General features: G+C 39.4%; 47 protein-coding genes and 5 pseudogenes (2 of these 52 only partly in view). 44 read left to right on the top strand and 8 right to left on the bottom strand.

Annotated features, from left to right (window positions below; genetic code table 11):
* On the bottom strand, positions 1-253 hold the beginning of the coding sequence (locus tag NSTCB13_RS16610; protein ID WP_448273221.1) for an alpha/beta fold hydrolase. 560 nt of this gene lie to the left of the window's left edge; only the first 253 of its 813 coding nucleotides appear in the window; it begins with the start codon at positions 251-253; its stop codon lies off the left edge, out of view.
* A gap of 254 nt (positions 254-507) precedes the next feature.
* A pseudogene (locus tag NSTCB13_RS16605) lies at positions 508-1,164 on the bottom strand (ATP-binding protein); the annotation flags it as partial.
* A gap of 498 nt (positions 1,165-1,662) precedes the next feature.
* On the opposite strand from NSTCB13_RS16605, the gene NSTCB13_RS16600 reads away from it, so the two are divergent.
* Positions 1,663-3,120: a sensor histidine kinase gene (locus NSTCB13_RS16600; protein ID WP_445627604.1), complete on the top strand. Its 1,458-nt coding sequence runs from the start codon at positions 1,663-1,665 to the stop codon at positions 3,118-3,120.
* 122 nt (positions 3,121-3,242) lie between these two features.
* On the opposite strand, the pseudogene NSTCB13_RS16595 reads toward NSTCB13_RS16600, so the two are convergent.
* Together NSTCB13_RS16595 and NSTCB13_RS16590 are read right to left on the bottom strand one after the other, a co-directional pair.
* Positions 3,243-3,638: pseudogene (locus NSTCB13_RS16595) on the bottom strand (ISAs1 family transposase); the annotation flags it as partial.
* A gap of 34 nt (positions 3,639-3,672) precedes the next feature.
* Positions 3,673-4,039, bottom strand: a pseudogene (locus tag NSTCB13_RS16590) (IS5 family transposase); the annotation flags it as partial.
* 412 nt (positions 4,040-4,451) lie between these two features.
* Here NSTCB13_RS16590 and NSTCB13_RS16585 point away from each other — a divergent pair.
* The 21 genes from NSTCB13_RS16585 (at position 4,452) to NSTCB13_RS16485 (ending at position 35,408) form a co-directional block, all read left to right on the top strand.
* A complete protein-coding gene (locus NSTCB13_RS16585) occupies positions 4,452-6,758 on the top strand; it encodes a TOMM precursor leader peptide-binding protein (protein ID WP_448273048.1) in 2,307 nt (768 codons plus the stop codon).
* A gap of 219 nt (positions 6,759-6,977) precedes the next feature.
* A complete protein-coding gene (locus NSTCB13_RS16580) occupies positions 6,978-7,136 on the top strand; it encodes a LysM peptidoglycan-binding domain-containing protein (RefSeq protein WP_445627606.1) in 159 nt (52 codons plus the stop codon).
* Positions 7,137-7,493: 357 nt separating this feature from the next.
* Complete coding sequence (locus tag NSTCB13_RS16575) at positions 7,494-7,823, top strand: 3D domain-containing protein (protein ID WP_445627607.1); 330 nt, start codon at positions 7,494-7,496, stop codon at positions 7,821-7,823.
* Positions 7,824-8,332: 509 nt separating this feature from the next.
* On the top strand, positions 8,333-8,833 hold the full coding sequence (locus NSTCB13_RS16570; protein WP_448273047.1) for a hypothetical protein: 501 nt from the start codon (positions 8,333-8,335) through the stop codon (positions 8,831-8,833).
* Positions 8,834-8,852: 19 nt separating this feature from the next.
* The gene (locus NSTCB13_RS16565; protein WP_448273045.1) at positions 8,853-9,422 is read left to right on the top strand and encodes an amidohydrolase family protein; all 570 of its coding nucleotides are present in this window, start codon (positions 8,853-8,855) and stop codon (positions 9,420-9,422) included.
* A 35-nt stretch (positions 9,423-9,457) separates the two neighbouring features.
* Positions 9,458-10,189 carry a hypothetical protein gene (locus NSTCB13_RS16560; RefSeq protein ID WP_448273043.1) on the top strand — a complete coding sequence of 244 codons (732 nt, stop codon included), beginning with the start codon at positions 9,458-9,460 and terminating at the stop codon, positions 10,187-10,189.
* Between the two features lie 135 nt (positions 10,190-10,324).
* The gene (locus NSTCB13_RS16555; protein WP_448273042.1) at positions 10,325-11,716 is read left to right on the top strand and encodes a radical SAM/SPASM domain-containing protein; all 1,392 of its coding nucleotides are present in this window, start codon (positions 10,325-10,327) and stop codon (positions 11,714-11,716) included.
* Between the two features lie 83 nt (positions 11,717-11,799).
* A complete protein-coding gene (locus tag NSTCB13_RS16550) occupies positions 11,800-17,571 on the top strand; it encodes an AAA family ATPase (protein ID WP_448273041.1) in 5,772 nt (1,923 codons plus the stop codon).
* 160 nt (positions 17,572-17,731) lie between these two features.
* Positions 17,732-19,114 carry an AAA-like domain-containing protein gene (locus tag NSTCB13_RS16545; protein WP_448273040.1) on the top strand — a complete coding sequence of 461 codons (1,383 nt, stop codon included), beginning with the start codon at positions 17,732-17,734 and terminating at the stop codon, positions 19,112-19,114.
* A gap of 621 nt (positions 19,115-19,735) precedes the next feature.
* Entirely contained in the window at positions 19,736-19,984 is a 249-nt protein-coding gene (locus NSTCB13_RS16540; protein ID WP_448265564.1) for a hypothetical protein, read from the top strand.
* A 157-nt stretch (positions 19,985-20,141) separates the two neighbouring features.
* Entirely contained in the window at positions 20,142-20,708 is a 567-nt protein-coding gene (locus tag NSTCB13_RS16535; protein ID WP_448273038.1) for a ferric reductase-like transmembrane domain-containing protein, read from the top strand.
* Between the two features lie 77 nt (positions 20,709-20,785).
* Complete coding sequence (locus NSTCB13_RS16530) at positions 20,786-21,811, top strand: WD40 repeat domain-containing protein (RefSeq protein ID WP_448273037.1); 1,026 nt, start codon at positions 20,786-20,788, stop codon at positions 21,809-21,811.
* Between the two features lie 423 nt (positions 21,812-22,234).
* On the top strand, positions 22,235-23,860 hold the full coding sequence (locus tag NSTCB13_RS16525; protein WP_448265567.1) for a phage tail sheath family protein: 1,626 nt from the start codon (positions 22,235-22,237) through the stop codon (positions 23,858-23,860).
* Between the two features lie 10 nt (positions 23,861-23,870).
* Positions 23,871-24,338: a phage tail protein gene (locus NSTCB13_RS16520; RefSeq protein WP_334841267.1), complete on the top strand. Its 468-nt coding sequence runs from the start codon at positions 23,871-23,873 to the stop codon at positions 24,336-24,338.
* 70 nt (positions 24,339-24,408) lie between these two features.
* Positions 24,409-25,146 (top strand): T4 family baseplate hub assembly chaperone, encoded by a 738-nt coding sequence (locus tag NSTCB13_RS16515; protein ID WP_448273035.1) that lies wholly within the window; start codon positions 24,409-24,411, stop codon positions 25,144-25,146.
* Entirely contained in the window at positions 25,146-28,832 is a 3,687-nt protein-coding gene (locus NSTCB13_RS16510) for a hypothetical protein (RefSeq protein WP_448273034.1), read from the top strand. Before NSTCB13_RS16515 ends, NSTCB13_RS16510 begins: the two co-directional genes overlap by 1 nt.
* Positions 28,833-28,835: 3 nt before the next feature.
* Positions 28,836-30,083: a DUF4255 domain-containing protein gene (locus NSTCB13_RS16505; RefSeq protein WP_448273033.1), complete on the top strand. Its 1,248-nt coding sequence runs from the start codon at positions 28,836-28,838 to the stop codon at positions 30,081-30,083.
* Positions 30,080-32,179 carry an ATP-binding protein gene (locus tag NSTCB13_RS16500; protein WP_448273032.1) on the top strand — a complete coding sequence of 700 codons (2,100 nt, stop codon included), beginning with the start codon at positions 30,080-30,082 and terminating at the stop codon, positions 32,177-32,179. The genes NSTCB13_RS16505 and NSTCB13_RS16500 overlap by 4 nt, the downstream gene beginning before the upstream one ends.
* Positions 32,176-32,430: a hypothetical protein gene (locus NSTCB13_RS16495; protein WP_445627620.1), complete on the top strand. Its 255-nt coding sequence runs from the start codon at positions 32,176-32,178 to the stop codon at positions 32,428-32,430. Before NSTCB13_RS16500 ends, NSTCB13_RS16495 begins: the two co-directional genes overlap by 4 nt.
* A complete protein-coding gene (locus NSTCB13_RS16490) occupies positions 32,427-32,906 on the top strand; it encodes an N-acetylmuramoyl-L-alanine amidase (RefSeq protein WP_448273031.1) in 480 nt (159 codons plus the stop codon). Before NSTCB13_RS16495 ends, NSTCB13_RS16490 begins: the two co-directional genes overlap by 4 nt.
* A 72-nt stretch (positions 32,907-32,978) precedes the next feature.
* On the top strand, positions 32,979-35,408 hold the full coding sequence (locus NSTCB13_RS16485) for an eCIS core domain-containing protein (RefSeq protein WP_448273029.1): 2,430 nt from the start codon (positions 32,979-32,981) through the stop codon (positions 35,406-35,408).
* 190 nt (positions 35,409-35,598) lie between these two features.
* On the opposite strand, the gene NSTCB13_RS16480 is transcribed toward NSTCB13_RS16485, so the two are convergent.
* Together NSTCB13_RS16480 and NSTCB13_RS16475 are read right to left on the bottom strand one after the other, a co-directional pair.
* Positions 35,599-36,012, bottom strand: coding sequence for a helix-turn-helix domain-containing protein (locus NSTCB13_RS16480; RefSeq protein ID WP_448273028.1), 414 nt, complete (start codon positions 36,010-36,012; stop codon positions 35,599-35,601).
* Positions 35,996-36,295, bottom strand: coding sequence for a type II toxin-antitoxin system HigB family toxin (locus tag NSTCB13_RS16475; RefSeq protein ID WP_229491080.1), 300 nt, complete (start codon positions 36,293-36,295; stop codon positions 35,996-35,998). The genes NSTCB13_RS16480 and NSTCB13_RS16475 overlap by 17 nt, the downstream gene beginning before the upstream one ends.
* Before the next feature lie 132 nt (positions 36,296-36,427).
* Here NSTCB13_RS16475 and NSTCB13_RS16470 point away from each other — a divergent pair, with 132 nt between their 5' ends.
* The 15 genes and pseudogenes from NSTCB13_RS16470 to NSTCB13_RS16400 form a co-directional block, all read left to right on the top strand.
* Positions 36,428-36,853 carry a hypothetical protein gene (locus NSTCB13_RS16470; RefSeq protein ID WP_448273026.1) on the top strand — a complete coding sequence of 142 codons (426 nt, stop codon included), beginning with the start codon at positions 36,428-36,430 and terminating at the stop codon, positions 36,851-36,853.
* A gap of 129 nt (positions 36,854-36,982) precedes the next feature.
* Entirely contained in the window at positions 36,983-37,177 is a 195-nt protein-coding gene (locus NSTCB13_RS16465; protein ID WP_448273024.1) for a hypothetical protein, read from the top strand.
* 149 nt (positions 37,178-37,326) lie between these two features.
* A complete protein-coding gene (locus NSTCB13_RS16460) occupies positions 37,327-37,719 on the top strand; it encodes a hypothetical protein (RefSeq protein WP_448273023.1) in 393 nt (130 codons plus the stop codon).
* Positions 37,720-37,998: 279 nt separating this feature from the next.
* Positions 37,999-38,655 carry a hypothetical protein gene (locus tag NSTCB13_RS16455; RefSeq protein WP_448265581.1) on the top strand — a complete coding sequence of 219 codons (657 nt, stop codon included), beginning with the start codon at positions 37,999-38,001 and terminating at the stop codon, positions 38,653-38,655.
* A 96-nt stretch (positions 38,656-38,751) separates the two neighbouring features.
* Complete coding sequence (locus NSTCB13_RS16450) at positions 38,752-39,036, top strand: LysM domain-containing protein (protein WP_448265582.1); 285 nt, start codon at positions 38,752-38,754, stop codon at positions 39,034-39,036.
* 12 nt (positions 39,037-39,048) lie between these two features.
* Entirely contained in the window at positions 39,049-40,209 is a 1,161-nt protein-coding gene (locus tag NSTCB13_RS16445) for a phage late control D family protein (RefSeq protein WP_448273022.1), read from the top strand.
* Positions 40,206-40,757, top strand: a complete 552-nt coding sequence (locus NSTCB13_RS16440) for a phage baseplate assembly protein V (protein WP_448273021.1) — start codon at positions 40,206-40,208, stop codon at positions 40,755-40,757. Before NSTCB13_RS16445 ends, NSTCB13_RS16440 begins: the two co-directional genes overlap by 4 nt.
* The gene (locus NSTCB13_RS16435; RefSeq protein WP_448273020.1) at positions 40,757-41,161 is read left to right on the top strand and encodes a GPW/gp25 family protein; all 405 of its coding nucleotides are present in this window, start codon (positions 40,757-40,759) and stop codon (positions 41,159-41,161) included. Before NSTCB13_RS16440 ends, NSTCB13_RS16435 begins: the two co-directional genes overlap by 1 nt.
* The gene (locus tag NSTCB13_RS16430) at positions 41,158-43,512 is read left to right on the top strand and encodes a putative baseplate assembly protein (RefSeq protein WP_448273018.1); all 2,355 of its coding nucleotides are present in this window, start codon (positions 41,158-41,160) and stop codon (positions 43,510-43,512) included. Before NSTCB13_RS16435 ends, NSTCB13_RS16430 begins: the two co-directional genes overlap by 4 nt.
* Positions 43,481-43,744 (top strand): hypothetical protein, encoded by a 264-nt coding sequence (locus tag NSTCB13_RS16425; RefSeq protein ID WP_448273017.1) that lies wholly within the window; start codon positions 43,481-43,483, stop codon positions 43,742-43,744. The genes NSTCB13_RS16430 and NSTCB13_RS16425 overlap by 32 nt, the downstream gene beginning before the upstream one ends.
* A complete protein-coding gene (locus tag NSTCB13_RS16420) occupies positions 43,741-45,774 on the top strand; it encodes a hypothetical protein (protein ID WP_448273016.1) in 2,034 nt (677 codons plus the stop codon). Before NSTCB13_RS16425 ends, NSTCB13_RS16420 begins: the two co-directional genes overlap by 4 nt.
* Before the next feature lie 52 nt (positions 45,775-45,826).
* Positions 45,827-46,702, top strand: a complete 876-nt coding sequence (locus NSTCB13_RS16415) for a baseplate J/gp47 family protein (protein ID WP_448273015.1) — start codon at positions 45,827-45,829, stop codon at positions 46,700-46,702.
* Positions 46,699-49,236, top strand: coding sequence for a hypothetical protein (locus NSTCB13_RS16410; RefSeq protein WP_448265588.1), 2,538 nt, complete (start codon positions 46,699-46,701; stop codon positions 49,234-49,236). Before NSTCB13_RS16415 ends, NSTCB13_RS16410 begins: the two co-directional genes overlap by 4 nt.
* Entirely contained in the window at positions 49,187-51,625 is a 2,439-nt protein-coding gene (locus NSTCB13_RS16405; RefSeq protein ID WP_448273014.1) for a DUF6519 domain-containing protein, read from the top strand. The genes NSTCB13_RS16410 and NSTCB13_RS16405 overlap by 50 nt, the downstream gene beginning before the upstream one ends.
* 62 nt (positions 51,626-51,687) lie before the next feature.
* A pseudogene (locus NSTCB13_RS16400) lies at positions 51,688-51,936 on the top strand (family 10 glycosylhydrolase); the annotation flags it as partial.
* Here the strand turns inward: NSTCB13_RS16400 and NSTCB13_RS16395 are convergent.
* Positions 51,921-52,517, bottom strand: a complete 597-nt coding sequence (locus tag NSTCB13_RS16395; RefSeq protein WP_445627635.1) for a hypothetical protein — start codon at positions 52,515-52,517, stop codon at positions 51,921-51,923. The pseudogene NSTCB13_RS16400 and the gene NSTCB13_RS16395 overlap by 16 nt on opposite strands.
* 166 nt (positions 52,518-52,683) lie before the next feature.
* Between NSTCB13_RS16395 and NSTCB13_RS16390 the strand changes: the two genes are divergently transcribed.
* The 7 genes and pseudogenes from NSTCB13_RS16390 to NSTCB13_RS16360 all read left to right on the top strand — a co-directional run bounded on the left by NSTCB13_RS16390 (position 52,684) and on the right by NSTCB13_RS16360 (position 56,977).
* Positions 52,684-53,649 (top strand): aldo/keto reductase, encoded by a 966-nt coding sequence (locus NSTCB13_RS16390; protein ID WP_445627636.1) that lies wholly within the window; start codon positions 52,684-52,686, stop codon positions 53,647-53,649.
* 493 nt (positions 53,650-54,142) lie between these two features.
* Positions 54,143-54,496 (top strand): annotated as a pseudogene (locus tag NSTCB13_RS16385) (DUF6671 family protein); the annotation flags it as partial.
* Positions 54,497-54,857: 361 nt separating this feature from the next.
* Positions 54,858-55,148 (top strand): thermonuclease family protein, encoded by a 291-nt coding sequence (locus NSTCB13_RS16380; RefSeq protein WP_445627637.1) that lies wholly within the window; start codon positions 54,858-54,860, stop codon positions 55,146-55,148.
* 180 nt (positions 55,149-55,328) lie between these two features.
* Positions 55,329-55,895, top strand: a complete 567-nt coding sequence (locus tag NSTCB13_RS16375; RefSeq protein WP_448273220.1) for a S1/P1 nuclease — start codon at positions 55,329-55,331, stop codon at positions 55,893-55,895.
* A 26-nt stretch (positions 55,896-55,921) separates the two neighbouring features.
* The gene (locus NSTCB13_RS16370; protein WP_445627638.1) at positions 55,922-56,125 is read left to right on the top strand and encodes a hypothetical protein; all 204 of its coding nucleotides are present in this window, start codon (positions 55,922-55,924) and stop codon (positions 56,123-56,125) included.
* 280 nt (positions 56,126-56,405) lie between these two features.
* On the top strand, positions 56,406-56,633 hold the full coding sequence (locus tag NSTCB13_RS16365; RefSeq protein ID WP_448273219.1) for an alanine--tRNA ligase-related protein: 228 nt from the start codon (positions 56,406-56,408) through the stop codon (positions 56,631-56,633).
* 5 nt (positions 56,634-56,638) lie between these two features.
* Positions 56,639-56,977 (top strand): alanine--tRNA ligase-related protein, encoded by a 339-nt coding sequence (locus tag NSTCB13_RS16360; RefSeq protein ID WP_448273012.1) that lies wholly within the window; start codon positions 56,639-56,641, stop codon positions 56,975-56,977.
* A gap of 684 nt (positions 56,978-57,661) precedes the next feature.
* On the opposite strand, the gene NSTCB13_RS16355 is transcribed toward NSTCB13_RS16360, so the two are convergent.
* Positions 57,662-57,671: the 3' end of a CopG family transcriptional regulator gene (locus tag NSTCB13_RS16355; protein ID WP_445632177.1), read on the bottom strand. It continues 125 nt past the right edge of the window; the window shows 10 of its 135 coding nt (coding positions 126-135); its start codon lies beyond the right edge, outside the window; the stop codon is at positions 57,662-57,664.

Raw genomic sequence — 57,671 nt, 5'->3', positions numbered from 1 at the left:
ATTTGCTATAGCTAACGTAATCAGAAATTAGACCAGAGTAAGTCGATCTTGCAAAACTGGGCAAGTCAGGAGCAATTATAGTATAGTGCTGTGCTAGTAGTTCCAGCACTTCTTGATAAGGCTCAGTAGAGATTCCCCAGCCGTGTAGCAATAGGATGGGGGTTGAACTCGAATCCAACTTACTTTGCTGATAAAAAATAGTGCAATCTTGTAAATCGACCTGATGATTAGTTAATTGAGAGTTCAAAACCACAACCTCATTTACCATAACTCGGTAATTTATTTCTACTGTTATATAACAGTAGCAAGCCCACAGGGTTGACGAAACTTTCTCAAGGCTTATATAAAATCGAATTCGGAATTAATAAACTTAAATTAGTAGCACTTTCAAGAGAAAGATCTGTTGCCTAATGAAAGAAGAATTGGTATTACTGATCGCGGGGAAACCGCCGCATCATCTTCTGCAATGGCACAGCCTAGTCATCTGGCACATACACAACCTCGCCCGACATTGCCATCTGGCCATTGCACTGGAACCATCGGCAGTACCTTCGGATCTTCCAGGAAACGCTGGGTCAACGTTCCGTAATCATCGGAGAATTTTAACGACAGCGGCATTGTAAAAACCAAATGGCAGTTGAGCTTTGTCAAAAACTCCCCCTGAACCACAAACAAGTATACCTGTTGCGGACGACCCCACGGCTTAATCCGGTTATCTATGCGCTCTAGGAGTTCACGATTAATCGCCTCCAGTAGTCTGGTCTTCTGTGGCCCCAGGTATTGGTTGAGTTTCCCCCGCAGTTGAGGATCGCTTTTGGTTTTAGTTGTGATTTCACTAATTCCCAATGCTAAGGAGAATTTCTCTTTTTCTGCTGAGAAACAAACATCGCCTACTGGTGTTTTTACCCTTAGCCCTGTCACTTCCGAATCTAGCACTCTCAACACGCCTTGCAGCAATTCATAGAATTTGTTCGGTTCCGAGAGCATGATTTTCTCCAGGCTTTGGCTCACACGACGGGCGATCGCTAGCAAAACATCTGCAATGTCCACGTCTGTCATTTCTAAGTCTTCACTCGACTCAAAATATACTACGTGATAACCTGACTCTTCTAGTTCTACTTGTAACCTTACTAGCTCTGTCGATTTCCCACAGCCAATACAACCCATCATTTGTATTTTTGTAAACCATTGGGCCAAGTACTTGACGCTGGATTGCCTGTGAGATGCTTAGGCACTTTGCGACTTGTCGCAGACATCACTTCCTAAACACTTGGCTCAAAGCCTGTTTATTTCATAATACATTGTTGTTGATACAGTCTATGAGAATGAATTATAGCCTCAACCTTTATTATTTCGTTGTTTTACGACTCAACAGGACAAGTCAGAACGTTAATAAGCCAAATATAACAACTAGTTAATATTTGATAGCGATTTGGGCAAAATGATCTCAGGCTGTTCACATGACAGTAGATTTGGCCAAATTCTCTAACGATAACTTCTTCACCAGCAAATTTATAGATATGAGCAACTGTACCAAAACAAAATCTACGCATGGTTATCGCATTTTCAAATTACTTTACTCTGGTAATAGACAAATCAATTCACTGTATTGAGATATACATAGCTTTCTCAATGTCTAAAACTAAAAAATAGTGAATCAGTATGTCTATCGAAGAGTTAAATCAAGAGTTAATCAGCTTACGCCAATGCCTTCAGCAACTAAAAACAGAAAATGCTGAACTCCGCCAGACAGTTCTAGAATATACTAATCAATTACAGCAGCAACACAAGAGCGAACAGCAAGCTGCACTGCATGAGCGCCAACTGATAGAAGAACAACTGCAAACTGCTCAACAGTTTCTGCATTCTGTGATTCAAACAATGCCTGTAGCAGTTTTTGTCAAAGATGCGGTCGATCTGCGAATTATCTTATGTAATCGAGCCTCGGAAAAGTTAGCTGGTGTCAGTGCCGATGAAATTTTAGGGAACAACGACTACGACCTATTTCCCAAGGAAGAGGCTGATTTTTTTACCCAGCGAGATCGCGAAGCACTTAATAGTAAAACATTGTTAGAGATCCCGGAAGAAAGAATTCGGACAAAAAGCGGCGACACACGCATTTTACAGATTAAAAAAGTTCCGATTCTTGATTCTCAAGGTCAGCCTAAATATTTACTAGTGGTTCGAGACGACATTACAGAACATAAACAAGCAGAAGCTCAACTTAAACAGCAAGCAATAGAACTAGAACAAGCGCTCAAAGAATTACAAACTACTCAAGCTCAACTCATCCAAAGTGAGAAAATGTCTTCTCTAGGTCAATTAGTTGCTGGAGTTGCCCATGAAATCAATAATCCAGTTAATTTTATCTACGGCAATTTAACTTACGCTAACAAATATATCCAAGAACTACTAAATCTACTTTATCTTTACCGCATAAACTATCCTAATCCTGCACTTGAAATTCAAAAGACAATTCAGGCGATGGAATTCGATTTTTTAGTCGAAGATTTGCCAAAATTACTCTCTTCAATGCAATTCGGTGCTGAACGCATCCAGCAAATCGTGGTTTCTCTTCGTACCTTTTCACGGCTAGATGAAGCTGAGTTAAAAGCAGCAGATATCCATCAAGGTATTGACAGTGCTTTGATTATTTTAGAACACCGATTTAAAACAAAAGTAAATTATCCTCCAATTCAAGTAATTAAAGATTATGGCAAGTTACCCTTGATTGAATGCTATGCCAGACAGCTAAATCAAGTATTCATGAACATCTTGACTAATGCAGTTGATGCTTTAGAAGATTCATTAATTCAAGGGAAACTATCACATAACCAGCCACAAATTCGCATTTCTACTCAAAAAATAAATGCTCAACAAATAATCGTTCGGATCGTAGATAATGGCCCTGGTATTCCCGAACAAATTAGACAGAAGTTATTTGATCCTTTTTTTACTACCAAAGCTGTTGGTAAAGGTGCTGGGCTAGGTTTATCGGTTAGCTATCAAATTATTACCGAGCGGCATGGTGGTTCGTTAGAGTGTGTTTCTTCTCCTGGGTGGGGAGCAGAATTTATTATTACAATTCCAGTTGCACAGCCCAAACATTACTGTGCTTAGGTTACAGCCACGAATTGCCATGTCTCTTCAACTCTCTAGTCCAACCCACGATCAATACACTAATTTCTCTGAATGCTAAAGCACAAGAGCAGGGGACTGCTTTAGGTTTGAACGCATCTTATTTAAGTATCTCTAATGGTATTGGGCCTATAATTGCTGGAACACTTAGAGGCTAATTCTAAAAGTTTTTCTAAATATTTATTATCCATTGCTGCGAGAAATTGTTTATTTTTGATGCCCAGTTTGACGCGCTTCTCTTGACCTAAAATATTGACTGCTATCTGACGCAATACTGCAAAATTTTGTGGGGCATTATCTTTTCTAATCCGACAGTCATCCTCGTTTAATGCTACATCAAGTACCCAATGTAGCGAATTTTAAATCCCTCAATGATTGCGAACAGAATTTGCAAGTTTTTGAGCATTATTATCAAGACTACTAATAAAATAACGAGTTTCAACTGTTGTTTTACCATCTAATGAACGGACAGACTCTACCATGCCAACACTATTAAAGTTTGACCAAACTGATTCTGGGTCAAGCCGAGTTACCGCCATCAAAACCGTACACATCCCCCTTTTTTGGTCAGTTTTGACTGACTGTCTGCGGCGAGGGCGCTGGGTTGTGTTGATTTACCTAATTTTAAGCGAACCTGACCGCGCAGTGAATGGTTTAATTTTTCCCATACCCCAAAGCGCTGCCATTTGCGGTAGTAATTGTATACAGTTGAGCTGGGTGGGAAATCCAAGGGAAGCATATTCCATTGGCATCCTGTCTTCAGGTGATAGTAGATAGCATTGCATACTTCCCGCATATCAGTTGTGCGCGGGTGTCCTCCAAATTTCGCTGGTGGAATCAAGGGGGCTAGGATTTCCCACTCCATATCCGTTAAGTTTGTGAGGTAAGACTTTCGCGCCATACATAACTATGTAAATACACTATGTTTAAGGTATCTTATCGTTATCAGAACTCTTTTCTCCTCGCTTTTAGATTTACTTTATAAATAACCTCTGAGTTATTCCATTGCTTTTTATAAAAAGTTATGAGTTTTTATATGAGCTTTTATATTACCTTTTGAAATGATTTAATAAAAATTGTGTAACAATAATTTAAAAGCTACCTGAGATTCATTATAAATTCCGTTAAAATACAATGGGCGGAAATCTATTTTGCTTCTCAACTATCATTGATTGTACCAAAATTTGATTTCTAAATTTACTAAATACATCTAAACATGTTTTCAACAAAGAATAAAATCAATAAAAATTAACTACAAGTTAACTCTACTAAAATGACACTTTAATTAGTAAATAAACAATTAATAAAGCTCAATGGAACTTAAAATCCAATTTAATCCTTGTTATTCTGTTCAAACTATAGAAGCGGACAATATCTTTTTTTTGTCAGAAAGAGGAAAAGTCTGGTTAAACGATCATCTTTCTCATACTTTAGTTGCTTTCATCGATGGTAATCGCAATATTGACGAAATTATTGATACCATTCAACAGTCGCTACTGCAAGATCCAAAATCTTTACAGTCAGCTACCACTTTTTTCCAAGAAGTTCTCAATGTGAGTATTAAAGCCCAATATGCTTTATTACAAATGCAACAAAAGGGCTATCTTATTCAAGAAGATAATTCTCTCCCATCGCACTTAGAAATCTTCTGCCATCATCTTAATATTGCTCCCGCAGTAGCTCATCAAAGATTGCGCTCGACTAAAGTAGCAGTAAAAGCATTAGGTTCAGTTGCTGCATCTGACTTGATTGCTGTGCTTGAGTCTCTGCAAATTCAAGTAGCAGACGAAGGTGATTTGACAGTAGTTTTAACCGATGATTATCTCAATGTTGAGCTAGAGAAGTTCAATCAACAAGCCTTAAAATCGCAATCTCCCTGGATACTGGTTAAGCCATCAGGGACAATAGTCTGGATAGGCCCTTTATTTAATCCTCAGAAAACAGGTTGTTGGAACTGTTTAGCCCAGCGTTTGCGAGATAATAGACCGATTGAAGGGTTTATTGAGAGACAGAAGCAAATTTCTTCCCCTTTAACTCCTCCTTTAGGATTTTTGCCATCTACAATACAAACCGCTTTAGGAATGGCAGCCACAGAGATATTTAAGTGGATTGTCCAGGGGGAAAATCAACAATTAGAAAGCAATTTGATTGCTTACGATGCGATCGCACTGCAAACTCAAAATCATCGCTGGGTTAAGCGTCCTCAATGTTCTAGCTGTGGAGAGATGGTAAATGGGTTAACTAACAATCCCCTACCTGTTGTTTTAGAACACCGCCAGAAAACCTTTACCGTTGATGGAGGACATCGTATTTGTTCGCCACAAGAAACTCTCAGGAAATATCAACATCATATTAGCCCCATTACTGGCGTTGTGCGAGAACTAAATAAAATTCCTGGGAATGGATTAACTCATAATTACATCGCTAAACATCATTTTCTTAGTGTTTTCGACGATGTAGCTAGTTTGCGCCAAAATTTGGGGGGTAGAAGTGCGGGGAAAGGTAGGACTGACTCTCAAGCGATGGCTAGTGGTTTTTGCGAAGCGATCGAGCGATATTCTGGGGTGTTTCAAGGGTATGAAATTCGAGAAAAAGCCAGTTACCAACAAATGGGGGACAAGGCGATTCATCCCAATGTTTGTATGAACTTCAGCCAACAGCAATATCAGAATAGAGAGCAATGGAATGTTGGGTGTCAAGGCTGGTTTCAAAAAGTCCCCGAACCTTTTGATGAACAAAGAGAAATTGACTGGACTCCTGTTTGGTCTTTAACCCATCAGGAATTTAAGTATCTGCCAACGGCTTACTGTTATTATGGCTATCAACCATCCTATAAACCTGACTGTTGGGCTGATTCTAATGGATGTGCAGCGGGTAATACTCTTGAAGAAGCTATTCTGCAAGGGTTTATGGAGTTAGTAGAGCGTGATGCTGTCGCGTTATGGTGGTATAACTCTCTACAAAAGCCTCAAGTGGATTTAGATAGTTTCGACGAGCCTTATTTTCAAAACCTGAAGCAATATTATCAAACTATTAATCGAGAAATTTGGGTTTTAGATATTACCAGCGATCTGAATATTCCAGTTTTTGCTGCTGTTACTCGAAGAAGCGATCGCTCTGTAGAAGATATTGTTTTGGGTTATGGCGCTCATTTCGATGCCAAGATTGCTATTAGTCGAGCCTTGACTGAAGTTAACCAAATTTTACCTAACGTTTTATTTGCCAAAGCTGATGGAAGTACTGAATATCCCCCGTCAGCAGATGGCTTGGCGGTAGATTGGTGGAAAACCGCAACTTTAAGCGATCGACCTTATTTAGTTCCAGATAAGAGAATTGCTGCTAAAGTCAGTGGCGATTATCGCGAAATAGCAAGTGACGATTTACTTGAAGATGTCAAGCTCTGTCAACAAATCGTTGAGAACAATGGTTTAGAAATGCTCGTTTTAGATCAGACTCGTCCCGATATTGGACTTCACGTTGCCAAGGTAATCGTTCCGGGAATGCGCCATATGTGGAAAAGGTTAGCACCCGGACGGCTTTATGAAGTTCCGGTGAAAATGGGTTGGTTGTCAGAGTCACTTACAGAAGAGCGACTCAATTCTTTTCCCATGTGGATGTGAGGTTCTCCTTACTGAATGATCTTATTTTTCATGAGTTTTTCTATGAGTTCTGGGATGATTTTTATGAGTTTCAGAGACTAAGAAAAAAACTAATATCAAAGGTAGTTCACTGCGATTGAAGCTCACGTTCCGCACCCTCAATTGTCACAAACTGAAGGAAAGAATAAAAGCTTTAAAACCGCAATTTGATGCAAATCTCAATTTTTTAAGGAGAAAAACATGGCACAACAATACACTGTTAAAGCGGGGGACACATTATTTAGCATTGCGCAACAGTTTTATAAAGATGGCAATCTATGGGGTAAGATTTCTACAGCAAATCACAATCTGAACCCTAATAGTTTACAACCTGGTACTGTACTTCAAATTCCTGATTAGAACATCTGCAAAATAGCTATTACTAGCAGTAGTTACTAGGAATGCAGAAGGTTAGTTTGCTTGGCTAACCTTCTGCAACTATAACTAACTAAGGTTATGTGGGCTATCACCAACCTACAACACTAGGGCAAGATTATGGTTCCGATTGCGGCAATCTTATCGTCCCACTAACATTGATTGACAAAATGCGTTTTTTCTTAACATCTCACGGATGTAGTTTGCAGACACACTAGGGCTTGCACCACACCAACTTTCTGTCAATATCTAAGTTTTAACTTGATAAGAGTGCTTTCATTCCAAGTGATAGACTTTATTCACCAATTTGATGCAAAATCTCAATCTTTTAAGGAGAAAATCATGTCTACTGAATTGAATTTAGAAGCTACTTTTTACAGTAGAGAACAATCTACACTCCCAGACGGAACAGTACAGCCACCTGCTACTGGTGAGTTTGGCGTTACATTGCAACAAGCACGTGCCGGCCAATCACCTCTACAGTGTGCGGTAGATCCAAACGTTATTCCTTTACTAACAGACTTGACTTTAAGACTTTGGGATGGACAAGAAGTTTCTGCTAAAAGTCTAGATACAGGTACGGCTATTCAAGGTAACAGAATCGATATATATGTTGATACAAACGATGAAGCTATTAATTTAGGTATACAAAACGTAATAGCATTTTTTTAATATTGCTGTTTTCTGTTGCTGTGGCTTACTATCTTGTAGAGTCTCTAACACACCTTGAAAAGGCTGATTATAAGGTTGTAATTATAACGACCAGAGGCTGTTATAATTCAAAATTGTCCGCCACTTGCCTATAGCATCTGTTTCCAATTTCTTTATTTGTACGGAGTTTTTTATGTCATTTACAACGATACAACTTGCACAACAGATGCATAAACCAAATCTTGATATATGGACTTACTATAATCTACAAAATCAGGGGTCTTTCTTGATTCACTTTCGAGTTAAAATCCCTAAAAAGCCCATTCGATAATACTTTTGACTTTTGACTTTCGCCTTGCGGTAGTAGTACCATCAAGACGATTTCACCGATTGTTTGATAAAAATAGAGCTGACGCAACTGGCATGTAAAACTGTAGGATGTGTGAAGCTACCAAAAAATTTCAGCGCAGTAATCAGATTTGTAGCGTTACGCACCAATTCCCAATTCTGAGCCAGATTGATTAGAGATCATGCTAAACGGATATTCGATTATTGATGCGGATTCCCACGTTATTGAACCTCCCAGTATGTGGGCTGAATATCTCGAACCAGAATTTAAACAGTTTGCTCCCTCAGCAGACATGAAAATTCAAGGGGAAGACATTGTAAAAAAAGTTTCTAGGCAAGTTCGAGATAAGGGGAATAAGCAGATGATGGAAGCTCATCCTAATGCTTATTTCCAAAGCTACAATGTCGAGTCTCACGTTCAAGAGATGGTACAAATGGGGATCGATCTGGCATTCCTTTATCCAACTTATGGATTGTGGCTTTGGGCGATCGATACTATGCAACCGGAAGTTGCTGGCGCTTTTACCCGTGCTTACAACAATTGGTTAAAAGATTTTTGCAGCTACGATCCAGATAGGTTGAAGGGGGTAGGAGCAATTAATCTGCACGCACCAGAGTCAATGGTGCATGAATTGCATAAAATTGTCGATTTTGGCTGGGACAGCAGTATTTTTACGCCCTAACCCTATCAAAGGAAGACTATTGAGCGACTCCGCTTACGAGCCATTTTGGACAGAATGCGAACAACTAGGCATAGCAGTAGGTATTCACGAAGGGACTCACAGTCGTTTGCCAACTACAGGTACAGAAAGGTTTAACACTCGTTTTGCTACTCACGCTTGCTCTCATCCGATGGAACAGATGATGGCTTTATTAGCTTTGATCGCAGGAGGAGTATTAGAACGTCATCCAAAACTGAAAGTGGCTTTTCTAGAGTCCGGTTGTGGCTGGCTTCCTTACTGGCTGTGGCGACTAGATGAAGAGTATGAAAATTTAGCTTGGGAGGATACAATTCATGATAATGTCAAAATCAAGCCATCAGAGTATTTTCGTCGCCAGTGCTTTATTGCCATAGAGCCTTCAGAACCATTACTGGTTCAGGCGATCAAATATATTGGCACGGACAATTTAATCTTTGGTTCGGACTATCCCCATATGGATCATAAGCCGAACATCGTTGCAGAAATGGTAAAGCTTGAGGAAAAATTATCGAAAGAAACTGTGCAAAAAATTCTTTGGGATAATCCTTGCCGTTTTTACAATTTGTTTTGAAAGTTATCACAATATTAGAAAGACGAGGAAAAATCATGTTTGGAACTAGAGATTTATTTATTAAAGGTGAAAAGATAAGTGAAGTAACAGATAGCCTTGTAAAAGGCTATGTAGATCAGTTATTAAAATTGTCAGAACAACATCCTAATGAAAAACAAGAAGTAGTATCGAAATTCTTGAAAGATACGCTTCTCGAAGCTCCTCAAAACCTTTTTTTTCTAAACCGACTTTATCAGCAAGCTAAACAACTTTCTCAAATTATTGCCTATATATGGCTTAATGCTGGTAGTTCAGATATTCATATGTCAGACACTGCAAAACAATTAGAGGAATATTTTATACACCCTACTGAAGAAAATTCCCCAAATGTGCCTGGTGGAAAGTTGAAATATCTATTGAAAGCTAATCCTAAAGATAACTCGTCGGAGGAAAATGTAGAAGCCAAGTTACTCCGTGAGGTCTTTAAAGATTATCAATCTAACGAAAATTTGATTTTTCCTATATTTAATGACTTTGAACTAGAAAATGACCAAAATTCAAAGGGTCTTGGTTATTTGTTTGAAGTCAATGTTAATGCCTTTAATGGAGTGCTAGAGGACGTAGATCGAAATAGTCCTAGCCTTTTTAAATTTGTCATTCCCTTTCCTCCGCGCCCGCAAATTGGCGAGGGTACTGTTACTTATTCTGAATTGGAACACTGGATTGCGGATAGAAAAGAAGGGAAATATTTTGCAGACAACCCTTATATTCCTACAACTTGTTCTTAATTTAAGATAAGCAAAGTTTTACAGACTTAAACATCTTAATCTTCTGAAAGCATAAATTGCTAAAGACTCCACCCATGCCTAAAACAAGGGTGGTTCTTTTCTTCATTGGTGCTATCCAAATCCTGTAGAAAAAATATGACTATTAAAGACCCTCAAAAGCTTTTACCAATTCAAATCCGAGACAATTGGCAAATATCGGATATGGTGCTGGAAATACCACCTCATGGTATTCCCTTACAATCAAAAAGTGTAGAGAGACTTGTGGCAGCAGTAAAATCTGGAAAAAAAGTAGTTGCTTTCAGACCTTCCCTACCTGTTTCATCAGAATTAGGCTTACCTGCATATCCGACCCTAGCTTATTTGTATCCCCAAGAGTTAAGTAATATCTGGAGTCAGTTATTACAAGAATTTGAAAGTAAAAATCAGGAGATTTTTGGCATTCCAACACCCTTGACTATTATTTCACAGACCGATATTGATGAACAGTTACATTACTTTGGAGACTATTATGGCACGGCTGTAAAACCTTCTTATGTTAGGGCAATTGTCGGAAATACCTGCAATCTCAAATGCGTAATGTGTCCATATCATAGTTCTTTGCTTAAGCCAACACATACAACAGATTTCTTCACAGGTAATAATGCAATGTCCTGGAAGATGATGGAAAAACTAGCACAAGAATGTGGGGAACAGGGAATTACGATCTTAATTGGCAGTGTGGAGGAGCCATTGCTTCACCCGAAGATTATAGATTTTGTTCAAATTTGCAGAGAACAGGGGGTTCCCAGAGTTCATATAACTACCAACGGTCAACTGCTAGATGAAAGTCGAGCCATCGCATTATTGCAAGCAGGTCTAACCAGTATTGATATTAGCATTGATGCTGCTGAAACCGATACTTACTTAAGAGTTAGGGGTGCTAATCTCAACCGAGTCGAATCTAATGTTATCAATTTTCTGCGACTGCGCGATCGCTTGGGAATTCCCTGTGAGGTGAGGACATCATTTGTCAGAAATCAAGATGTAACTATTGAAGAAGAACAAAAATTTCGAGAACGTTGGCTAGCAAAAGCAGATAGTGTTTTTGTTTTGAATTTAGCTGAATATAAAGAAACTAATATGCGTCTTAGCAAGATTAACGACGCTCTGCAAGATTCGCTTAAACATTATATTCAAAAAGCGCAAGGGAGATGGGCTTGTCTGTTTCCCTTTATAGAAATGGCTGTTTTGCCTGACGGCAGAATATACTACTGCATTGAAACCTTATTTAGACTTGGTTTTGATAAGGATATCGCTAGTCTGGGAGATTACAATCAACAAACTCTGCAAGATATTTGGAGTGGAGATTTATTTAATCAACTTAGACGCGATTTAATGCTTAATCAGTTAAATAATAGGTCGGCTTGTAAAAACTGCGACATGTGGAAGTCACAGGTTATTAGTAGAGCTTTTAAAAATAGGCTTCAAGTTACCACCACTATGATAACTGAGATTTATCAGAGAACTGACTCCAAGGTAAAAACATAAAATTAAAAAATTTTTCAGATACTTTAGAATTGGGAAGGAAAGACAATAAAAATTGTAATTATAAAAATTTCCTCACGAACACTATGAAAGACTATCAGATTATTCAAAAAATCTATGAAAGTGCTAATTCATTAGTCTATCGAGCCATTCTCAAGCCTGATAATCAACCCGTTATTTTAAAGATTCTCAAGGAAAACTACCCAACTCCCTCAGAACTAACTCGATACAAGCAGGAATATGAAGTCACCCGCTCCTTAAATGCCGATGGGGTTATTAAAGCGTACAATTTGCAGCGATATGAAAATAGTCTAGTCATTTTTTTAGAAGACTTTGGTGGTGAATCTTTAAAATTATTAATACCCGAACGCCAATTTACTCTCAAAGAATTTCTCTCTATTGCCATCAAAACAACTGAGAGTTTGGCGGCTATTCACGCTGCCAATATTATCCACAAAGACATTAATCCCTCTAATATTGTTTATAATCCAGAAACTGAACAACTTAAAGTCATCGATTTTGGTATTTCCACCTGTTTATCACGAGAAAATCAGACAGTTAGTAATATTGAGCGCCTAGAAGGAACTTTAGCTTATATTGCTCCAGAGCAAACTGGAAGAATGAACCGAGGAATAGATTACCGCAGCGATTTTTATTCCTTAGGTGCTACCTTCTATGAATTGCTGACTAATCAACTACCTTTTACAACTACCGACTCTATAGAATTAGTTCACTGTCATATTGCACAACAACCTGTTTCCCCACATGAACTTGTAGAAACGTTAAATCTAACATCTCAACCAATACCTAAAGGCGTTTCAGATATTGTGATGAAATTGTTGGCAAAAACCCCAGAAGAACGATACCAAAGTGCTTGGGGAATCAAAGCTGACTTAGAAACCTGGCGCGATCGCTTAGAGAGTTTAGGGCAAATGGACGAGTTTTGTTTAGCAACTCAGGATATTTGCGATCGCTTTGTTATTCCTGAAAAACTTTACGGTAGGGAAAAAGAAGTTACTCAACTATTAACTACTTTTGAGCGAGTTAGTCAAGGCAGCAGTGAGATAATGCTGGTTTCTGGTTATTCAGGAATTGGTAAATCTGCCTTGGTTAATGAAATTCATAAACCAATATTACGCCAGCGAGGATACTTTACTAGCGGAAAATTTGACCAGTTGCAGCGAGATATTCCTTATGCGGCGATCGCTTTAGCATTTCAAGACTTAACACGACAATTACTTACCGAATCTGAAGCAGCACTACAAACTTGGAAACAGGAACTTTTAGCAGCATTGAATCCTAATGCTCAGGTTATCATCGATATAATTCCTGAATTGGAGCAGATTATCGGCAAACAACCACCAGTTGAGCAATTAGGAGCAACTGAGGCTCAAAATCGATTTTATTTATTTTTTCAAAGATTTATTACTGTTTTCGCTCAAAAAGAACACCCTCTACTTATCTTCCTCGACGATCTACAGTGGGCAGATTTAGCATCCTTAAAGTTAATTGAGCTATTAATAAGCGATGCTGACAGCCAATATCTATTGATAATCGGAGCCTACCGAGATAATGAAGTTGATGCTACTCATCCTTTGATGCAAACCTTAGAGAAAATTCAAAAAGAAGGTGCTAGCATCAATAATATCTCGCTGCAACCATTAGAAATCCAATATATTAATCAATTAATTGCTGATACATTAAATTGCTCCACAGAAAAGTCAAAGCCTTTAGCAAAATTAGTAACTAATAAAACTCAAGGAAACCCTTTTTTCTTAACTCAATTACTCCAATATCTGCACAAAGAAAACATTTTGTCATTTGACCAAAAGAAAAATTGTTGGTACTGGAATATTGAAGAAATTAAAAAAGTAGGAATAACTGATAATGTCGTTAATTTAACTATCAGCAAGATTACCAAACTGGATAAAAAGACTCAGAAGATTTTGCAATTAGCAGCTTGTATTGGCAACCAATTTAATTTAGAAATTCTTTCCATAGTCAATAACAAATCTCAAATAATTACAGCTAGAGAACTTCAGCCAGCACTAGAGTCAGGTTTAATTTTACCTCTGAGTAATGACTATAAAATACCTCTGCTTTGGAATCAGGAAGAAATATCAATAAATACTTCAGAAATTCTCAATGCTTTTATTCCCAAAGTTCCCAAATATATCCCCTACAAATTTTTGCACGATAGAGTTCAGCAAGCTGCCTATGCTTTAATTCCAGAAATAGAAAAAAAATTAGTACATCTGCAAGTAGGTTTTCTTATTTTGAAAACGATAAAGTTAAATGAAATAGAGTCAAATATCTTTGATATTGTCAATCACTTAAATGAAGGAACTGAATTAATTATTGAGCGGGCGGAAAGAGATAATTTAGCCAAATTAAATCTTCAAGCTGGTAAAAAAGCAAAAGCTTCAACCGCTTATCAGGTAGCTCTAAAATATTTAGAAACTAGTTTAAGATTATTAGCAAAAAACAGTTGGAAAGAGCAGTATGAATTAACTTTGGAAATTTATGTAGAAACTTTAGAATTACTTCGCTTAAATACTCAATTTGATCGAGTTGATTCCTTGTATAAGATTTGCTTATCTCAGATTACAAATATTATTGATAAAGTAAAAATATATGAAGTAAAAATTCTTTCTTGTTTTGCTGAATTTCAACCGCAAGATGCGATAAGTACGGCGTTTAAGTTTTTAACAGAACTAGGAATAGATATTCCTCAAGGAAGTATTGAAATAGAAAATAAAATTAAACAAGAAGAAGGAGAGCTAGAGCTATTTTTGCAAAATCAAAATATTGAGAAATTAGCTAATCTTCCTAGACTCAACGATCCACATAAACTGGCAGTAATATTCATATTACAAAGAATTATTTCTCCTTTGAATATTATGAATTCACCATTATTTCCCTGGGTCATATTAATCCAGCTTAATCTCTGTATAAAATATGGTAATCCCTCTCAAGCTCCTGCTATTTATAGTTCTTATTTACTAATTAGATCTGGCTCGACGAGAGAGATTAATTTAGGATATAAGTTTGGCAAACTGTCTATAAAGTTGCTTCATCAATTAAATTCGACCGAATTAGAAGATTTAGTTATCCACTTCTATTATGGATACGCATGGCATTGGAAAAATTTTCTCAGGGATAAAAGTGCATACAAAAAAATTATAGATACGGCTCAAAAAGGGATAATTAGAGGGTGCAAGGAGTATACAAGTTATGTAATTATCACATATTTTTTGATAAAGTTTTTTGGAGGATATAATTTAGAAGATATCATTGTTGATTATACAATATACATTAAGTCAATTGAAAAATTAAAAATAAAATACTCAATTTATTACGCTAACATATGCAAAAAAAATATAATAAATTTGATAGAGATTAATTCAAATTTTATTAATAGTATTAGTAATGATACAAAAGAAGAAAACGACTATTTAAATAAATGGCAGCAAGATAATAGCGAATGGTTGTTGTTTATAGCTTACTTTTCAAAATTAATTTGTTCATATTTATTTAAAATATATGAATATGCTGTTATCTCAATAGTTGAAACTGAAAGATACATTAAATCTTATGCTGGATATTTAACTGTACCACAACACAATTTCTACTCTTCTCTTTCCTTTCTTGCTCACTATCATAGTTTCAACCCAGAGCAACAAAAACAAATATTAGAAAAAGTAGAGAGTAATCAACAAAATATGAAAGTATGGGCGGGTCATTGCCCCGCCAATTTTCAAAATAAATACGATTTAGTAGAAGCAGAGAAAGCGCGAGTATTGGAACAAAATTGGCAAGCCCAAGAACTTTATGAAGAAGCAATTCAAGGTGCTAAAAAATCTGAATTTATTCACGAAGAAGCCATAGGTTATGAACGCGCAGCAGAATTTTATATCTCTCTCGATAGAGAAGAAATAGGACGACTATACCTGAAAAATGCCCATCATTGTTATAGTTGCTGGGGTGCAAAAGCCAAAGTTAAAGCCCTAGAATCGGAGTACCCACAGTTTCTAATGGATATAAACAACCGAAAAGAAGACCAAAGCATTAATACAACTGAATCTACTAGTAGTACAAATCCCCACGTACTCGATCTGATGACAGTTACCAAAGCCTCTCAAGTATTAGCTAGCGAAATTAAACTAGACCAACTGCTGGCTAAGTTAATGAAAACTGTAATTGAAAATGGAGGTGCCCAAAAAGGCTTTCTGATACTGGAAAAAGATCATAAATGGGTGATCGAAGCTGAAGGCACAGTAGATTCTGATGATGTGACTCTACTGCGATCGCTTCCCATTGACTCTGTAGATGGCGATTCTCAGACACCTATCCTACCAGTTGCGATCGTTAACTATATTGTCCGTACTCAAGAAAATGTAGTTCTTAATAACGCTAGCGAAGAAGAACAGTTTATCCGCGATCCCTACATCGTTGCCACTCAACCAAAATCGATTCTCTGTACTCCTTTGTTAAATCAAGGCAAACTAAGCGGTATTTTATATCTAGAAAACAATTTAACCACAGATGCATTTACCAGCGATCGCATTGAAGTTTTAAGAATTCTTTCGGCTCAAGCTGCTATCTCCATTGAAAATGCCCGTCTCTACGGACAGTTAGAAGATTATAACCGAAATCTAGAGATGAGAGTAGACGAGCGCACTCAAGAACTCTCACAAACCCTAGAAATTCTCAAAGCCACTCAAGCCGAACTGCTCTTTGAAAACGAGTTACTCAAAAGTGCCGAACAACCCTCTACCTTTGACTATCAAGTGGGAGGAAGTTTGCCGATGGATGCTCCTACTTATGTTGTGCGTTCAGCAGACCGTTATCTCTACAAGGCGTTGAAGCGCGGGGAGTTTTGTTACATTCTCAATCCTCGGCAGATGGGCAAGTCAAGCCTGATGGTACGTATGATACACCATCTCCAGCATGAGGGATTTAGCTGCGGGGCGATCGATCTGACCCGGATTGGTAGCGAAAACGTCACGCCTGACCAATGGTACAAAGGCTTAACAGTAGAGCTATGGCGAAGTTTTGGTTTGTTAAGAAAGGTTAATCTAAAAACTTGGTGGCAAGAGCAAGGAGATATTTCTCCAGTTCAGAGGTTGAGTCAATTTATTGAAGAAGTTTTGCTAGTTGAAGTTGCTCAAGAAAATGATACTATACCTAAAAACTTGATAGTTTTTATCGATGAAATTGATAGTTTCTTAAGTTTAAAATTCCCAGTTAATGACTTTTTTGCGCTAATTCGCTCTTGCTATAATCAGCGTAGTATTAATCCAGAGTATCGACGTTTAACCTTTGCTCTTTTTGGAGTAACTACCCCTGGTGACTTAATTAATGACCACCAAAGAACGCCTTTTAACATCGGTCAGACCATTCAATTAGAAGGGTTTAAAGAGCATGAAGCACAACCTCTACTTCAAGGATTGACTGAAAAAGTGAGCAATCCTCAAACAGTTTTAAAAGAAGTGTTAGCGTGGACTAATGGCCAGCCCTTTTTGACTCAAAAGCTCTGTAAATTTATCCGCAATTCTTCATCTCCTATCCCTACCAACAGAGAAGCCGAATGGATTGAAAATTTGGTGCGAGGGTCGGTAATACAAAATTGGGAATCACAGGATGAACCAGAGCATTTTAGAACCATCCGCGATCGCCTTCTCAAAAGTAAACAATCCGTTCGGCTACTAGAACTCTACCGTCAAATTTTGCATCAAGGAGAGATTATTGCAGTTGATAGTTCAGAGGAAAGAGAATTGCTTTTGTCAGGGCTAGTAGTCAAGCAACAGGGAAATTTGAGAGTTCAGAACCGTATTTATGAATCTATTTTTGTTTGATTTACGAAAACTTTTGTTTAATCTAGAAAGTGAAAGAAGAGGTCTATACTTCTGGATAATTTAATTTGTCTAAGCAATACTGTTGTACTACTAAATGGCAGATATTGTGTTACTTGCGTAACTTCTGTTATCTTTATTAGTAGCTTTGTCTGTAATCTCTATGAACCTTGATAGTCTGTTTGAGATTGTTGACCGCCTACTAATTGAGAGCCACAATCGCCCCCTTAATTCCACAGAAAATCTGGTTTTGCGTGGGATTTGGCAGTATAAAACTTATAACCAAATAGCTATAGAGGCAGGTTATAGTCCTGGCTACTTTACCAATGTTGTTGCCCCAGAGTTGTTTGGGCGACTCTCTGAGGTCATTGGCCAGCGCGTGACCAAGAAAAACTGTCAGGTGCTGCTGGAGTCTTATGCCATCATTGAAGCAGCTCCAAATACAAAACTTTTGAAACAAGACCTGACGCTATTTCCCCCCACAGTTAATCAGGATACGTCACCTTCCTACCCCAGTGGCTCAGTTCCTCTCGCCTCTCCCTTTTACCTCAAACGTTCTTACCTTGAGGAGCAAATCTATCAAGAAATTAAGAAACCAGGAGCGTTAATCAGGATCAAAGCTCCCAGAGAAATGGGCAAAACTTCACTGTCGCTGAGGATTCTTGACTATGCCAAGCACGAGGGTTACTGCACTATCAGCTTGAATCTAGAACAAGTAGAGCAGACAATTCTAAGCGACTTGAATCAACTTTTGCGCTGGTTGTGTGCCAATATCGCCCGCCAGCTTCAGCTCCAACCAATGTTAGACGAGTATTGGGATGAAGATTTGGGAAGTAAAGTTAGCTGCACCGTCTACTTTCAAGAATATCTACTAGAGTCAATTAATACTCCCCTGATCTTGGCGTTGGATGAAGTGAACCATATTTTCGAGCATCCCCAAGTAGCGAAGGATTTTCTACCTCTGTTGCGTTCTTGGTACGAAGAAGCGAAAAGACTGCCCATTTGGCAAAAGCTTCGTTTAGTCGTTGTTCACTCAACAGATATTTATGTTCCTCTTGAACTTAATCAGTCTCCTTTCAATGTAGGATTACCGATTCAGTTAGACAACTTTAGCCAAGAAGAGGTACAACAGTTAGCCCAACGCTATGGACTCAATTGGACAGATGGAGAAGGAGCTAGACAATTAATGGCAATGGTCGGGGGACATCCGGCACTAGTAAATTTAGCTCTCTATCATCTGAGTCGAAACGAGGTAACTCTGTCGCAACTACTAGAAACTGCTCCCACTGCTAGCAAAATTTATTCAAATCACTTGCAGCGTCACTGGGCAACCTTGCAAAAACAGCCTGAGTTAGCACAAGCTTTTGATAACGTTCTGAATGCCAATGAAGCTATTCTCTTAAATCCCATCCTTTCTCACAAGTTAAGCAGTATGGGGTTGATTAAACTTTCTGGATCTGAAGCGATCGCAAGTTGTGAATTGTATCGGCGATTTTTTACGAAAAAAGAGCAGCATTTGGCGTTGCAGAATAAAAATATGAATTAGTGCGATCGCTATGGAATGTCCAAAATGTGCATTAATCCGCATTTGCAAAAATAGTAAATAAAATCGCCACTTTGTATCGTTGGACATAATAGTGATAAATCCTTGAGATGTACCACAGTTAATTTTCATGCTTGGGAATAATACTTTACTTTACCTGACTTTTAGGCTTAATTGAAGTATTGATTTATGAGTAACAGTATTGAGAGCCTCTACTTAATAACCTAAAGAAAAAAGCTCAAGCCTTTGGTTTAGAACTCACTCCTATTTCTGACCCTACGCAATTGTTGAGAGTACAGGTGCTTAGTTACAAGTTATTTTAGTACCATTCCTCTTTGGGATGTTATTTTTCATGAGTTTTACTATGAGTTATGGAATGAGTTTTATGAGTTTCAGAGTCTATAAGATAACTAATATTAAAAGTAATTCACTGCAATGTTATATCTAATACGAATTTAGCTTTTTTAAATAAGTAAAACAGGAGAATCTTAAATGTTTAATTCACTTGGTGTATTTGAAGAAGGTTTCCGCTTATCTCAAAAAGCAATTGATTATTTAAAAGAATGGAATACTGAAGCGGAAATTGCTTAAAGTATTTCTCAAACAGCCCAAAAGGTTGTTGAAATGTTGGTGAATGTAGCTGGTATGACTATGGCTCATAGTAGAAATTTTCAAAGAGCAACACCTTTTTTTATACTGAAAGATAAAACGGTAGTTAAAATTTTTATAAATCCAGTACAGGTAAAACACATATTCTTAGCAGATGACAATAACAAGATAATATTTGGAGGCTACGTAGGTTGGATTCATACAAAAGAAATGAATAAAGCTATAGATAAAATCAAGCAAGAATTTACTGAAGAGGCTATGTAAAATTTAGAAACTTTATCACTGAAAGGTTTAAGAAGTGGAGTTAGATAAATATACCAGTCTGACGCTGCAAGCTTTGACCTGGTTCGCTCCTTTGGGTGTAGGAAATATTTCACTTCTAAAAAAGTGGCTTTTCTTGAAAAATTAACGAGGATTAGTCATGGCAGCAATCGATACAGCACCCTTAGAAAACAGCCTGGGATTTCTAGCTTTAGGAGCTTATATTCTTACCTTAATGCCCACGAATCTCAGAATAATTTTTCCTCAAACTAAACAAGCGAAGCTTCCTAAATGGCTGTTAAAATATCGACGACTTATCGGTATTCTGGCTTTCTGCTTGGCTTTGCTTCACGCTTTCCTCTTAATGAAAAAGAGAGACCTTGATTTTTTAGATCCCAATACCTATTTGATTTATATCCAAGGTATATCTACCTTCATAATTTTTACCCTATTGGCAATTACTTCTAATGACTGGAGTGTCAAAAGACTGAAAAAAAATTGGAAGCGATTACATACCCTGACTTACTTAGCTATGTTCCTGCTCACTTGGCACATTTGGGACAAAATGTCAGAGCATTGGAGCTATTTAACCCCGATTGCGCTAGTAGGGATTGTCATGACAACCTTTTTATTTCTGATGCGACGTTGGATTGAACATCGGAATAAACAACAAAAAGCGAAAGGAAAAGCGTTCTCATCTCAAATTCCAGACAAAATTACTCTATAGTACCGCTAGTCTCCGACACCGTTACGCAGTGGGTGCAAGTTAGATTATTCTCCCACTCGCACAAGGAATGTCCTGTTATGAGATCGAAAAAAATTACCTGGAAATCTTCAGCAGCATTGGCAATCAGTACCCTAACGATTTTGGTTGGTAGTAGCAGTTGTGCTAGCCTATTCTTCCACTTCCGAAACGCTAGTGTTGCTACTAGCTCTGTTGCAGCCACTCAACCCTTACGTTCTATCCAAGGAAATTCAACTTGGGTTTACGCTCTTGCAATTAGCCCTGATGGACGCTTCCTCGCCAGTGGCAGTTACGATAAAAAAATTAAAATTTGGGATCTGCCTAGTAACACCTTACTCCATACTTTAGAAGGACACGGTGATGCAGTGGTAAGCCTTGCCATCAGTCCAGATAGCAAGCTGCTCGCTAGTGGTAGTTGGGATAACCGGATTAAACTCTGGAATTTAGAGACGGGGCAACTGCTTCGTACCTTAGATGGCCATACAGATGATGTAGAAGCCGTTGCCATCAGCCCCAACGGAAAGTGGTTAGCTAGTGCTAGTGCTGACACAACCATCCGCATCTGGAACGTGCAGACTGGCGTACAAGTTCATCAGTTATCGGATGGATTGTGGGTAAGAACTGTTGCTTTTAGTCCAGATGGGCAGACCTTAGCTAGTGGCAATGAGGGTGGTACAGTCAAAATTTGGCGGCTCATGGATGGTGCTGTTCTAAAAACCCTGAATGCTCATTCACAAGCCGTGCGCTCAGTGGCTTTTAGCCCTGATGGACGGCAGATCGCGAGTGGCAGTGCTGATAGGACAGTCAAACTCTGGCAAATGCCCACTGGTAAATTGTTGCACTCCCTAATTGGACATGAAGGAGTTGTGTGGTCAGTGGCTTTCAGTCCCGATGGCAAGAGATTAGCTAGTAGTAGCAATGACAGCACTATCAAGTTATGGGGGTTGCCTGAAGGCAAACTCTTAGAGAATTTGATCGGGCATCAGCGAGGCGTGCGGTCAGTAGTTTTCAGACCGTATGGAAACATGATAGCCAGCAGCGGTGCCGACAAAACCATCAAACTCTGGTCTGTTCCTAAAGAGTGACAAGAAGTTTTTAGAAAGTAAACAAATTTTTATGAGTAACAGTATTGAGAGCGCCTACTTAATAACCTGAAGAAAAAAGCTCAAGCTTTTGGTTTAGAACTCACTTCTATTTCTGACCCTATGCAATTGTTGAGAGTCAAGGTACTTAGTTACAAGTTATTTTAGTAACATTCCTATTTAAAAATGTTATTTTTCATGAGTTTTACTATGAGTTAGGGGATGAGTTTTATGAGTTTCAGAGCCGATGAGACAACTAATATTAAAAGTAATTCGCTGCAATGTTATATCTAAATACGAATTTGGCTTACTTGCTCAAATAACTTATTACTGATATTAAAATTTACAATCTATCTTAATTTTTTTATTTAAAAGTTGACTATTTTGTCAATTTGTAGGTTTTAATTCTTAATCAGAGAACGAACAATGCCCATACAACCAACTTATCCAGGCGTTTACGTAGAAGAAATTCCGAGTGGAGTACGCACGATTACAGGCGTATCTACCTCTATTACTGCCTTTATTGGTCGCGCTTTACGAGGCCCTGTAGACGAGCCGATTACTATTAACAGTTATGGCGACTTTGAACGCATTTTTGGCGAATTGTGGCTGAATAGTACCCTTGGCTATGCTGTACGAGATTTTTACCTCAACGGTGGTAGCCAAGCAATTATTGTCCGACTCACTCACTCTAAGCTGAAACAAGCAGAAGGGCAAGCTCCACCGGAAGGTCAAACTCCAGGGGAAACTGAAGCCACTGCTAAGAAGGCACAACTAAATGTTAATGGTCTCAACTTAGAAGCAGCAAATGAAGGCAGTTGGGGAAATGCTTTAAAAGTGCGGATAGATATAGATATTAAAGTAAGAGGTGACGCAGAGTCAGAAAAACTATTCAACATTACAGTTCTGGATCAAAAGACAGGACAACTAGAAATATTTCGCAATGTGTCGGTGCTACCAAATCATCCCAGACAAGTAGATAAAGTCTTATTGAATGAGTCTTATTTAGTTCGATTTAGAGATGAATCTCTGCCAACAGAAAGACCATCTGCTCATGCCGATCCAACACCTGATAAAAAATTGTGGGGTGATAACGATACAAATACCAAAGCGGAACCAAACAGCGGTGCGGATGGTGACTATCTAGATGTGAACGACTTCACAGGGTCAAATAAGGAAGCAAATAAACAGGGTCTTTACGCTTTAAATAAAGCCGACCTGTTTAATATGCTTTGTATTCCGCCTTATAAAAATGATGGCAATATAGATTATGACTCTTTAGTCGATCGAGCAGCAGAATTTTGTAAAGAGCGTCGCGCGTTTTTCATCATCGATCCGCCCAGTACTTGGACTAATAAGGATAAGGCCAAAGCTGGTATTCAGAACGATCTTGGTGAACCAACTAGTTATGCTGCTGTTTTCTTTCCTCGAATCAAGCAACCAAATCCTTTACGGGAAAATCAAATAGAAGAATTTGTTCCTTGTGGTGCGATCGCTGGCGTATTTGCTCGTACTGATGTTCAACGCGGTGTGTGGAAGGCTCCAGCAGGTACAGAAGCAACATTGACAGGTGTACCACAATTGAGTGTACCTCTAACAGATCCAGACAATGGGGAATTGAATCCTTTGGGAATTAATTGTTTACGAACTCTACCAGCTTATGGTCGTGTGATTTGGGGATCGCGGACGCGCAACGGAGATGACCGTCTGACGGATGAATGGAAGTATATTCCGGTTCGCCGTTTCGCACTTTTCTTGGAAGAAAGTCTTTATCGCGGTACGCAATGGGTTGTCTTTGAGCCAAATGACGAGCCGTTGTGGGCGCAAATTCGCTTGAATCTTGGAGCTTTTATGCACACTCTCTTCCTTCAAGGAGCCTTTCAAGGTCGTAAGCCGGAAGATGCTTACTTTGTGAAGTGTGATAAAGAAACAACAATCCAAAATGATATTAACTTAGGAATTGTCAATATCATTGTTGGTTTTGCTCCTCTCAAACCTGCTGAATTTGTCGTTCTTAAGATTCAGCAAATAGCCGGACAAATAGCAGTTTAAGGAGAAATATATGCCTTCTATTTCAGGTAAACGTTTAGACCTCTACAAAAACTTTAAGTTTGTTGTGAAATTCGCTGGTAAGGATGTGGCTGGGGTAAGTAAAGTCAGTGGTCTGAAGCGAACCACTGAGGTCATAGAACACCGTACAGGTGGCGACCCTAGCACTGTCTATAAGTCTCCGGGACAAAGCAAGTACGATGCCATCACCTTAGAACGAGGTGTTAGCAAAGATCCTGATTTTGAACAATGGGCAAACAAAGTCTGGGCGCTTGGTGGTAGTCCAGAAGTGTCTCTGGCAGATTTTCGTAAAGATATCACTATTGAGGTTCGTGATGAAGCTGGTCAGAAAGCGACTTCATATAACGTTTTTGGTTGCTGGGTTTCGGAATATCAAGCTTTACCAGACTTGGATGCTAGTGCTAATGCTGTCGCTATTGAGTACATAAAAATAGAGAACGAAGGTTGGGAACGTGCTTGATGATTAACTCGGCTTAGTTAATCAAGATTTAATTGTTCAACCAGTAGGAAATTAACTACGGGACTCCTATATGCGATCGCTATCAGCCTCGGAACTGTTAAATATCTGGGAGTGGGGACTTAATCAGCCATCTTGGTCTAAAGCAATCAAGCTACTAGCTAGTGCTTGTCCTGAAACCTCCATAGATGTGCTTACTCAATTGAGTCTCGGTCAGCGTGATGCTATGCTGCTGACATTGCGGGAGTGGACATTTGGTTCACAACTGGTTAGTCAAGTCACCTGTCCAAGCTGTGGTGAAGTCTTGGAACTCAATTTTGATATTGCAGATATGCGTGTAGCATCACTGTCACTTGAACCAGTTGAGAAATATTGTCTTGAGCTTGGTGATTATCAGGTGAGTTTTCGTCTACCAAACAGTTTAGATATGATAGCGATCGCTGAACACAAACAGCCAGAGATTGCTCAAGAGATTTTATTAGAACGCTGTATTTTGCAAGCAGTGTGTAACGGTGAATATCTGCTGTTTCAGCAATTACCATCTCATACCAAAGATGCAATTATTACCCAAATGGCTGAAGCAGATCCTCAAGCAAATGTGCCAATTGATATTTCCTGTTCCGCTTGCAACCACCAATGGCAATCATTATTTGACATTGTGTCGTTCTTCTGGGCTGAGATTAACGCTTGGGGATTTCGAGTGTTGCGAGAGGTACATACTTTGGCTGCTGCTTACAGTTGGCGTGAAGCTGATATTTTGGCGATGAGTCCCAGACGGCGACAATTGTACTTAGAGATGGTGACGGACTGATGAGCAATTATCTCTTTCATTTGGTAGCTAAAAGCTTTAACTTAATCGATACAGTTCAACCTCTTGTATTATCAGTGTTTGAACCGTTACCAGAGCCTACCCTTGACTGGGAGTCATCGACTTTTACCACAGAATCAACTGAGTTAGAAACAACATCAGAAGCGGAAAAATTTCCCAATTTTGACATTGTGCAGTTGTTGGAGAAGCGATGCCTGCGGCGAGCTTCTCTACGAGACGCTCCGCGAACGCTAACGCCTGCAACAATAGGGCAAATATCTGAAGAGATAACTAACCCCCTGTTAACTAATTTAACTTCAACACCTGTTCAATCTTCCCAACCAATACTAAAGTCAATTGCTAGTTTGACACAAAAACCTGACTTAGAATTATCCTCTGATTGGCCTTTTTTAGATTCAATTCTGACTCAAATTAGCACTGATAATCAGCAATTGACTTTAAACACAGAACAAAAAACAAGCACTACCCCACCGATTCCTACTACTACTCAATTATCACAGAAACAATCAAATAAAATTAATCCTGTTGTTTCTTCTGTCCAACCTGCAAACATTGGGCAAAAAACAAGCACTACCCCACCGAATCCTACTACTGCTCAATTATCACAGAAACAATCAAATAAAATTAATCCTGTTGTTTCTTCTGTCCAACCTGCAAACATTGGGCAAAAAACAAGCACTACCCCACCGAATCCTACTACTGCTCAATTATCACAGAAACAATCAAATAAAATTAATCCTGTTCTTTCTTCTATCCAACCTGCAAACGGAGAAAATCGAGAACAATTCTCAATTCAACCTTTTCTAGAATCAGAAATACTTTCATTTACTGCGAATCAAGCAGTACTTAATCCCAATACAGAGCCATTAAAGTCTACACTTGTACCACAAACAAAGACTTACCTATCGAATCGTTTTATTTTTGTACAGACCAGAGAATCAAATACTTATCTCTCTAATCTCGCTAACCCAATATCTAAAAAAAAGCAGTCTACACCTAAATGTTTACTCCAGCAACCAATTAAAATTAATCGTCTGGATTTATCTTTGCAATCATCTCTCAAGCCAGACTTACAAATATATTTCACCGAAAACCCAACAAAACCAGTTATTTTTTCATTTACTCCCCAAGAGAAAACATTTTCTTTTCCTAATCTAAATTCCACAATTGTCAGGACTGCGATCGCAAATGAAAATAATACTCTTGTCTCAAAGTTAGTTGGTAAAAAATTAGGAAAAATTACAACTCAATCATTAAATAACCAATCAATTGAAATTAATCAAGAAGTTTCTCTTAATCTCTTACCAAAGGTATTGTCTTTGAAGCAATCTCTCCCGCAAATACAAGCAGAAGCCAGCGCTATTCTATCAATTCCTAGCGTTCTACAACAGGGAAAATCTGCAACTGAAAACTTACATAAACAACCTATAGAAAATCATCCAGTTTTTATCCATTCTCAGTTACCACAAGTCGAAAGTTCTGAGGACTTTCCTCCTCAAATTCAATCAGAATCAACAGCGATGTCTACAACGGGAAACTCTTGGAAAGGCGACACCAACGCTTATGCACCTGCTATTTCTCAAGTTTTGCCTTTAACACCTATGCTAGCAGTGGAAACTAGCACTCCCGCCTCAAGTTCTGTAATTCAACACCAGAAAACAGCTGTAACTGAATTGTCATCAACGCAATCGCTACAAAGAAGTGGAAATGTTTCATCTACTCAAGTGCAAAAGCTGATAAGTTTACAGCTATCTATTCCAGAAAAATCTGTAGACAGCGCACCTGTTGCTAATCAAATATTGCCCACAAATCAAAAATCATTAACACCTGGGTTGACGCTAGAAACTAGCACTCCCGGCTTCAGTCCTGTAATTCAACACCAAAAACAGTCTGCAAGTGAATTAGTACAACAGCAATTACCGCAAATAATTGGGAATGAAAATGTTTTATCTTTGCAAGTAAAAAAGCTCATTAATCCACAACTAGATTCCAACCAGTTTTTAGAAGAACCTGTGGCGATGTCTACGACGGGTAACTCTGGGAGAGGCTACGCCAACGCCTACGCATCTGCAAGCGAGCGGGTACTATCTTTAACACCTGTGCCAACTATGGACACTAGTATTTCCGCCTTAAGTCCTGTAATTCAACCACAAGTACAACATGGAGCGATACCTTCTCTTCTTCTGTCGGAGACGCTGCGGGTAGCTTGCTTCCCCGCAGGGGTACGAGATGCTACACGTAGCTTGCTTCCCCGTAGGGGTACGATAAGCTCCGCTAACGCATCTACTATTGATAGTACCTTAGCGAATTCACACCAACAGACCTTAACACCTACAATTGCTACAGAAACAATTGCCGAACCGCAGGAAAAACTTACGTCTAATGTGCCAGAAAATCAGCAGAGGTTTGTCCACAAAAATGTTTCATCAATACAGCCATTTGTCGCAGATGCTTCTGCTAAACTATCTTCGCTTGAGACAAACAGTTCTACTGCACCATTCGTAAATAATCTATCATCATCTATCGCTTCACAACCGATAACTCAGCTAACTGCTATTAATTCAGATAAAATACCAACTCCTGCTTTACATCCTTCAACCCCAGGAATTGACATACAATCACAAGTCAACTTTTCTGACTCTCACTTGTCTGATTTCCGTCCAGAAAAAGCTTCTGCTCAGAAAGTCGGCTCACAAAACTATAATACGAGCGATCGCAAACATATTGCTATCCAGAAAATTGGCGTTGTCGAACAGTGGGATGAATTAGGGCAAGTTGGGGAAGACATGAACGTTAATTACGCCCATCATCCCGCAAATATACAACGCCAGCAAATTAATCGTAATCAAGGTATATTGACCAGCCCAGTTGAAAACTTAATATTATCCCAGAACACATCCCCCGATTTATCTATGTCTGCGGATAGATTTAAAGATCGTATTGCTATCCAGAAAATTGGCGTTGTCGAACAGTGGGATGAATTAGGGCAAGTTGGGGAAGACATGAACGTTAATTACGCCCATCATCCCGCAAATATACAACGCCAGCAAATTAATCGTAATCAAGGTATATTGACCAGCCCAGTTGAAAACTTAATATTACCCCAGAACACATCCCCCAATTTATCTATGTCTGCGGATAGATTTAAAAAACGCCAACATATTGATATCCAGAAAATTGGCGTTGTCGAACAGTGGGATGAATTAGGGCAAGTTGGGGAAGAGACGAACGTTAATCACACCTATCATCCCGCAAATATACAACGCCAGCAAATTAATCGTAATCAAGGTATATTGACCAGCCCAGTTGAAAACTTAATATTACCCCAGAACCCATCCCCTAATTTATCTATGTCTGCGGATAGAGGCAAAGATGGTTTGGGGTCTTCGTACTTTAGGCAACTAGAGGAATCTGATTTGAGACCGCTATCTCAGCCTATTAATGACCTCACTGTAAAAAATTTGTCAGTTATCGCAGCTAGTAACAAAAAAGTCCAAAAGCGATCCTCGGTAGATTTGGACACACCACTTCCTATTCAAGTCACAATTGGTCGGCTAGAAATTCGCAGCGCAGCTCCAGCAGCACCTCCGCCTCGACCAAAGCCCCGGACAGCACCATCTGTGATGAGTTTGAATGAATACTTGCAACGACGTGCCAGAAGGAGGTAAGCGATGAGCAACGCTTTAGCTATTGCGGCTGTCACAATTACATTGCGTCACTTGCTACAGCAAAGGTTTGATGTTGAGAGTTCGGGGGGAATCACTGTGACGACACGACCATTGGATAAGGTACGAGATAATACTGTTAGTAGTGGCGATCAAGTTAATTTATTTCTCTACGATACTCAAATAAACCCAGCTTGGCGGAATATGGATATTCCTTCTCAAGTGAAGCCGGGTGAAACAGGACATCAGCTTTTGCCGTTGAACCTCTATTACCTACTGACTGCTTACGCCCAAAATGATGACTTTCCAGAACCTACTAGTCATCGGTTATTAGGCGTGGCCATGAGTGTTTTTAATGACCATCCGATGATTACTTCTGCGGATATTAGGGCAGCCTTGCCTACTACCGATCCGACTGAATACGACCTTGACTTACAAGAAGAACAGTTGCGAATTGATTATCAACCGCTATCTGTGGAAGAGGTGTTTAATCTCTGGTCAACTTTTCAAGTACCTTATCGAGTTTCTGCTGCTTATGAAGTGTCAGTAGTGCTGATTGAGAGTAGCTTGTCTGCAAAAACTCCGCTACCAATTATTAAACGTCAGTCTAGCGATCGCGGCCCAATTCTGCAATCAAACCTATCGTCACCCTTACCCACATTAGTTTCTCTGCAATTGCCTAATCAGCAAGCTAGCGCCAGATTGGGCGATATTCTGATTCTTAATGGTTTTCACTTAGATGCTGAAAATGTAGTTATATATTTTACAAATCATCGTTTAGAAATTTCTCTAGAAGTGCCACCTTTAGCAGAGAGAACAGCAACAGATATTAGAGTTCAATTACCTGATGAGCCTGTAAACTGGGCGGCGGGTTTTTATACCGTGGTAGTCAAAGTAACGCGGACTAACGAACCAAGTCGGACTACCAATGAATTATCTTTTGCCTTAGCACCTAAAATCTTGGATATTATACCACGACAAGCAACAGCAGACGCTAATGGGGAAGTCAGCCTCACTGTGATTTTAAACCCCCAAGTGCGACCAAGACAGCGGGTGGCGTTATTGTTGGGCGATCGCGAAGTGCTGGCTCAACCCCATCCAAATCAAACAGACAGGCTGGAGTTTCGGATTGCAGGTGTTACACCGGGTGAGTATTTTGTGCGGGTGCGGATTGATGGAGTAGATAGTTTGCTGGTAGATCGCACAGTGACACCGCCTGTTTTCGACCAGAACCAGAAGGTGGTGATTTTATGAACAACCTCGATTGTTGGATAGCCAACAATGAAGAATACTTAGCAAATGCCTTAGCTTGGTTACGCTGGCGTTTATGTGAGCTTGCACAGTTACCTGATATTGAGAAGCCTAAAGTAATAGAAATGGCAATGGCGGAAGGGATGAATCCACCCCCAGCGCTGCTTCTCTTAAGTCAAAAATTAGATTTATCTGATTTTGAACAACAGGTTTTACTGTTATGCGTTGCAATGGAATTAGATCCGGGTATGGCTCGTCTTTGTGCCAAAGCACAGGATAATGCTCACCAGCCTTACCCTACCTTTGCGTTGGCTTTATCACTATTCGAGCAACCTGCTTGGGATGCCCTTTGTTGGGAACGCCCTTTACGTTACTGGCGATTAATTGAAATTCATCAGTCAGGAGTTCAACCTCTGACTACGAGTGGTTTACGGCTAGATGAACGTATATTAAGTTATATCAAAGGATTAAATTCTCTAGACGATCGCTTGGTATCATTACTGATGCCGATGGAAACAGCAGAATGGAGTGTAAAATTACCCCCATCTCAAAACGCTGTTGTCGAAACAATTATTCAGCAACTGCACCAAACGCACAGAGAGCAGCGTTTACCTATTATTCAGCTAGTGGGGGCAGATTCCCTCAGCAAGCAACTAATAGCCCAACATATAGCAGCCCAACTAGATAAATATGTCTATCGTTTGTCAGTGGAATTATTGCCCACTCAGGCGGGAGAATTGGAGACGATTGCTCGTTTGTGGCATCGGGAAAGCTTGCTTTTGCCGCTGGCGCTGTATTTAGATGCCCAAGAAATTGACACTAAACCGACTACAGAAGGACAAGCACTTCCCTTGCATCGGTTTCTTACCCGCAGTGGTGGTCTACTTTTCCTTAGCACTCGTGAAGTTAGGCAATTGGGTCTGCCGACAATTGTCGTAGATGTTGAAAAGCCAACACTCACGGAACAAAAAGCTACTTGGACTGAGGTATTAGGAGGAGTGGCAGATAGTAGTCCGCAGGTTCTGGCGACTCAGTTTAACCTCAATTTAGTCAAGATTGAGCAGATAGCCCAGCAAGTGTTGGGGGAAATGCCATCGCAGGAAGAAGACCTAACCCCCCCAGCCCCCCTTCCCTACAAGGGAAGGGGGGAGGAAGAGGACTCCCCTCTCCTACAAGGAGAGGGGTTGGGGGAGAGGTTCAACGAATCGGCTTGGAGAAAAACCTTGCGTGGTAAGCTTTGGTCGGCTTGTCTTGCTAGTACTCGTCCGCAGTTGGATACTTTAGCTCAACGCCTCGACCCGAAAGCAACTTGGGATAATATCGTCCTACCAGCAGAAGAGACAAACTTGCTGCATCAAATAGCTGACCAAATCAGGCAGCGCAGCTTAGTTTATCAAGAGTGGGGTTTTCACAACCGGATGAATCGGGGTATGGGGATTAGTGCCTTGTTTGCAGGGGAAAGCGGCACAGGGAAGACGATGGCGGCGGAGGTAATAGCCAATGATTTGCAGCTAAATCTTTACCGGATTGACCTTTCATCTGTGGTCAACAAATATATTGGAGAAACGGAGAAAAATCTGCGGCGTTTGTTTGATGCAGCGGAAGATGGCGGGGCGATTCTGTTTTTTGATGAAGCGGATGCATTGTTTGGCAAACGTTCTGAAGTGAAAGATAGCCATGACCGCTACGCCAATATTGAGGTGAATTACCTGTTGCAGCGATTGGAGGCTTATCGCGGTTTGGCAATTCTAGCAACGAATCTCAAGAGTTCGTTAGATCATGCCTTTATGCGTCGCTTGCGGTTTATTGTGAATTTTCCTTTTCCGGGTGTGGCTGAACGTCAGGTGATGTGGCAAAAGGTGTTTCCACCAGAGACACCAATACAGGATTTAGATTTTAACCGTTTGGCACGTTTGAATATGACGGGGGGCAGTATTCATAATATTGCTTTGAATGCGGCGTTTCTGGCTGCTGGGGCTGGTACGTCGGTGACGATGCAGTTGGTGTTAACCGCGGCGCGGGCTGAGTTTCGCAAATTGGATCGACCAGTGAATGAGACAGATTTTCGGGTTTCAGTACTTACGGGTGTAACGGTATGAATATCAATATTGATATAGAGAAGCTGATTTTAGAGGGAATGCCGATTTCTCCCAGTCAGGCGCGGTTGTTGCAAGCTGAGGTAGAGATTGAATTGGCGAAGTTGTTGGCTAATAAAGGTATACCAGACAACTTGCTCTCAGGTGGGGTAGTGCCTGGTGGTGCAATTCAAGTAAAGCCTGGAATTAACTCTACCCAAATGGGGCAACAAATTGCACAAGAAATAGTTATCAAAATGTTAGGAGAAAAATGATGAGTAGACCAGACGTAAAATGGATTCCTGCAAGCTCTAAAAATCAGACTGATTACCGGGAATCGACAATTGATTCTATTGTGTGTCACAACACCGAGAGTTCATTGCAAGCTGCTATAGCCCGATTCCAAAACCCTGAAGAGCAAGTTTCTGCACACTACATTGTTGCTCGTGACGGTACGTGCATCCAAATGGTGTTAGAAGATCATACCGCTTGGCACGCAGGTGACAGAGCTATGAATCATCGTTCTATCGGAATCGAACACGTTGCTGACAAAAATAATTTAGGTATGACAAAAGAGCAACAACAGTGTTCGTTGAACCTGATTGGATATTTGGTAGATAAATACAAAATTCAGAAATCTCACATTCATACGCACCGTACAGTAGATACAATGGCTGGCGGAACTGATTGTCCCAAATGGATTTGGCCTGATGAAGCATCGTTTGAAAAGTTTAAAGAGACAATAGCCTGACACTTGAGGAGACATTTGTTAAGCGACTAAGCAGCACAAAGAATGGCATGTTTAATATTGAGGAATGAAACCATGACTAGTAAAAGAATTGCCCAAACTAATCAGCAGCAAAAAAGTGAGGCATCCCAGGCGAGTGGCATTTTACAGCGTGCTGCTGTTCGTTCTGTTTCGGACGCAGAGGTGCAATCAACAGAAGATAAAGAAGCACAACCATTAAGTGATTCGGCTTTTTCCAAAGACTTTAGCCGAGTGCCTATCAGCACAACTAAACCACAGCCGATTATGGCGAAGCTAATGATTGGTGCAGTGGGGGATAAATACGAACAGGAAGCGGATAGGGTAGCAAGTGAGATTGTGAGTCGCATCAATACGCCTACTTTTGTGTTGCCAGGGCAAGGTAAGGCTGTTCAGCGAGAGGTAATACAGATCCAAGATGATGAAGCGAAACTGATGCGCTCACCGATAGTGCAGCGTATGCCTAGTAAAGAAAAGTCTTACAAGATACCCGAAGGTTTTAATGAAAACGATCCTGAAGTGCAACGTTTACTTGAAGAACTTCATAATGAAACCATAAGTAAGGAAGAATGGGGAAAGATATTAAAAATTGTTAATCCCTCGGAAAAAACGTTGCAATCATTGATCACGCTAGTAAACAGCATATTAGAGCATGGTATTCTGAGCCAAAAAGTGGCACAAGAGAAAAGGATATCAATTGTTGGCAGTGTTGATAAGGTAAGTAAAAACGCTGATCAAAAAATCCCAATAGCAGTAAATAACCTAACCCTCGTTAGCGAAAACCTAGATGAAGCAAAAAATGTTGCTTTGGACTCTTTAACAGCCGAAAACAGAGGAAGTATTAGTGTCAGTCTCGAACGGCAAGACGATTTTCTACTTCGTTATTTTCCTAAAGAGTCGGATATGGTATTAAATCAAAACGAACAACAAACACTAGAACAAGACTCAAGCAACGCGCCGGAATTAAGATCCCAGATAGAAAAGCATTTGAAAGCTCAAAAAGCAGCACGACAGATTACAACTAAACTGAATAATGGGGAATTTAATAAAGTTTTATCTGAAAGAGCGCAGAATACTGTCTTGGCAATCCTTAATAAAAACGTGATTTCAAAATCAGGTGCAACAAATATTCAGGAAGGAACTACAATAGAGGCTCTTAATAATACTTCTCAGGAGCTAGGAGTTGTAGCTGATCAAATTACTCCTAAACAAATAATATCACTTCTTGTTCCTAATATACTTACAAATATTAAGTATCAAAAAGAAATTAAAAACCCGAATAATGTTAATATAAAATATGTGGATTCAAAATCTATAAACGCATTTTATAAACCCGCAGATGGCAAAAGTAATATTGAAGTAGCAGTGCAAGCCCCAGACTACCAGGAAGCAATAGCACAAGAACTGTTAAAGCAAAGAGTAATTGCTACACATATAGCAACTGCATCAGTGAAGTCAGATGAAGATAAAACTGTTCAGGGAGAGGATACAGAAACAAAAGATAACGAAGCAAGACTGATGAGGTCACCAATATTACAGCGTAAGTCTAGTGATGGTGGGATAGCTGCTACACCAAATCTGGAAGCCTCCATCAACCGAGCAAGGAGTGGCGGACAGGTGATCGCAGACAACATCCGCGAACCGATGGAGGTGGCATTTGGCGCTGATTTCAGTGGGGTGAAGGTTCACACGGATGGTCAATCTGACCAGTTGAATCGGTCAATTCAAGCGCGTGCTTTCACCACGGGGCAGGATGTGTTCTTTCGGCAGGGGGAATATAATCCAGGGAGTCGGGGCGGTCAAGAGTTGTTGGCGCATGAGTTGACTCATGTGGTGCAGCAGAGTAAGGGGACGGTGCAGGGAGAAAGAAGACGAACTAATCACCATGACCATCAAGAGAGCATTTACAGAAGATCGCCAGGAAGTCTAGTCAGCCAGATACAATTGACGACAACGGCATCCGACATGACGCACTTAGAGATATTAGATCTCAGCTATTGTGAAAAGCCTACCAGTGGACGAAGTGGAAACTTGGTTTTATTGGACAAATCATTCGTATACAAATTGTTCAAGAATGACGGTGAGTACCTGCGGGAGATGAAGGATTCCGTTGAGTTGATGAATACTGGGGCGCCAGTGCTTTTTTACAAAGGTCTGGACAAAAGGAAGGTAATTTTACCAGACAAAGAACAACTTACGATAGCCGTCCTTATGATGTATCGGATGCAAGGACAAACATTTATGTTGGCAAAAACCGGTGGCATAAGACGTTTCACCAACATTGTTGACAAATACAAGGATAACCCAGTGCAACTTAAAAACTTACAACGTTGGTTTAAGGCGGCGAGCGATGCAGGAATAAAGGATGCGCAATTTATATATGATTCAACCACAAACCAACTTTATTTCATGGATGTTCATCTGGGCGGCACCAGGGGTGGAGGTGATTGCCAGGAAATAGTCAACTATATCAATAATTTGTTGTAGATCGCTACTAATTGATTACCTCAAGATGAATGATGAACAACGCTGGCAAATTACGGTGATCGCTAGCCGCTTACTGTAGATGGTAGTGCGATCGCCCTTGTAGTGACTGTCTTAAAAGTTGAGCGATCGCCCATTTATGAAGGTTGATGAGGGTGCGATCGCCCCATCTAGTAACGATATTCTTAAAAGTTTAAAAGTCAACAGATGTGAGGGAAAGTCCAGAATAATGCTCATTAAAAAACTTAGCTAAGGATTCAGCTTCAGATTGACTAATTTTCCGTTCACCATTAACTACTTCCCTAACAATCTCAACAGAGCCAAAAACCACGACTAAAGAAGTTGGCTGCACATCAAATTCATGCATCAGAGATTCCAAAGTAGCCACAGGTTTTGATTCACCCATAGGATAATGACATAACTCGTAATTCTCAATCAGAAGAACCAACAATTCAAAAAGTGTAGTTTCAGCCTCTGTCAACTCACCAGACATCATGCTCTCTACTACTGTTAAGGCTCTGTTATACTCCTGTTCTGTTTTAATTGGTTTAGGTTGATACTGGATCAGTAACTCAGTGTATGTTTTTTGACTAGAAGTAGGGGTCATCTTTCCACCTTTCTTTATCGTATTCAGGATGGGTAAGAACGTATTTAATAAAAACTGTCTGGCTGGAATATCTAATGTCTACAATCAAACGATAGTTATTACCTTTGATGTTAAACACTGTAAAGTTACCAACCGCTTCTGCCTTTGGATATCTTTTCTGAACATCCACTAAATTAGACCAGTTTGCTTTAGACGTAAACTTGTACCAATCATTAAGAGCATCTTCAGAATCAGCGTGTTGAACCCAGAATTCCCGCAATTTCACTTTGCTGATTACGTGCATTCCTAAAGTTAGAAATTTATGCTAATCATAGCACTGATTGAGAGTCACGCCAGGGGAATAGGGCGATCGCAGTATCTCTATTAAGGCGCGTAATAGATTCTACAAAGACTTTTATTTTCTCAACAAAAACCCATGTTAGACTTTATTCTGATTAGTGGCGATCGCGCCATATTCAACCCCATCTTTGGCAAAGCAATAGTTGTAGTACGTCCTGGGTTCTTAACTGGTACTGGGAGAGCTACGGTTAACAAAAAAACTATTTGCATCGATGGCGACGAGAAAAAAGTCATTGTTCCTGCTTGTCCTTACACAAGTCCACCTTTTGTCATCCCAGGTATGGGAATACTTTTTATTCAATCCTTAGCAGCTAATCAAAAATCTAAAAAAGTTAAATCTAAGGGAAAAGCAGTATTGCTCAAAGGTAATACATTCAAAGCAAAATTTCAGGTAATGGTTCCAGCTACCCAACCAACAATACCACCAGAACCAGACACCACTCTCCAATATTCCGGCACGGGAACCTTTATGACTACTAATTTTAGAGCCAAAGCAACTTGACAAAGCTTAGTAGATATGCGGCGTATTGTACTCGTATTTAGACTGCGATCGCCAATCTTATTGTTTACATTAATCTATGCAATTCCCCAAATTATTACCAGAAAATACAAATAAATTAGGAATATTTTTATGTCTCACTTTCCCCGTGCGCCATGCTTATTAAAAGGAACGATCGCCATCCTTGATGCTGTTAGCTTTTTGCCCAAAGGAATAATCGTATTGCAATACAATTCCGAAACACTCAGACGCACTTTACAGGTACGGAGTGCGGGTTCTGAAAGAAGCGATCGCCTCATCTTCCAAGCTATTGTAGGGACTGTGTAAAATAAATGCGATCGCACAGGTAAAAAGAAATTGAGCAAATGCGATTTCACGCATTATAAGTTTATAAATCAGAACTAGAGAGTATCTGAACAAAGGAAAAGTAAGCTAGAAAGAGAGTGCTGATTAATAATAGTATGTGAGGTAATGAAATGAATTTTGCAGATATATTTACAATTGCTAAAAACTTTCCCTTAAAAGCTATAAAAGGCTTTTTAATTGGCTGCTTAATAGGACTAATCGCATGGTTTGTAAGTAGTAGTTTTTCAGGTAAATTGTATTATCCTATGTTATTTATTGGTTCTGCTGGAGTTGGGGTATATTGTAGTTTGTTTTATTCAAATAAATGGACAAAATTTGGAGTAATTCTTTTATTTACCATTCTGACTTTCATAGCAATGTGTACCAATATCAGAGATTTTTTTGGAGGAAACGAGAAAGAACTTCTAAGTTATATAGGAGCCTACGGTTTTCTTTGCCTCATCTTTGGTGGTGGAATAGATAGTATAATTACTTGGAGTAAAGATGAAAATCAAAAAACTTGATGCATACAGACAGTAATTGATTACCAATGTTGCATGGAACCAAAGATGATGTCATCAAACAATTTAAAATTTTAGACAGTGGGATATCTAATCATGTAGCGACGGTCTTAAAAGAATGCGATCGCTCTTACAGGAAACGCAAATTATAGCTTAGATAGCCATTACCACAATTAAGAGTTACGGCTTTTAAGGGTGCGATCGCCAATTTTCTCGTTTACATTAATCTATGCAATTACCCAAATTAGTACCAGAAATCACAAATAATTTAGGAATAATTTTATGTCTCACTTTCCTGGTACGCCAAAGACATTAAAAGCAACGATCGCCATCCTTGATGCTGTTAGCTTTTTGCCCAAAGGAATAATCGTATTGCAATACAATCCCGAAACACTCAGACGCACTTTACAAGTACGGAGTGCGGGTTCTGAAGGAAGCGATCGCCTAGAAGCTTTGCGTCTAGTTGCACCACCTATGGAAACAATTCAACTAGAGGCAGAAATTGATGCTACAGATCAACTGGAGTTTCCTGCAAAAAATCCAGATACAGTGTTATTTGGCATATACCCCCAATTAGCAGCCCTAGAAACCCTGATCTATCCTAAAAGTAGCCAAATTCAGACAAACAATCAACTCGCCCGTACAGGTGTTTTAGAAATCTTACCAAATGAGGCGGATTTAAGTGTATTTATATGGAGCTTAAATCGTGTAATGCCAGTACGCCTCTCTGAGTTCAGCATTACCGAAGAAGCATTCGATTCTAAACTAAATCCCATTCGTGCCAAAGTCAGTTTAGGTATGCAAGTATTAAGCACAAATGATTTGAGATTTGACCATAAAGGCAGCAGCTTGTTCAGAGTCTATCACAAGCAAAAAGAGAAATTAGCTAAGGTAAACACGGCTGCGACTGTTATCAAGACTGTTGCTTCTTTATTATAAATTTGGCTAGTTTCAACCATGAGTTATTTCATCTGTAAGTTTCTCAAAAATATCTCGGTAAATATAGATTTTTAGTTGTAAAATAAAAAGAGTAAAATGTTTACTGAAAGCAGTCGTTACTACGATATAGAAATTGCCAAGTGGCAAACAACATCAAATAAAACTATCGTTTACCTCCGGCGGAGATTTTTACCGTCATCACAGAGGTTTGAAATTTTTCAAGAACATCAAGTCAGCGAAGGCGATCGCCTAGATAATATCACTGCAAATTATCTACATGACCCGGAAGTTTTCTGGCATCTATGCGATGCTAACAACGCTATGCACCCTGATGAATTGACTGCCCAAATTGGTCGGCGACTACGTATTCCCCCGATCTAAAAAGGTTAACTTATGCCTGACTCAGATATTCGCCTAAAACTCATGATTGGTAGCACCATACCAACACCTGCACCTTATGAAGTAATAGATGCGCTGATAGACTTAGAAGTGACTCAGCAAGACCGCGATCGCAGTGCCTTTCAAATGACCTTTAGTCTGAGTAAAGAATTAAAAAACTTTTCAGATTATTGGTTACTTCAAAAAGATATTTTGAATCCTCTCAATCGAGTTGTTATTCAAATCATAGTTAATGTAAAAGTCGGTGTAAGCCGTAGTCTTCAAAGCCCTATATTAATTGACGGCATTATTACCGATCATCAAATTGCACCCAGTAATCAACCAGGGGAATCAAGGCTAATAGTTACTGGTGAAGATATTAGTCTTATGCTCGATCTGGAAGATAAAAATGAAACTTACCTAAACTTATCTGATTCTAGAATAGTTAAGCAAATTTTACAAAAATATAAAGTTAAATATGGGCTGACATTAGATGTACAAGATACTACTAAAGATTTTGCACCCAAAAAAGAAGAACAAATTACCACTCAGCAAAGTTCAGACTTACAGTTTATTCAGAAACTAGCTCTACGTAATAGTTTTATTTTTGAAATCAAGCCCGATAAAATTCCTGGTAAAAACATTGCTTACTGGGGTGAGGAAAAAAAGAAAGTTACTCCTTATCAACCAGCATTGTCAATGAATATGGGGGCGTTTACCAATGTAGATTCATCTATAAACTTCAATTTTAATGCTCTAGAATCTATTAAACCTCAAGCATCAATTAGTGATGAAAAAACTGGAACATCAATTTCGGTTCAGGTTCCTAAATCGCCCGGCCAAGCTTTAGCTAATAAGCCTGCTAAATCATTACGAACAGAAGTGCTACGTAGCACCAATAAACTCGAAAAAATCCTCGCTCAAAAGGAAACCGAATTATTGGCCAGCCGTTCGCAGGAGAATGCCGTAACTGCTAGTGGGGAAGTAGATATTGTTCGCTATGGTTATGTCTTAGAAGTGCGTCAATTGGTGGGAGTGAGGGGTGTGGGAAAAACTTACGGCGGTTATTACTACGTCAAACAAGTAACACATCGCATCAAGCGTGGCGAATATAAACAAAGTTTCACCTTGAAACGCGAGGGACAAGGTGCAACAATTCAGATGTTAAAAGTATGAACCAATCAAAACTTGATACTTATGGAAGTATAAATCAACAAAGACCTTCTTTTTACGGCAAATACCGAGGCGTAGTATTTAACAATGATGACCCGTGGAAGATTGGTCGCGTACAGGCAAAAGTGGAAGAAATTTTTGGCAACGATCCTAGCGGTTGGGCATTACCTTGCGTTCCCTATGCAGGTCAAGGAGTTGGGTTATTCTTGATTCCACCCAAAGGTGCTTTAGTGTGGATTGAGTTTGAAAACGGAGATCCTGACTACCCCATTTGGAGTGGCTGCTTTTGGGCAGATGAAAAGGTTCCAAACATAGTACCAGCTAATCCTTATGACCCAGAAACTAAGGTACTTAAAACCGATATTGGCAAGATTGAAATTAATGATAAACAAGGTAAGCAAAGCATAACTATCGAAGCCAAAATCGGGAAGCAAACTATGAAAATAGTGATGAATAATTCAGGAATTGAAATCAATAACGGAAAGAGTGCGACCGTGAATCTAAATGGTAATAAGGTATCGATTAACAACTTTGATTTGGAGGTAACTTAATGCCAGAATATCTCGTAAATCTACCCAGGCAAAAGAATGTAATCAACATCGATTTTCCCTTCCATTTCGATATAAACTATCACACCGCCAGCACCAGTGATGAAAATCAACACATCCGCGACTTAATTGAACAATTACTGTTTACTACTCCCGGCGAACGAGTCAACCGCCCAGATTTCGGCAGTGGTGTATTGTCTTTAATTTTTGCACCCAATAGCCCGGAACTAGCAAAAGCTATGGAAATTACTATTCAAGCATCTATTGAGCAATGGTTGGGTGATTTAATCGATTTGCAAACTTTGGAAGTAACAAGCGTTGATTCCAGTCTTTACATAGTGGTGGAGTATTTGGTGCAAAGTTCTGGGGAGACACAAACAGCTACTTTTAGGACAACAGTGCCATGAATAGCCACACCTTAACTTACCAAAACGAACAGCGCCGCCAAGAAATCCGTAGGCAAAGAAAAAACGGGCTAGATTATGTAGAAGTTAGCGATGATTTGCGATCGCGTAGCGGCTCCTTCGGAGCATCGCTATATGTCTACTTTTTAGGTTCGGTACCAGAAGACTTAAAAAAAGAGAATCTCCAGATTAAAGGCGGCCAGCGCATCCGCCATCTTCATGTGACTAATATACAGATAGAAAGTCCTCAAAATTGTGAGAGTTACTTAAGAGTTAATCTTGACCAACCAGGTGATTTCTCTGTGTATACTTTGCGCTTGGTGTCATTAGATGAACAGGGCAAACCCACAGATCAACCATATCCCAATTTTGACCCGCGCTACTCCCAAGTAGAATTTAAATTCCGAGATGGCATCTGTAACACTGACATGGATTGCAAGCAAGAGCAAACTTGTCCGCCACCACAATTAGTTGAACCAGCTATCAACTATTTGGCCAAAGATTATGCTAGTTTTCGCCAGTTGATTTTAGATCGCCTCTCCCTAGTGATGCCGGATTGGGAAGAACGTCATGTTCCCGATTTAGGAATTACTTTAGTGGAAATCCTCGCTTATGTTGGCGATTATCTCAGTTACTATCAGGACGCTGTAGCCACAGAAGCTTATCTAGAAACTGCCCGTCAACGGATTTCTGTTCGCCGTCATGCCCGCCTCATCGATTATCCGATGCATGAAGGCTGCAATTCACGTACTTGGTTGTGGCTAGAAACAAGTGATGATATTCCCCTGGAAACAAAAAATTTCTACTTTATTACTAGTTATAATAATGCGCCTTCCCTTGGGACTGTCTTGAAAGATAGTCTTCACCTAAATCATATTTCTCCTAGTAGTTATGAAGTATTTGAACCGCTAACGCCCTTAGCGATTGATCTCTACAAGGCTCATAACAAAATCCTATTTTATACTTGGGGCAATGGTTCATCCTGTCTTGACCGTGGTTCCACAACCGCTACATTAATGGATGAATTTATAGCTACACAGCCAGGAAAGGCAAATTCCTCTAGTTCCCAATTTCTTGAACATCAGCGAAAATTGCACCTAAAAATTGGTGACATTCTCATTTTTGAAGAAATTAGAAATCCGAAAACAGGTATCCCAGAAGATGCAGATATGAAGCATCGCCATGCAGTCCGCCTGACAAATGTCAAGCCAAGTGTAGATGAACTTTACAATCAGCCAATTATAGAAATTGAATGGGCAGAAGAGGACGCATTACCTTTTCCCCTTTGCATTTCGGCAATAGTACCACCAGACTGTCAGTTAGTTGATATTAGTGTTGCCAGAGGCAATGTAATTCTAGTCGATCATGGACGTACTATTAAACTGGAAGATTTAGGAACTGTACCAGGAAAAGAGATAATCCAGGGATGCCAAGAAGAAGGCGAACCTATAGAAATTTTAGTAGTTGGCGATCGCTTCCGTCCTACCTTACAAAAAACGCCTTTAACTTTCAGCCAACCTCTGTCCAGAAAAAACCTCACCCAAGATGCTAAAAGTATCCTAATTCAAGACCCCCAGCAAGCATTACCCCGAATCCAACTTACGAATACTGGAAATAACTCTACTTGGACTCCCCAATACGACCTCATAGACAGCAACAACGAAGATCAACATTTTGTTGTGGAAATGGACAACGATGGACAAGCTCACTTGCGTTTTGGAGACGGTGAATTAGGAATCAAACCAGCAGCCAATACTCACTTTCAAGCAACTTACCGGGTAGGTAATGGACTTGCAGGTAATATTAGTGCTGAAGCGATTTCTTATATTGTTTTTCACAATGAACTTCACAATGAACTTCACAATGAACTAATTAGTGGTTCGACATTGCAGCCACACCAGCCCTTCCCCGCTCAAGGTGGGACAGCACCCGAACCTCTATCTCAGGTGAAATTATATGCACCGCACCTATCTCACAAAAAATTAGAGCGTGCCATTACTGCTGATGACTACGCACAATTAGTAATGCAACATTTCCCAACAAAAGTTCAACAAGCAACAGCCACCTTACGCTGGACGGGCAGTGGGTATGAAGTCTGGGTGACAGTAGATCCCTTCAAAAAAGAAACGGTAGATCGCAAATTACTGCAAAATATTACCACAGACCTAGAAAAATATCGTCGCATTGGTCATGATGTCATCGTTCAACGAGCAGCATACGTCTGTTTAGATATAGCGATGAGAGTTGATGTCAAATTTGACTATTTGCGCGGTCATGTCAAAGCTGCTTTACTGGATATTTTCAGTAACCGGATTTTAGCTGATGGGTCGGCGTGGTTTTTTCCATCCCGATAACTTGACTTTTGGGCAAGGAATTGCATTAAGTCAGATTGTAGCTCAAGCTTATAGTGTTCCAGGCGTTGAAAGTGTCTCTATAACTAAATTAGAACGTCTTTTTGCAGGTGACAATCAGGAGATTGAAGCAGGTTTTTTACCCATTGGTTCTTCGGAAATTGCCCGACTCGACAACAACCCCAACTTTCCCGAAAACGGTAAATTTACACTCGATTTGCGAGGTGGCAGATGAAATTGAGTTGTAGCTGTAACTGTCATAACTATAAACCAAGCGATCGCTCTAGTTGTGGTTGCTGTGAAGGTGTTGAAATTCTCACTCCCACATCAGTAGCAAATCAACTTGGTTTTTCTACCCTAGCTTATCGAGTTGGAACCCATGCAAGCTTTTTCGAGACAATGAAAGCGCGTTTGGGCGACAGCAAGTTTCCCTCGCTCAAACATTTAAAAACCCGCGATCCTCAAGACACGTCTTTAGCTCTACTAGATGCTTGGGCTACTGTCGCAGACGTTCTAACATTTTATCAGGAACGCATAGCCAATGAAGGTTACTTACGTACTGCGATTGAGCGACGTTCCTTAGTAGAATTAGCTCGATTAGTAGACTATGCACATAGTCCCGGTGTCAGCGCTAGCGTTTATTTAGCTTTTACCCTAGAAGATGGTTACAATTTGGAAATACCTGTTGGTTTGAGTAGCCAGAGTATACCTGATTCTGACGAATCGCCGGAATTTTTTGAAACATCCGAAAAACTGCGAGCTTATGCCCAGTTGAATCAACTCAAGCCCCGGATAAGTCAACCACAACAAGTTAATTCAACAACCGTTACCGAAATTGATAAGATTTATTTAGATGGTATAAATGCGAATCTCAAACCTAACGATCCACTTTTATTGATCTTTGGTGATGCTAAACAATTCATTCGTAAAATTCAAATTATTGAGCCTCAACCAGAGGAAAACCGGACAAAACTTACATTACAATTACCACCAAAAGTTACACAAAAGTTAACTAATGAAGATTCAGGAAATACAAGAGAACAAAGAATAAAACTGCCATCCATACAAACTGCCAATGCTCTTGAAGATTCAGAAAATACAAGAGAACAAAGAATAAAACAATTAATCAAACTGCCATCCATACAACCTGCGAATGCTTTAGAACTGGAGCGGACAAAACAACAAATCTTCGCTCCCGAAAACATTGATATTAATTTTCGGTTAATTAATAATACTTTAAATCCCGCTTCAAACACAGCAATATATCAAATTTTAACCAACAATAAAATTAATTCTGCTAATCAGTTAAACCGAATTGAGTTTTTAGGAATCAAAGCTGCACCTTTCGGACATGACGTAGCTTTGAAGCCGATTTTTAACCAGCAAGGGCGAATTGAAAAATATGAGGAATGGCAAATTGCAGATATAAATGAGTCAATATCAAGCTCCTCTAGCACACTACCATCAGAATTACGAAATATCTTAGCTTTAGATGCTCAATATGATGGAATTACACCTGGAAGTTACCTAGCGATTGAACGTGTAGATATTAATGAAATTGAGATTTATCAAGTAATAAAAGTTGAAAATATCTCTAAAATTGCCTATAACATAGTAGGAAGAATTACCCAACTCACTTTAGATAAGCCTTGGTTAAAAGAACAGGATATATCTTTAGATGTCATGCGTAAAACCACAGTGTATCTCAAGAGTGAAGATTTGAATTTGGTGGAAAAACCAATTGACCTGAAAGATGCACCAAGCGCTCAAAATTATATATCCGATCGGATGGAAATTGAACTAGACAATCTCTACGAAAATCTCCAACCTGGACGTTGGTTAATTATCTCCGGCGAACGCAGTGATATATCTGATGTCAACGGTGTCTGGGCTAGCGAAGTTGTTATGTTAGCTGGGGTGAGACAAGATATATGTGCGAATTTATCCAATGACAAACCCCATACATTCCTGAAATTTGCTAAACCTTTAGCTTATTCTTACAAACGAGAGACTGTTACTATCTATGGCAACGTAGTCAAAGCCACTCATGGCGAGACTCATACTGAAATACTGGGCAGTGGTGATGGTACTAAAGCAAATCAACAATTTACTCTATCACTACCGCCCCTTAGCTATCTACCAGCACCTATCCCTAGTGGTGTTGCTAGCACTTTAGAAGTATATGTTAATGATGTCCGTTGGCAAGAAGTAGAAAATTTAATTGAGTTAAGTCCAACAGACCCGCGCTTATGTCACCCAAACTGATAGCGATGGCAATACAACTATTATCTTTGGCAATGGTGAACATGGAGCTAGGTTGCTTAGTGGGATTGAAAATGTCAAAGCAGTCTACCGCGCTGGCACTGGCAAAAGTGGTAATGTTGCAGCAGAAAAAATTACGCAACTGGCAATGCAACCTCTAGGTTTGAGTGGCGTACTCAACCCCATAGCAGCAACAGGAGGCGCAGACCCAGAAAGCGATTATGAAATACGCCGCAATGCACCCGTTGGCATAACATCTCTCAACCGTGCAGTTTCCGTGCAGGACTATGCCAATTTTGCGCGTACTTTTACTGGAATTGGCAAATCAAATGCTCAACGTCTTTCAAATGGTTCGGATCAAATTCTGCATATTACCATTGCTGGGGCTGATGATATTTATATTGATAGAAATTCAGATTTATATCGTAGTTTCGTGCAAGCATTATACCAGTTTGGCGACCCCTATCAGTCACTACAAATAGATATGCGGGAACTAATACTGTTAATTATCAGCGCCAATGTGCGAATTTTAGCAAATTATCAATGGTCATCTGTAGCATTAAAAATTCGCACTGCTTTGTTTAATAAATTTAGCTTTGAAAATCAGGAACTAGGAGAAGATATTGTCCTCAGTGGAGTTATCAGCACGATTCAACAAGTACCTGGGGTGGACTACGTGGATGTGGATATTTTAGATAGCGTTTCCGAAACTGAAGCTCAAAATCCAGACATTTTAAATAAAAAACTTCAACAACTGGCAAAACTAGGCATCAGTAGTGGAGATGACCAATTATCAGTACAACCAAAACAAAGAATTCCTGTAAACTTGGCTGTTTTTGATTCCACAACAAACCAACTCTTTCCTGCTCAATTAGCTATTCTCAGCCCTCAAGTGCCAGACACACTCATTCTGAAGGAGTTGAAATTATGAGCAATTCCCCAGACCGCCTTTATGAACTGTTGCCAGCCGTTTACCGCATACGTGATGCAGAACTTGGCTATCCTCTACGGGATTTATTACGTGTCATTGCTGAACAAGTAGATATTGTTGAAGCAGATATTACTCAACTCTATGAGAACTGGTTTATTGAAACTTGCCAAGATTGGGTAGTACCATACATTGGTGATTTAATTGGTTATCAAAGCGTTCATAGTTCTGGTACAAAACAGCAAGATAACAAGATTTTAAATCCTCGTCGGGAAGTAGCAAATACTATTCGCTATCGACGGCGCAAGGGGACGCTAGCTTTGTTGGAATTGCTGGCTGATAAAATAGCTGGTTGGCCGATACGAGTTGTAGAATTTGATCGGCTAGTGAGCAAAACACAGCATCTCAATCACCTGCGTTCGTCAACCTCAACAACATTAAATCTGCGTCAGGTGGATGGAATCACAAAGTTAAATAGCCCATTCGATGAATTAGCTCATACAGTAGATATCCACCATATTTCTTCACAAGAGCAACCTGGAAAGTATAATACTCCGAATATTGGTATTTTTGTTTGGCGATTAAAAGCTTATTCCATGACTCTCACACCAGCTTTTTGTTTGGAAGAAGTTAGCTCTAACTGCTACACATTTAGTATAACGGGTAACGATACTCCGCTTTACACTCGTCCCCAATTAGCAAAAGATGCAATCCAAATTGATTGCGAATTAAATTTACCTGTTCCCATTCAACGGCAAGTTTTGCAATCTCACAAAAGCGATTATTTTGATTCAAACCCAAATCCAGAAGAATTTACCAAAAGTTTGCAAGTCTGGAAAGGTGTTGGCTCAAAACTGCATCTAATCTCTCCAGAGCAAATTATTATTGCCGATCTGGGCGATTGGAATTATCAACTAGAGCAAGACTATATAGCAGTTGATCCAGAATTAGGCCGAATGATTTTTCCGATCCGCCAGTTACCAAAAAATGGTGTTTGGGTTTCTTATCATTATGGTTTCAGTGCTGATATTGGTGGTGGCGAATATGACCGAACTTTATTAGATTCTACAGCACATTTCTTACTTGATGTTGGTGATATTCAAGAGCCAGCAATTTTTAGCTCACAACAAGATGCTTCTGCATTATCCGAGTTTTTGCGATCGCAATTGTCCAGTGATACCCAAAGGCTTTTGGATGCCTACACCAGTCCTCCTCCCGAACCAGCTTTAATTGCAGCTTTGCTTCCAGAGCTAAATCAACTACTTTTAGGTAAAAGCCTTTATGATGAACAACGTTTTGCATCTATCACCTTGAGTGCCAAAACTAAACGTTTGGTTCAGCAAAATCTCCAAGGTAAAGAACTGATTCGCTGTAATCGTTTGCTATTAGAAGAAGCTTTTCCATCTCAAATCAGAAAGCATTATGCTCATTACAGCGTCAGTCAAACTTCACGAGGGTATTATCAAACTATTACTGAAGCAATCTCACAGTGGCAGCGAGATAAACCCCATAATGCTGTGATTGAAATTATTGATAGTGGTGTTTATGTAGAACGAATTAATATTGAACTGGAAAACAATCAAAGTCTGCAATTACGTGCAGCTAACCACAAGCGTCCGGTGATACGCATTCTCGATTGGAGAACTTCTTTAGGTGATGCTTTAAATGTTACAGTAGAGTCAGGAAGTTGCTTTGTTCTCGATGGTTTATTGATTACTGGTCGGGGAGTGCATATAGAAGGTAATCCTACTCAATTTGGAGATTATTCTACCTCTATTATGCAAAAACCAGCTGCGATTATTATCCGTCATTCTACATTAGTGCCGGGTTGGTCATTACATTGTGACTGCGAACCCCGACGTTCGAGCGAGCCAAGTTTGGAGTTATTTAATATCAATGCGTGCGTAACGATCGCACACAGTATTATTGGCTCTATTCAGGTTAACCAAGATGAGGTAGAGACTGACCCTTTACCCATAAATATTAGCGATAGCATTATAGATGCTATCAGTATAGAAGGTGAAGCGATCGGTGCAGCAGGTTACTCCATAGCCCATGTACGGTTGACTATTGCACGTTGCACAGTCATTGGTCAGATTCAAGCACATACAATTGATTTAGCAGAAAACAGTATTTTTAACGGCATTATATTTGTTGCTCGTCGTCAACAAGGTTGTATCCGTTTCTGCTACGTGATGCCCAACTCACGCACACCACGTCGGTATAATTGTCAACCCGATTTAGGGGAGCAAAAGATTAGACAAGAAACTGAACTAGAGGCAGAACAGTTAGATGCAAACCTGCTTGTTACCAGACATCACTTACAACCTCAATTCAACAGTATACGTTATGGCACACCTACTTATTGTCAGTTAGCGTCAACCTGTGCTGAAGAAATCAAACGTGGCGCTGATGATGAATCAGAAATGGGTGCTTTTCACAATCTATATCAGCCTCAAAAAGAGGCTAACCTACGCATCCGTTTAGATGAATATACACCCGCTAATACTGAAATTGGCATTATTTACGCTAGCTAAAGAGGATTTTATGCAAGGAGAATTTAGAGGCGATTTTACTCGTGATACCTACGACAAAAGTAAGCACTTTCTTCGAGTATTGATGCAACAAGGTAGAGTGCAATTAGATGCAGACTTCAACGAACAGACATCAATTTTACTAAATCGCTTGCAAACTTTGGCCAAAGATATATTTGGACTACAAGGTGGCCCAGAGCAGAATTGTGGCTTTGAATTTATCGCCACGGAGGAGCAAATTAATAATATTAACAATCTTAGTGAGGAAGAAAAACAAGAACTAAAGCAATTACTCCAATCTGAAAAGTATTTAATTGGCAAAGGCAACTATTATGTAGATGGTATACTTTGTGAAAATGAGGAATTTGTATCTTATCTTCAGCAGCCAGATTTTACGCCGGAAGCCACAGATACTTGTAAAGTTCAATTAAATGGAGCAACATATCTTGCTTATCTTGATGTTTGGGAACGACAGATAACCCCGATTGAAGATCGTGACGACTTCAAAATTAATATTCGTGAAGTTGCTTTAGGGGGAGCAGATACAGCAATTCGCTCTAAGTTAGTTTGGCAAGTTAAGCTCAAACAATTAAAAGATAATCAAGATATTGAAACGGTTGCGAAGCAAGTTAGTAAGGATCGTAACTATTTTCAGAGTGTACTAGGTCAAGAATTATTGAAGCCGGGAAAAGGCGAAATTATTGCCAGAATTACAAAGCCTAGTTCTACAGGAATAAACGATCCATGTGTTATTCCGTTTAATTCCAAATTTCGTGGTGCTGAAAACCATCTTTATCGTGCGGAAATTTTTAGAGTTTCTACTACTAATCAACTATCATTTGTTTGGTCACGCGAAAATAGCTCAATTGTTTTTCCTATTGTGACATCTCCTGAGAAAAATTCTTCAGTAATTGTATTCAAGTTAGAACATTTAGGAAAGGACAAAAATTCTAGTTTATCAGCAGGTGATTGGGTTGAAATCATCAATGATGATTATATACTTGGAGATAGCGATCGCCAACTACTAAAAGTTGAGCAAGTGGATCGCATTGAGAATCAAGTAATTCTCTCAGGAGATAGCAAGAGCAACACATTGCTTCCAGAAAAGCACCCTCTATTACGCCGTTGGGACTCTAAAGAAGTCGAAGTAAATTTATCTGAAGGGAGTAATAAATGGTTCCCCCTTGAAGATGGAATTGAGATTCAATTTCAAGCAGATACTCAGAATAACTTTTATCAGGTAGGTGATTATTGGTTAATTCCTGTCCGAACAGCTACTGGCAATGTAGAATGGCCTAAACAAAAAAACAAAGAAGGAAAATTAGAGCCTCAACCTCAACTACCGCATGGTATAGCGCATTATTATGCACCTCTGGCAGTATTTTTAGGTAATCCTAATAATGTAACAGTTTATGATTGCCGAAGAAAGATTGGTAGTCAAGAAAGCACTATATCACCTATAAATAATAAAAATAATAATCCTGTACTAGCGAATTATCAAGAAAATCCTGCAACACCTATTAATCAGAAAGAAACCACTACAGAAGCCATAACAGAATTCAATCGCATAATCAATGCTAGTTGGCATCACGATCAAGTTTTAGAAGCTACTATTGCAGAAGCACAGGAAAATTATAACAATGTCCCAGAGGATCAATTATTTAATTTAAAATCTCAGGATTTGAGAAATTTATTTACTAAACTAGGTTTAGTAATTCAATTTCAAAAGCCAGTAAGAATTGATAGTTTACATAAGAGTAGTATATCTGTTTTAGCTCATACGGATAATGTGTTGAAAGGTGAAGTATTTTATATATTGCCAATGAAAGTTGAGCCAGTTCAAGTTACAAAAACTGAAATAAAATCTATCCGTTGGGCAATGGGCAATGATATATTGGATAGTAATATGAATCTAATTACAGAAGTTGAACCTTTGACAAGTGAAAATAATGCTTATACAGAAGCTGTTAGATTAATTACACCTGATGATTGGTCGCAAAAAGCTGTCTTTCACCAAAATAATATCTATCAGTTTACTGTCTCATTGCATGGCGACTGGATTATGAATGAGGAACTATTGTTTGAGAGCGAAAATTTTATACAAGGAGATTTAAATAAAGGGATGATTCCTGATAGATTACGTCAGCAATTTCAACAAAAAGGAATTTCCCTTTCCTCAAATATTATTTTATTTACGGAAAAAGAAAATTTAAAATGGCGCTTAGTCGATGCATGTCAAATTTACATTCTTAAACTAGATAACAATAAATTAACAGTTAGCAAAATTCAAGCATTGGATGGTAACAATATTTGGCCTGGTGTTCCTGAGCGGTTTAGTGGAAATGGTTCTGAAGGAGGTGACTGGATAAGTATTATTCATCTCAAAACTTGACTTGCAGAAGTTGGCGCGAATGCAGGCATAAGACGGGATATTCAGAGAGTTCAGGAAAAGAAAAAATCCAATTGCCTCAAACGCCTTGGGAAAAGAAAGTAATTAGAGGAATTTATTTAACTCGCTATCAAGTTACCAATAATGCTGATGAACAAACGATTCGTGAAAGAGTTCGTTACTATCGCTCTCAAGGAATTAATACAATTATTCACGGTGTTTGGGGGAATGGTTGTACGATGTATAATAGTAAGGTTATGCAGCAAACCTTTGGGTATAAAAGTTGTCCAAACCAGTTTCAAGAACAATGGTTAAAATGTAGATAATTTGAATTAACCCATCCTGACAAACCATTAACTCTAGTATTGGGCCCTTGAACGACACTTACATAAGCCCAGATACCCTCTTGTTTCTTCAACAAAACATTATTGCCATTATCAAGACCTGCCCTAGATTGTCCATTCGGGCTATCACGAAGTGCCAGTTGCCCAGATGTAATATTCACTACATCACAATAAGTTACACCCTTGAGAGTTCCCACATTTTCAGTTGTCTCTACTAGTTGACAGCGTAATATCTGCTTATCTTTGTTGTAAATATTCAAATACATTCCTTCATTGGCATTTTCACGCCAGGAAACTGAATAAGTATAATCGCTATTTTCCCAAGTAATACCCCGATAACCATTATCACGCCAAGATGTTCCATTTTCTAAATTTATACATTTCCCCTGAGCATCACAACCTCTGTAGGTTTTGCCATTTTCTCCATCATCCAAAGTAACTGTAAATTCTCCAGCAAGGTAAGTATTCGCTTTTGCATGAGTAGCAGTTACTCCAATAAAGGAAACAGTCACAATTGCAGTCAAAAACAATACTTTTAAGCGTTTAATCATATTTACCTCTAGAATTTTCTCAAAATAAGAAAATTTTTTCGTATCGTAGATTCAACAAGTTTATCGATTTTTGTAGGTTGGGTTTGCCCAAATCCTTTGCCAGTTTTTTAGAGGAAACCTCTATAGTTGGTACAAGTAATTCTAAAACTGTCTTGAGAGAAAACTTATGGTGATTACACAAAGACGTAAACTTGGACGTTCAGCACTAGAAGTATCACCAATATCTTTTGGTGGTAACGTGTTTGGCTGGACTATTGATGAAAATAGTTCATTTGATATTTTAGATCGCTTTATAGCGGCTGGAGGTAATTTTATTGACACAGCCGATGTTTATTCAAAGTGGGTTGCAGGAAATATTGGTGGAGAGTCTGAGACAATTTTAGGAAAATGGCTCCAGCAGCGTGGTCATCGTGACCAAGTGGTGATTGCAACTAAGGTTGGCAATGACATGGGCGTTAAAGGCAAAGGGCTTTCTCGTAAACACATTCAACAAGCTGTTGAAGACTCATTACAAAGGTTACAAACTGATTATATTGATTTATATCAATCGCATATCGACGATGAAACCACTCCACTTGAAGAAACCCTTGAAACCTACGCAGAATTGATTCGTCAGGGAAAAATACGTGCGATTGGTGCTTCAAACTATAGTGCAGAGCGTTTGACACAGGCACTAGAAATTAGCCGTCAGCATGGCTATCCTCGTTACGAAAGCCTTCAGCCCCGTTATAACTTGTATGACAGAGATGGTTATGAGCAGGATTTACAACAAATTTGCCAAGAACACTCAATTGGCGTGATTAGCTATTCCTCTCTGTGCAGTGGCTTTCTCTCTGGTAAATATCGCTCAGAAAAAGATTTGTCTATTAGTCTGCGTGGTAGTTCTGTAAAAAGATATTTAAACCCTCGTGGTTTACGAATTCTAAAGGCAGTTGATCGGGTGGCAAATACTTATAATTCTACTCCCACCCAAGTTTCTCTGGCGTGGCTCATTGCTAATCCGACCATTACCGCTCCTATTGTTAGTGCAACAAAGATTGAGCAACTCAACGATATCATCAAAGCTGTCAATATAAATCTCGACCAAGATGCTATTGACCTTCTCAATCAAACTAGTTCTTCAAACAGCTAGTATGGCTACTTTGTCAGTCAACAGTTAACAGTTATTCCCCCTATCCCTCCATATAAAGAGCTTTCCTCTTTGAAAAAGGGCGGCACATTCCGATGCTTGGCTTGGGCGAAGAGGTGGGGGTGAGGGCGAGCGCGGGAGCATCTTCTCTACGAGACACTACTCGCGTTCGTTTGAATGCGCAAAAAGCACGTTTGCCTCAGCAAGATAGAGGCAGGGGATTGTCTATGGCAGATCGTATATATCTAATTAGGGGGCTTTGGGTTTGATGAACTTGAGGATCATGCGTAGGCGTAGTCCGCACAACTCTTGGAGACGCTCCGCGTAGCTTGCTTCCACGAAGTGGTACGGCAAAGTTCAGTGACCGCCGCAGGCATCGCTGCCAGTACGCTTGCTCTTAAGAAGCTCAAGCTGGTTTGCGGTGATAAACTCAGAAGAATTAGCCGTTTTAAAATTACGAAAAGCTACAAACTTAACTAATAGGGATTAGCGCAGAATGAATGACCAGCAATTATTTAATGATCGTCTGGCTGTGTTGGCGACAATGCACCAAAAAGAAAAGGTAATTGCTCCACTATTAGAACAAGAGTTAGGTATCAACGTTATAGTACCACAGGATTTTAATACTGATATTTTTGGCACATTTACTAGAGAAGTAAAACGTCCGGGAACACAAATCGCCGCAGCTAAATTCAAAGCAGAGAAAGCTTTAGAATTCACAGGAGAAAATTTAGCGATCGCCAGCGAAGGTAGTTTTACACCCCATCCATTAGTTCCTTACATTTACTGTAATAGAGAAATAGTTTTTTTCTTAGATAAAATCAACAATCTAGAAATTATTGGTCAGGAAATATTTCCTAATGGTATGGAATTTGCGAATCCAGCCCAATGTATGTACTGTAATCCGTAGGGTATCTCTACACGGAGAGGATGTGGGGGATTGGTCAAAATTGCGATTGCTGGGGGTGCGTAGCTTGCCGCCGTAGGCATCCATCGCTTAACACCTAAAATACTGCTATGGTCAATCACTACCTGATGAACTAGTATTAAAATCTGTTTGCATAACTTGACAAAACAATCACTAATGAATGTTCAGCGCAGTTAAAATTGTGGTTTCTTATATTGCAACAAAAGAATTTGCAACATGAAGCCATTGTGCAGAACTCCCATAATCTTAAATTGCGATCGCTGGAGCTATCATCAGCGCTATCTTGATTTTCCAAAGAACTAACCAACCATCCATTGCACTCACCGAAGAATGGATAGTTACCCAAGTGGCAGATGGGGACAGCATCACAGTCCGCCAAACCGATGGTAGTCAAATTGAAGTTGAGCTTTGTGGAATTGATGCCCCAGAAATGACACAGGCTCAAGCCCCAGCACAACCATTTGCTAATGAAGCAAAACAGAAACTACTCAAGCACCCTGATGGGAATACCACAGTCGCTTTACTCTTTCCCTTACCTTGTACCTGGATAAGTGCTTACCAGAATCCTATCTAAATTAAACTCCATAAGCTATTACAGTGCATTAATTCCTCTTCTAGTTTTTTAAATCAGCGAACCACCAAAGATAGTTTTTACCCTCCTGTTTCACCTATCTGATCTGCATCATCTGCCACTCCATTGCGAAAGTGCGCCTAGTAATATTAAATTACCATCATCCAATATCATCTCAGATAAATAGATGATAAGGCGGATGGCATCTTAAGCTTTTGTTTACGAATCAGATCTAAAAGCAATGCCAGTAACAGTGACAAAGCAGTTGCAATATGTTGGCTGTTCCATTTAATAGGGGATGTGCATCAGCTATTGCATACTACCAAACTAATAACTAATCAGTACCCTCAACCAGAAGGCGATCGAGGCGGTACACGTTTTTACATTAGAGTTAAACCAAATAGCCAAACGATTAGTTTGCATAAATTCTGGGATGACCTAATTGTTGGCAGCGAAAGGTTTCAAACAGTTCGTAACGCTGCTACTAGCCTTAGATCATCTTACCAACGTAATAAATTACCTGAATTAAGAGAAACTAAATTTAATAACTGGGCGAAGTTGGAAAGCTTTAGAATAGCAAAACAAGACGCATATCTAAATGGAAAACTTTCTGGTAGTAGTGATAAGAATGATGGGAAACTCTTACCAGCAAATTATGCTGCTACAGCTAAACCAATTGCTCAACGTCGAATGAGCTTGGCAGGCTATCGCCTAGCCGATGTGCTTAACCAATTGTTGGGACAGCGATAAAACCTGCACGTGGTGGTTCCCGTTCGATGGAGCGGTTTCAACAGGTTAAATATTATGCTGCGGTGGTCATGGAACGGGTGAAGGATGGGATGAATGCGGTAAAAGAGTTTCTCTCTACCCTCACTCCTGACGAGCGTTGGGGCGCGATTTTGGCGTTTGATGAGCTAGAGCCTGTGATGTTTGGGGAGTTGGTAGCTGTGGCTCCTGATTGGGTTGAGTGGATGGGGTGAAACCTGGGTTTAGGAAAAGCTTACTAGCGAGGTCGATTTTCTCGCCCATGATAGATGCGTAGTATCACAACATCATGCTCAAGAATAACATAGTGAATTATGAAGCCGTATTTTCCAAAAGGAACTACAAGCTTTCGTAATCCTGCTATATTCAAACTCGATCAACATTAAACCTAGAGCAAATGCACTGCTGATGAGTGCTGAGGCAAATTGCACACTGTTATCTCAAGTTAATATATCTAATTTGTATTATGTGTGTTACAATTGGCTATATAGATAAATACCAGAGGCGAAAAATGAAAATGCAGGACGCATAAATGGCGGCTTTGAATTAAGTCGCCAAATCGAACAACAATTTATTAAATTTTATGAAGAACATGGGCATTCTCATTTACCAGAATATCCCTTAATCTCGCAAGATAAGGATTTGCTCTACACAATTGCTGGGATGATACCATTTAAACCCATGTTTGAAGGGCATCAACAACCTATACATAAACGAGTTTAACTTATGTGTTAAGCAATAAAAAAAGTATTTATGAGATAGATTGCTTCTGCCAAAATTTTGATAACCATATTTTAAAAGACCACTACCGAACTTATAATTTGATTATGAGTGAAGGGATAACGCCTAGCAATTCTCAGCATGGTTATATCCTCCGCAAACTAATGAGAAGAATGTTTTATCTTGGATACAAGCCAAAAGATAATTTGATTTTCCAAGAAGAATATGAAAAATACCAAAAAGTCTTATCGCTTGGTAAGCAGAAGTTAAGCAAAATTGCTAACCCAAGCGAAAGTGATTTATTAAATCTTTACCAAACTTTTGGTATACCTATTGAAATTAGCTAACAAATTATTAATAATAAAAAACTGATGTAGGATGAATTTATTGTTCGTAACATTTTGTAAAACCGCTTGAGAACTGCTGTCTCCATTATTTAGCAGACCTACTGGCTACTTACCACTTCTGCAAAGGTAGCGCTTGAGTATAGTTTCTGCTTCTTTTGATTTATCTCCTGAAGAGTAACTAAGCAGTTCTGATAAGAAATTAACATTCTGATTAGTTCAGCTTTTTTAGACCATGTTTTAATATTATGATGAATATCACACCAAGAGCAAAAGTAATAGCTAATAATATTGCTATTGGCAGGAAGCAATTTACTTGATTCGTACTCCACGAACATAAGAAAAGTAGACTCTGTATACCAAAGATACTCACTAAAATTAAGCTAAATATGCCAATAACACCAATAGATACAATAATATATCCAGTATTTCTATTTTTGCTCATAAATCTCTTACATCTGACAAAAATTATTTTTAAGTGGAGTTACACGGCTAGGCGAGTGTTCCCAAGGCAACACAATTAAGGCAGGCAATATGGTTACACTTTACCCTACTTATACTGGATAAACTGGTATTATGCCAAAAATCAAACAGTGCAATTACTGTCTGTTGTATGCTAACGATCCCCACATAGTTTGTGCCGTTTATCTAGGAGGGATCGAGGGCGATCGCTGCTAATCAAACAGTTCAAACTGTA

Source organism: Nostoc sp. DSM 114160 (genome assembly GCF_053470305.1).
This window is presented reverse-complemented; position numbering and strand designations above follow the sequence as displayed.

Bases quoted from the DNA above. Each gene is read 5' to 3' on its own strand.
- NSTCB13_RS16600 (WP_445627604.1), top strand. From the start codon at position 1,663: ATGTCTATCGAAGAGTTAAATCAAGAGTTAATCAGCTTACGCCAATGC.
- NSTCB13_RS16585 (WP_448273048.1), top strand. From the start codon at position 4,452: ATGGAACTTAAAATCCAATTTAATCCTTGTTATTCTGTTCAAACTATA.
- NSTCB13_RS16580 (WP_445627606.1), top strand. From the start codon at position 6,978: ATGGCACAACAATACACTGTTAAAGCGGGGGACACATTATTTAGCATT.
- NSTCB13_RS16575 (WP_445627607.1), top strand. From the start codon at position 7,494: ATGTCTACTGAATTGAATTTAGAAGCTACTTTTTACAGTAGAGAACAA.
- NSTCB13_RS16570 (WP_448273047.1), top strand. From the start codon at position 8,333: ATGCTAAACGGATATTCGATTATTGATGCGGATTCCCACGTTATTGAA.
- NSTCB13_RS16560 (WP_448273043.1), top strand. From the start codon at position 9,458: ATGTTTGGAACTAGAGATTTATTTATTAAAGGTGAAAAGATAAGTGAA.
- NSTCB13_RS16555 (WP_448273042.1), top strand. From the start codon at position 10,325: ATGACTATTAAAGACCCTCAAAAGCTTTTACCAATTCAAATCCGAGAC.
- NSTCB13_RS16550 (WP_448273041.1), top strand. From the start codon at position 11,800: ATGAAAGACTATCAGATTATTCAAAAAATCTATGAAAGTGCTAATTCA.
- NSTCB13_RS16545 (WP_448273040.1), top strand. From the start codon at position 17,732: ATGAACCTTGATAGTCTGTTTGAGATTGTTGACCGCCTACTAATTGAG.
- NSTCB13_RS16540 (WP_448265564.1), top strand. From the start codon at position 19,736: ATGTTGGTGAATGTAGCTGGTATGACTATGGCTCATAGTAGAAATTTT.
- NSTCB13_RS16535 (WP_448273038.1), top strand. From the start codon at position 20,142: ATGGCAGCAATCGATACAGCACCCTTAGAAAACAGCCTGGGATTTCTA.
- NSTCB13_RS16530 (WP_448273037.1), top strand. From the start codon at position 20,786: ATGAGATCGAAAAAAATTACCTGGAAATCTTCAGCAGCATTGGCAATC.
- NSTCB13_RS16525 (WP_448265567.1), top strand. From the start codon at position 22,235: ATGCCCATACAACCAACTTATCCAGGCGTTTACGTAGAAGAAATTCCG.
- NSTCB13_RS16520 (WP_334841267.1), top strand. From the start codon at position 23,871: ATGCCTTCTATTTCAGGTAAACGTTTAGACCTCTACAAAAACTTTAAG.
- NSTCB13_RS16515 (WP_448273035.1), top strand. From the start codon at position 24,409: ATGCGATCGCTATCAGCCTCGGAACTGTTAAATATCTGGGAGTGGGGA.
- NSTCB13_RS16510 (WP_448273034.1), top strand. From the start codon at position 25,146: ATGAGCAATTATCTCTTTCATTTGGTAGCTAAAAGCTTTAACTTAATC.
- NSTCB13_RS16505 (WP_448273033.1), top strand. From the start codon at position 28,836: ATGAGCAACGCTTTAGCTATTGCGGCTGTCACAATTACATTGCGTCAC.
- NSTCB13_RS16500 (WP_448273032.1), top strand. From the start codon at position 30,080: ATGAACAACCTCGATTGTTGGATAGCCAACAATGAAGAATACTTAGCA.
- NSTCB13_RS16495 (WP_445627620.1), top strand. From the start codon at position 32,176: ATGAATATCAATATTGATATAGAGAAGCTGATTTTAGAGGGAATGCCG.
- NSTCB13_RS16490 (WP_448273031.1), top strand. From the start codon at position 32,427: ATGATGAGTAGACCAGACGTAAAATGGATTCCTGCAAGCTCTAAAAAT.
- NSTCB13_RS16485 (WP_448273029.1), top strand. From the start codon at position 32,979: ATGACTAGTAAAAGAATTGCCCAAACTAATCAGCAGCAAAAAAGTGAG.
- NSTCB13_RS16480 (WP_448273028.1), bottom strand. From the start codon at position 36,012: ATGACCCCTACTTCTAGTCAAAAAACATACACTGAGTTACTGATCCAG.
- NSTCB13_RS16475 (WP_229491080.1), bottom strand. From the start codon at position 36,295: ATGCACGTAATCAGCAAAGTGAAATTGCGGGAATTCTGGGTTCAACAC.
- NSTCB13_RS16470 (WP_448273026.1), top strand. From the start codon at position 36,428: ATGTTAGACTTTATTCTGATTAGTGGCGATCGCGCCATATTCAACCCC.
- NSTCB13_RS16465 (WP_448273024.1), top strand. From the start codon at position 36,983: ATGTCTCACTTTCCCCGTGCGCCATGCTTATTAAAAGGAACGATCGCC.
- NSTCB13_RS16460 (WP_448273023.1), top strand. From the start codon at position 37,327: ATGAATTTTGCAGATATATTTACAATTGCTAAAAACTTTCCCTTAAAA.
- NSTCB13_RS16455 (WP_448265581.1), top strand. From the start codon at position 37,999: ATGTCTCACTTTCCTGGTACGCCAAAGACATTAAAAGCAACGATCGCC.
- NSTCB13_RS16450 (WP_448265582.1), top strand. From the start codon at position 38,752: ATGTTTACTGAAAGCAGTCGTTACTACGATATAGAAATTGCCAAGTGG.
- NSTCB13_RS16445 (WP_448273022.1), top strand. From the start codon at position 39,049: ATGCCTGACTCAGATATTCGCCTAAAACTCATGATTGGTAGCACCATA.
- NSTCB13_RS16440 (WP_448273021.1), top strand. From the start codon at position 40,206: ATGAACCAATCAAAACTTGATACTTATGGAAGTATAAATCAACAAAGA.
- NSTCB13_RS16435 (WP_448273020.1), top strand. From the start codon at position 40,757: ATGCCAGAATATCTCGTAAATCTACCCAGGCAAAAGAATGTAATCAAC.
- NSTCB13_RS16430 (WP_448273018.1), top strand. From the start codon at position 41,158: ATGAATAGCCACACCTTAACTTACCAAAACGAACAGCGCCGCCAAGAA.
- NSTCB13_RS16425 (WP_448273017.1), top strand. From the start codon at position 43,481: ATGGGTCGGCGTGGTTTTTTCCATCCCGATAACTTGACTTTTGGGCAA.
- NSTCB13_RS16420 (WP_448273016.1), top strand. From the start codon at position 43,741: ATGAAATTGAGTTGTAGCTGTAACTGTCATAACTATAAACCAAGCGAT.
- NSTCB13_RS16410 (WP_448265588.1), top strand. From the start codon at position 46,699: ATGAGCAATTCCCCAGACCGCCTTTATGAACTGTTGCCAGCCGTTTAC.
- NSTCB13_RS16405 (WP_448273014.1), top strand. From the start codon at position 49,187: ATGAATATACACCCGCTAATACTGAAATTGGCATTATTTACGCTAGCT.
- NSTCB13_RS16395 (WP_445627635.1), bottom strand. From the start codon at position 52,517: ATGATTAAACGCTTAAAAGTATTGTTTTTGACTGCAATTGTGACTGTT.
- NSTCB13_RS16390 (WP_445627636.1), top strand. From the start codon at position 52,684: ATGGTGATTACACAAAGACGTAAACTTGGACGTTCAGCACTAGAAGTA.
- NSTCB13_RS16370 (WP_445627638.1), top strand. From the start codon at position 55,922: ATGGAGCGGTTTCAACAGGTTAAATATTATGCTGCGGTGGTCATGGAA.